Annotated in this window: 53 protein-coding genes; 30 read left to right on the plus strand and 23 right to left on the minus strand. The window is 67.3% G+C overall.

Annotated features, from left to right (window positions below):
* Positions 1-52 precede the first annotated feature (52 nt).
* The gene (locus KK141_RS19115; protein WP_214572699.1) at positions 53-1,255 is read right to left on the minus strand and encodes an MFS transporter; all 1,203 of its coding nucleotides are present in this window, start codon (positions 1,253-1,255) and stop codon (positions 53-55) included.
* A gap of 106 nt (positions 1,256-1,361) precedes the next feature.
* Between KK141_RS19115 and KK141_RS19120 the strand changes: the two genes are divergently transcribed.
* The 9 genes from KK141_RS19120 to KK141_RS19160 all read left to right on the plus strand — a co-directional run bounded on the left by KK141_RS19120 (position 1,362) and on the right by KK141_RS19160 (position 8,079).
* Positions 1,362-2,354, plus strand: coding sequence for an AraC family transcriptional regulator (locus KK141_RS19120; protein ID WP_214572700.1), 993 nt, complete (start codon positions 1,362-1,364; stop codon positions 2,352-2,354).
* On the plus strand, positions 2,351-3,046 hold the full coding sequence (locus tag KK141_RS19125) for a glutamine amidotransferase (protein ID WP_214572701.1): 696 nt from the start codon (positions 2,351-2,353) through the stop codon (positions 3,044-3,046). Before KK141_RS19120 ends, KK141_RS19125 begins: the two co-directional genes overlap by 4 nt.
* Positions 3,047-3,177: 131 nt before the next feature.
* Entirely contained in the window at positions 3,178-5,388 is a 2,211-nt protein-coding gene (locus KK141_RS19130) for a glycoside hydrolase family 3 C-terminal domain-containing protein (RefSeq protein WP_214572702.1), read from the plus strand.
* A gap of 33 nt (positions 5,389-5,421) precedes the next feature.
* Positions 5,422-5,883, plus strand: coding sequence for a hypothetical protein (locus KK141_RS19135; RefSeq protein WP_214572703.1), 462 nt, complete (start codon positions 5,422-5,424; stop codon positions 5,881-5,883).
* 101 nt (positions 5,884-5,984) lie between these two features.
* Positions 5,985-6,512: a hypothetical protein gene (locus KK141_RS19140; RefSeq protein WP_214572704.1), complete on the plus strand. Its 528-nt coding sequence runs from the start codon at positions 5,985-5,987 to the stop codon at positions 6,510-6,512.
* A 9-nt stretch (positions 6,513-6,521) separates the two neighbouring features.
* Positions 6,522-6,821: a hypothetical protein gene (locus tag KK141_RS19145; RefSeq protein ID WP_214572705.1), complete on the plus strand. Its 300-nt coding sequence runs from the start codon at positions 6,522-6,524 to the stop codon at positions 6,819-6,821.
* Positions 6,822-6,829: 8 nt separating this feature from the next.
* Positions 6,830-7,246, plus strand: coding sequence for a hypothetical protein (locus KK141_RS19150; protein WP_214572706.1), 417 nt, complete (start codon positions 6,830-6,832; stop codon positions 7,244-7,246).
* A 12-nt stretch (positions 7,247-7,258) separates the two neighbouring features.
* Positions 7,259-7,693, plus strand: a complete 435-nt coding sequence (locus KK141_RS19155; RefSeq protein ID WP_214572707.1) for a hypothetical protein — start codon at positions 7,259-7,261, stop codon at positions 7,691-7,693.
* 101 nt (positions 7,694-7,794) lie between these two features.
* The gene (locus KK141_RS19160; protein WP_214572708.1) at positions 7,795-8,079 is read left to right on the plus strand and encodes a hypothetical protein; all 285 of its coding nucleotides are present in this window, start codon (positions 7,795-7,797) and stop codon (positions 8,077-8,079) included.
* 120 nt (positions 8,080-8,199) lie between these two features.
* Here KK141_RS19160 and KK141_RS19165 read toward each other — a convergent pair whose 3' ends face one another.
* From KK141_RS19165 to KK141_RS19190, 6 genes are all read right to left on the minus strand, one after another.
* Positions 8,200-8,514: a hypothetical protein gene (locus tag KK141_RS19165; RefSeq protein WP_214572709.1), complete on the minus strand. Its 315-nt coding sequence runs from the start codon at positions 8,512-8,514 to the stop codon at positions 8,200-8,202.
* Positions 8,515-9,039: 525 nt separating this feature from the next.
* Positions 9,040-11,814 (minus strand): TonB-dependent receptor, encoded by a 2,775-nt coding sequence (locus KK141_RS19170; RefSeq protein ID WP_214572710.1) that lies wholly within the window; start codon positions 11,812-11,814, stop codon positions 9,040-9,042.
* 235 nt (positions 11,815-12,049) lie between these two features.
* Positions 12,050-13,864, minus strand: coding sequence for a GGDEF domain-containing protein (locus tag KK141_RS19175; RefSeq protein ID WP_250901880.1), 1,815 nt, complete (start codon positions 13,862-13,864; stop codon positions 12,050-12,052).
* Positions 13,865-13,895: 31 nt separating this feature from the next.
* The gene (locus tag KK141_RS19180; RefSeq protein WP_214572711.1) at positions 13,896-14,156 is read right to left on the minus strand and encodes a hypothetical protein; all 261 of its coding nucleotides are present in this window, start codon (positions 14,154-14,156) and stop codon (positions 13,896-13,898) included.
* Between the two features lie 178 nt (positions 14,157-14,334).
* Complete coding sequence (locus KK141_RS19185) at positions 14,335-15,168, minus strand: SAM-dependent methyltransferase (RefSeq protein ID WP_214572748.1); 834 nt, start codon at positions 15,166-15,168, stop codon at positions 14,335-14,337.
* 155 nt (positions 15,169-15,323) lie between these two features.
* Positions 15,324-16,244: an AraC family transcriptional regulator gene (locus tag KK141_RS19190; protein ID WP_214572712.1), complete on the minus strand. Its 921-nt coding sequence runs from the start codon at positions 16,242-16,244 to the stop codon at positions 15,324-15,326.
* 103 nt (positions 16,245-16,347) lie between these two features.
* On the opposite strand from KK141_RS19190, the gene KK141_RS19195 reads away from it, so the two are divergent.
* From KK141_RS19195 to KK141_RS19220, 6 genes are all read left to right on the plus strand, one after another.
* Positions 16,348-17,376: an aldehyde reductase gene (locus tag KK141_RS19195; RefSeq protein WP_214572713.1), complete on the plus strand. Its 1,029-nt coding sequence runs from the start codon at positions 16,348-16,350 to the stop codon at positions 17,374-17,376.
* A gap of 88 nt (positions 17,377-17,464) precedes the next feature.
* The gene (locus KK141_RS19200; RefSeq protein WP_214572714.1) at positions 17,465-17,848 is read left to right on the plus strand and encodes a type II toxin-antitoxin system RelE/ParE family toxin; all 384 of its coding nucleotides are present in this window, start codon (positions 17,465-17,467) and stop codon (positions 17,846-17,848) included.
* A 62-nt stretch (positions 17,849-17,910) separates the two neighbouring features.
* On the plus strand, positions 17,911-18,252 hold the full coding sequence (locus KK141_RS19205; protein WP_214572715.1) for a transcriptional regulator: 342 nt from the start codon (positions 17,911-17,913) through the stop codon (positions 18,250-18,252).
* Between the two features lie 50 nt (positions 18,253-18,302).
* Positions 18,303-19,310, plus strand: coding sequence for an ATP-binding protein (locus KK141_RS19210; RefSeq protein ID WP_214572716.1), 1,008 nt, complete (start codon positions 18,303-18,305; stop codon positions 19,308-19,310).
* On the plus strand, positions 19,303-20,691 hold the full coding sequence (gene ntrC / locus KK141_RS19215; RefSeq protein ID WP_214572717.1) for a nitrogen regulation protein NR(I): 1,389 nt from the start codon (positions 19,303-19,305) through the stop codon (positions 20,689-20,691). Before KK141_RS19210 ends, ntrC begins: the two co-directional genes overlap by 8 nt.
* 29 nt (positions 20,692-20,720) lie before the next feature.
* Positions 20,721-21,170, plus strand: coding sequence for a GNAT family N-acetyltransferase (locus KK141_RS19220; RefSeq protein WP_214572718.1), 450 nt, complete (start codon positions 20,721-20,723; stop codon positions 21,168-21,170).
* Between the two features lie 155 nt (positions 21,171-21,325).
* On the opposite strand, the gene KK141_RS19225 is transcribed toward KK141_RS19220, so the two are convergent.
* Together KK141_RS19225 and KK141_RS19230 are read right to left on the minus strand one after the other, a co-directional pair.
* Positions 21,326-23,797, minus strand: a complete 2,472-nt coding sequence (locus tag KK141_RS19225; protein WP_214572719.1) for a GGDEF and EAL domain-containing protein — start codon at positions 23,795-23,797, stop codon at positions 21,326-21,328.
* Between the two features lie 148 nt (positions 23,798-23,945).
* The gene (locus KK141_RS19230; RefSeq protein WP_214572720.1) at positions 23,946-25,088 is read right to left on the minus strand and encodes a hypothetical protein; all 1,143 of its coding nucleotides are present in this window, start codon (positions 25,086-25,088) and stop codon (positions 23,946-23,948) included.
* A gap of 384 nt (positions 25,089-25,472) precedes the next feature.
* Between KK141_RS19230 and KK141_RS19235 the strand changes: the two genes are divergently transcribed.
* Together KK141_RS19235 and KK141_RS19240 are read left to right on the plus strand one after the other, a co-directional pair.
* Positions 25,473-26,756: an acetyl-CoA C-acetyltransferase gene (locus KK141_RS19235; RefSeq protein ID WP_214572721.1), complete on the plus strand. Its 1,284-nt coding sequence runs from the start codon at positions 25,473-25,475 to the stop codon at positions 26,754-26,756.
* Between the two features lie 9 nt (positions 26,757-26,765).
* Entirely contained in the window at positions 26,766-27,290 is a 525-nt protein-coding gene (locus KK141_RS19240; protein ID WP_214572722.1) for an energy transducer TonB, read from the plus strand.
* On the opposite strand, the gene KK141_RS19245 is transcribed toward KK141_RS19240, so the two are convergent.
* The 5 genes from KK141_RS19245 to KK141_RS19265 all read right to left on the minus strand — a co-directional run bounded on the left by KK141_RS19245 (position 27,291) and on the right by KK141_RS19265 (position 32,159).
* A complete protein-coding gene (locus KK141_RS19245; protein WP_214572723.1) occupies positions 27,291-29,195 on the minus strand; it encodes a phospholipase D family protein in 1,905 nt (634 codons plus the stop codon).
* A gap of 77 nt (positions 29,196-29,272) precedes the next feature.
* The gene (locus KK141_RS19250) at positions 29,273-29,887 is read right to left on the minus strand and encodes a YceI family protein (RefSeq protein ID WP_214572724.1); all 615 of its coding nucleotides are present in this window, start codon (positions 29,885-29,887) and stop codon (positions 29,273-29,275) included.
* Positions 29,884-30,372 carry a histidine phosphatase family protein gene (locus KK141_RS19255; protein ID WP_167252787.1) on the minus strand — a complete coding sequence of 163 codons (489 nt, stop codon included), beginning with the start codon at positions 30,370-30,372 and terminating at the stop codon, positions 29,884-29,886. The genes KK141_RS19250 and KK141_RS19255 overlap by 4 nt, the downstream gene beginning before the upstream one ends.
* Positions 30,373-30,396: 24 nt before the next feature.
* Positions 30,397-31,032 carry a ParA family protein gene (locus KK141_RS19260; protein ID WP_214572725.1) on the minus strand — a complete coding sequence of 212 codons (636 nt, stop codon included), beginning with the start codon at positions 31,030-31,032 and terminating at the stop codon, positions 30,397-30,399.
* Positions 31,033-31,112: 80 nt separating this feature from the next.
* Complete coding sequence (locus KK141_RS19265; RefSeq protein ID WP_214572726.1) at positions 31,113-32,159, minus strand: hypothetical protein; 1,047 nt, start codon at positions 32,157-32,159, stop codon at positions 31,113-31,115.
* Positions 32,160-32,343: 184 nt separating this feature from the next.
* Between KK141_RS19265 and KK141_RS19270 the strand changes: the two genes are divergently transcribed.
* Positions 32,344-32,541 (plus strand): antitermination protein NusB, encoded by a 198-nt coding sequence (locus tag KK141_RS19270; protein ID WP_167252784.1) that lies wholly within the window; start codon positions 32,344-32,346, stop codon positions 32,539-32,541.
* Between the two features lie 62 nt (positions 32,542-32,603).
* Here the strand turns inward: KK141_RS19270 and speE are convergent, their stop codons facing one another.
* Complete coding sequence (gene speE / locus KK141_RS19275) at positions 32,604-33,455, minus strand: polyamine aminopropyltransferase (protein ID WP_214572727.1); 852 nt, start codon at positions 33,453-33,455, stop codon at positions 32,604-32,606.
* Between the two features lie 282 nt (positions 33,456-33,737).
* Between speE and speA the strand changes: the two genes are divergently transcribed.
* The 5 genes from speA (at position 33,738) to KK141_RS19300 (ending at position 39,531) form a co-directional block, all read left to right on the plus strand.
* Entirely contained in the window at positions 33,738-35,627 is a 1,890-nt protein-coding gene (gene speA / locus KK141_RS19280) for a biosynthetic arginine decarboxylase (protein WP_214572728.1), read from the plus strand.
* A 153-nt stretch (positions 35,628-35,780) separates the two neighbouring features.
* The gene (locus KK141_RS19285; RefSeq protein ID WP_167252781.1) at positions 35,781-36,569 is read left to right on the plus strand and encodes a 3-hydroxybutyrate dehydrogenase; all 789 of its coding nucleotides are present in this window, start codon (positions 35,781-35,783) and stop codon (positions 36,567-36,569) included.
* 118 nt (positions 36,570-36,687) lie between these two features.
* A complete protein-coding gene (locus KK141_RS19290) occupies positions 36,688-37,431 on the plus strand; it encodes an acetoacetate decarboxylase (RefSeq protein WP_214572729.1) in 744 nt (247 codons plus the stop codon).
* A 4-nt stretch (positions 37,432-37,435) separates the two neighbouring features.
* Positions 37,436-38,614, plus strand: a complete 1,179-nt coding sequence (locus tag KK141_RS19295) for a patatin-like phospholipase family protein (protein WP_214572730.1) — start codon at positions 37,436-37,438, stop codon at positions 38,612-38,614.
* A 56-nt stretch (positions 38,615-38,670) separates the two neighbouring features.
* The gene (locus KK141_RS19300; RefSeq protein WP_214572731.1) at positions 38,671-39,531 is read left to right on the plus strand and encodes an NAD(P)-dependent oxidoreductase; all 861 of its coding nucleotides are present in this window, start codon (positions 38,671-38,673) and stop codon (positions 39,529-39,531) included.
* A gap of 72 nt (positions 39,532-39,603) precedes the next feature.
* On the opposite strand, the gene KK141_RS19305 is transcribed toward KK141_RS19300, so the two are convergent.
* The 3 genes from KK141_RS19305 to radC all read right to left on the minus strand — a co-directional run bounded on the left by KK141_RS19305 (position 39,604) and on the right by radC (position 43,206).
* Positions 39,604-40,344, minus strand: a complete 741-nt coding sequence (locus KK141_RS19305; protein ID WP_214572732.1) for an SPOR domain-containing protein — start codon at positions 40,342-40,344, stop codon at positions 39,604-39,606.
* A complete protein-coding gene (gene argS, locus KK141_RS19310) occupies positions 40,345-42,036 on the minus strand; it encodes an arginine--tRNA ligase (protein WP_214572733.1) in 1,692 nt (563 codons plus the stop codon).
* 498 nt (positions 42,037-42,534) lie between these two features.
* Positions 42,535-43,206 carry a DNA repair protein RadC gene (gene radC, locus KK141_RS19315; protein WP_214572734.1) on the minus strand — a complete coding sequence of 224 codons (672 nt, stop codon included), beginning with the start codon at positions 43,204-43,206 and terminating at the stop codon, positions 42,535-42,537.
* Between the two features lie 96 nt (positions 43,207-43,302).
* On the opposite strand from radC, the gene coaBC reads away from it, so the two are divergent.
* Genes coaBC through KK141_RS19330 form a run of 3 tightly spaced genes read left to right on the plus strand, consistent with a single transcriptional unit; the run spans position 43,303 to position 47,346 of the window.
* Positions 43,303-44,508, plus strand: coding sequence for a bifunctional phosphopantothenoylcysteine decarboxylase/phosphopantothenate--cysteine ligase CoaBC (coaBC, locus tag KK141_RS19320; protein ID WP_214572735.1), 1,206 nt, complete (start codon positions 43,303-43,305; stop codon positions 44,506-44,508).
* A gap of 14 nt (positions 44,509-44,522) precedes the next feature.
* Positions 44,523-44,978 (plus strand): dUTP diphosphatase, encoded by a 456-nt coding sequence (gene dut, locus KK141_RS19325; RefSeq protein WP_214572749.1) that lies wholly within the window; start codon positions 44,523-44,525, stop codon positions 44,976-44,978.
* A 31-nt stretch (positions 44,979-45,009) separates the two neighbouring features.
* Complete coding sequence (locus KK141_RS19330) at positions 45,010-47,346, plus strand: phosphomannomutase/phosphoglucomutase (protein WP_214572736.1); 2,337 nt, start codon at positions 45,010-45,012, stop codon at positions 47,344-47,346.
* 69 nt (positions 47,347-47,415) lie between these two features.
* Here the strand turns inward: KK141_RS19330 and KK141_RS19335 are convergent, their stop codons facing one another.
* The 3 genes from KK141_RS19335 to KK141_RS19345 all read right to left on the minus strand — a co-directional run bounded on the left by KK141_RS19335 (position 47,416) and on the right by KK141_RS19345 (position 49,316).
* A complete protein-coding gene (locus tag KK141_RS19335; protein WP_214572737.1) occupies positions 47,416-48,051 on the minus strand; it encodes a DUF4124 domain-containing protein in 636 nt (211 codons plus the stop codon).
* Between the two features lie 93 nt (positions 48,052-48,144).
* On the minus strand, positions 48,145-48,792 hold the full coding sequence (gene pyrE / locus KK141_RS19340) for an orotate phosphoribosyltransferase (RefSeq protein WP_167252771.1): 648 nt from the start codon (positions 48,790-48,792) through the stop codon (positions 48,145-48,147).
* Positions 48,793-48,821: 29 nt separating this feature from the next.
* Positions 48,822-49,316: a GNAT family N-acetyltransferase gene (locus tag KK141_RS19345; RefSeq protein WP_214572738.1), complete on the minus strand. Its 495-nt coding sequence runs from the start codon at positions 49,314-49,316 to the stop codon at positions 48,822-48,824.
* Between the two features lie 35 nt (positions 49,317-49,351).
* Between KK141_RS19345 and KK141_RS19350 the strand changes: the two genes are divergently transcribed.
* The 3 genes from KK141_RS19350 to KK141_RS19360 all read left to right on the plus strand — a co-directional run bounded on the left by KK141_RS19350 (position 49,352) and on the right by KK141_RS19360 (position 51,893).
* On the plus strand, positions 49,352-50,122 hold the full coding sequence (locus tag KK141_RS19350) for an exodeoxyribonuclease III (protein WP_214572739.1): 771 nt from the start codon (positions 49,352-49,354) through the stop codon (positions 50,120-50,122).
* A 79-nt stretch (positions 50,123-50,201) separates the two neighbouring features.
* Complete coding sequence (locus KK141_RS19355) at positions 50,202-51,428, plus strand: MFS transporter (protein ID WP_214572750.1); 1,227 nt, start codon at positions 50,202-50,204, stop codon at positions 51,426-51,428.
* A 153-nt stretch (positions 51,429-51,581) separates the two neighbouring features.
* Positions 51,582-51,893, plus strand: coding sequence for a hypothetical protein (locus KK141_RS19360; RefSeq protein ID WP_167252768.1), 312 nt, complete (start codon positions 51,582-51,584; stop codon positions 51,891-51,893).
* A 5-nt stretch (positions 51,894-51,898) separates the two neighbouring features.
* On the opposite strand, the gene KK141_RS19365 is transcribed toward KK141_RS19360, so the two are convergent.
* The gene (locus KK141_RS19365) at positions 51,899-53,056 is read right to left on the minus strand and encodes an anhydro-N-acetylmuramic acid kinase (protein WP_214572740.1); all 1,158 of its coding nucleotides are present in this window, start codon (positions 53,054-53,056) and stop codon (positions 51,899-51,901) included.
* Entirely contained in the window at positions 53,031-54,473 is a 1,443-nt protein-coding gene (locus tag KK141_RS19370; RefSeq protein WP_214572741.1) for a peptidoglycan DD-metalloendopeptidase family protein, read from the minus strand. The genes KK141_RS19365 and KK141_RS19370 overlap by 26 nt, the downstream gene beginning before the upstream one ends.
* Positions 54,474-54,655: 182 nt before the next feature.
* On the opposite strand from KK141_RS19370, the gene tyrS reads away from it, so the two are divergent.
* Entirely contained in the window at positions 54,656-55,867 is a 1,212-nt protein-coding gene (gene tyrS, locus KK141_RS19375; protein ID WP_214572742.1) for a tyrosine--tRNA ligase, read from the plus strand.
* Positions 55,868-56,215 lie beyond the last annotated feature (348 nt).

Genomic DNA, 56,215 nt, shown 5'->3' on the forward strand with positions numbered 1-56,215 from the left:
CACGCCAGATCCAGACATCGACACCCTGCTGGAGGAACGCAAGCGAGGTAGCTCAGGTCGCCGCGGCAGCGGTCCTCGCGCGAAAGCCGAGGACCACCATCGCCACCGCGCCGAACAGCACCACCGCACTGCCCGCGAACACGCCGCGCGCACCGCCCGCATCGAAGATCACGCCGCCGATCGCCGCGCCCAGGCTGATCGCCAGCTGCACCGCCGCCACGATCAGGCCGCCGCCGCTTTCGGCCTGGTCCGGTACCGTGCGCGTGATCCAGGTGGACCACGCCACCGGCACGCCGCCGAAGGCCATGCCCCACAGCGCGATCAGCGCGGCATGCGCCGCCGGCACGTGGCCCAGCGTGACCAGGCCGATGGCGATCAGGCCCATCAGCAGCGGCATGCCCAGCAGCATCGCGCGCAGGTTGCGCTCCAGCACCAGGCCGGCCAGCGAAGTGCCGACGAAGTTGGCGATGCCGAAGCCGAGCAGGATCGCGGACAAGCCGCCGACGCTGACGCCGGTGACGGTTTCCAGGAACGGCCGCAGATAGGTGAAGAACGCGAAGTGGCCGGTGAACACCAGGGTGCAGGCGAGCATGCCGCGGCTCATGCCGGGGCGCTGCAGTACTTCGACCAGGGTGCGCAGCCGCGTGGAACCGGTGGGCGCCATCCGCGGCAGCGTCACCAGCTGCCACACCAGGGCGAGCAAGCCCAGCAGCACGGCCAGCAGGAACACGTTGCGCCAGCCGATCAGCGCGCCGAAATAACTGCCCATCGGCGCCGCCGCGATGGTGGCCAGCGACACGCCGCTGAACATCAGCGACAGCGCACGCGGCACCAGGTGCTCGGGCACCAGGCGCATGGCGGTGGCCGCCGACATGGTCCAGAAGCCGCCGATGGCGATGCCCAGCAGTACGCGGCCGACCAGCACCGCGGCGAGGTTGGGCGCGTAGGCCACCAGCAGGTTGGAAACGATCAGCAGCACCGAGAACGACACCAGCACCCAGCGCCGGTCGATGTTCCGCGTGGCGGCCGAGATCAGCAGGCTGGTGATCATCGCCACCACCGCGGTGGCGGTCACCGCCTGGCCGGCGACGCCTTCGGTAATGCCCAGGCTCGCTGCCATCGGCGTCAGCAGACTGGCCGGCAGGAATTCCGCCGTGACCAGGCCGAACACGCCCAGGGTGAGCGAGAACACCGCGCCCCAGACGGGCTGTTCGCGCGCCTCGCCGCGGGTGGTCAACTGCAAGCCTCCGTCCATCGTGCGTTCCGTTCTTATAGGTGTGAGGGAGGCGCAGCGTAGGAAAGTGTGGCCGGACGGTCTATGATGATGAATCTTCGAATCTTGATCGATCGTCCTGATCGCCATGGATATCCAGCCTTCCGCCACCCCGCACGACCTAGCCAGCGAGCTGCTGCTCGGCATGCGCCTGGTTGGCGTGCAGTACCGCCGTATCGAGGTGTCGCCGCCGTTCGGGCTGGCCTTCGGCGAGGAGCCGGGGCGGGCGCAGTTCCATTTCGTGGCGCGCGGGCCGGTGTTCCTGCGCAGCCCCGGCGGCGTCATCCATCGCCTGGATACCAGCGCCGCGGTGCTGCTGCCGCGCGGCGGCGCGCACCATCTGCTGTCGAGCGCGCAGCCGGAACAGCCGTGCAGGGACATCGCCACGCTCAGCGCCACCGAGCTGTGCCCGACCGTGCGCGGCTGCGCCGACATCGGCGTGTGCCACGGCGAGCGCACCCTGGTCTTCAGCGGCTGCATGGAATTCGATCTCGGCGGCATGCAATCGCTGGTGGCCGCGATGCCCGAGGTGATGCTGGTCGGCACCTTGCTGGACAGCAACCCGGAACTGCGCGCGATGCTCGATGCGATGGAGCGCGAATCGCTGGCGCCGCGCGCCGGTTCGGCCGGCATCCTGGCGCGGCTGGCCGACGTGGTGTCGGCCTTTATCGTGCGCGGCTGGGTGGAATGCGGCTGCGGCGACGCCAGCGGCTGGGTGGAAGCGCTGCGCGATCCGCGCCTGGGCAAGGTGCTGGTGGCGCTGCACCGCGACCCGGGCCGCCACTGGACGGTGGCGGAACTGGCCGCGCAGATGGACAGCTCGCGCTCGGTGTTCGCCGAACGCTTTCTCGCCGTCACCGGCATGACGCCGCTGCGCTATCTCACCGAACTGCGCATGCGCCTTGCCGCGCAGTGGCTGTCGCGCGACCGCGAGCCGATCGAGAGCGTGGCCTACAAGCTGGGCTATGGTTCGCTGGCCGCCTTCAGCCGCGCCTTCAAGCGCGTGGTGGGCCGTCCGCCCGGTGCGCTGCGCGCGCACGCGCCGGAGGAATCCAGGAACGCCAAGGAGTCGACCGCATGACACGCACCGCCATCGCGATACGCCACGTGGCTTTCGAGGATCTTGGCCTGCTGGCGCCGATGCTGGCGGAGCGTGGCTATGCCGTGCGTTATCTGGAGGCGGGTGTCGATGCGATCGACGCTGGTGTGCTCGATGCGGCCGATCTGGTGGTCGTGCTGGGCGGGCCGATCGGCGTGTACGAAGTCGACCGTTATCCCTTTCTTGCCAGCGAACGCGCGGCAATCGCCGCACATTTGGCGGCACGTAAGCCGACGCTTGGCATCTGTCTCGGTGCGCAGCTGATCGCGCAGGCGCTGGGTGCGGAGGTGGCATCCACCGGAAAGGTGGAGATCGGTTTCGGCGCACTCACCTTGACCGACGAAGGCCGCGCTTCCGTGCTCAAGGAGATCGGCACGGTGCCCGTGCTGCATTGGCACGGCGATCAGTTCGCGATTCCCGCCGGCGCGCAGCGTCTGGCGCAGACGCCGGGTTTTCCGAACCAGGCCTTCGCCATCGACCGGCACGTACTCGGCCTGCAGTTCCATCTGGAAGTGGAAACCACGCAGCTGGAGCGCTGGCTGATCGGGCATGCGCATGAGCTGGCTGCGCATCGGATCGATCCGAATTCGCTGCGCCGCGATGCCGCTGCGCACGGCAGTGCACTCACCCATGCAGCACGCGGCATCTTCGCCGCCTGGCTCGACGGCCTGTGATGATTTCCGCCAACGCCTTGATGATTTTCCCCAGGGCGGCGGCAACCTCGACGGACAACTGAGCGCCCGGCGTGCATACTCCGGCTCCTCGGCCATCGCACCGCGGCGATGCCATTGCGGAGGACTGAAGGATGAAACGCAAAGCCGGCAATGCACTGCGCTGCGCCATCGTGTTGGGACTGGCCGGCTGGATGGGCCTCGCCATGGCGCAACAGGCGCCGGCCGCGCATCCGTGGAGCGACGCGAAACTTTCGCCGGATCAGCGCGCCGACCTGCTGCTGAAGCAGCTCACGCAGGACGACAAGTTCCACCTTATCCGCAGCTATTTCGCCGGCCCGCGCAAGCCGGAAGACAAGCCGGTACCGCCGGGTTATATCGGTTCCGCTGGCTATATTCCGGCCATCGAACGCTTAGGCATTCCCGCCATCCAGGAAAGCGATGCGGGCCTGGGCGTAGCCAGCTCCGACCGCATGCGACCCGGCGATTACGCCACGCCGCTGCCGGCTGGCCCCGTGACCGCCGCCACCTGGGATCCGAAAGTGGCCTTCCGCGGCGGCGCCATGATCGGCGGCGAAGCGCACGCCAAGGGCTTCAACGTGCTGCTCGCCGGCGGCACCAACCTGATGCGCGAGCCGCGCAACGGCCGCAATTTCGAATATGCCGGCGAAGACCCGCTGCTGGCCGGCACCATCGTCGGCGAAGCGATCCGCGGCATCGAAAGCCAGCACGTGGTGTCCACCATCAAGCACTTCGCCTTGAACGACCAGGAAACCGCGCGCACCACGGTCGACGTGCGCATCGGCGAGCAGGCCATGCGCGAATCCGACCTGCTGGCTTTCGAGCTGGCGATCGAGCGCGGCAAGCCCGGTTCGGTGATGTGCTCGTACAACAAGCTCAATGGCGACTGGGCCTGCGAGAACGACTATCTGCTCAACCAGGTGCTGAAGCGCGACTGGAAGTATCCCGGCTTCGTGATGTCCGACTGGGGTGGCGTGCATAGCGCGGCGAAGGCGGTGAATGCGGGGCTGGATCAGGAATCGGCCGCCGAGATCTTCGACAAGCAGATCTACTTCGACGCACCGCTGCGCGAGGCGCTGGCGAAGGGCGAGGTAAAGCAATCGCGCATCGACGATATGACGCGGCGCATCCTGCGCAGCTTCTTCGCGGCGGGTATGTTCGAGCATCCGGCGAAGAAGGCGCCGATCGACGAGAAGGCCAACCTTGCCGTGGCGCGCGAGACGCTGGAGGCAGGCGCGGTGCTGCTGCGCAATGAGAACGGCTTGTTGCCGCTCGATGCGGCCAAGCTGGAATCGGTGGCGGTGATCGGCGCGCATGCCGACAAGGGCGTGCTGGCCGGCGGCGGTTCGTCGCTGGTGACGGCGAAGGGTGGCAATGCAGTGCCGGGTTTGAAGCCGGCCGACTGGCCCGGTCCCATTTTGTATCACCCATATGCGCCGCTGAAGGCGCTGCAGTCGATGGCGCCGAAGGCAAAGGTGCAGTTTGCCGGTGGTGAGGATGTTGCGGCCGCTGCAGCGTTGGCGGCGAAGTCGCAGGTTGCGGTGGTGTTCGTGGAGAAGTGGGCCGGCGAAGATTTCGACGCACGCGATCTGTCGCTGCCCGATGGCCAGGACGCCCTGGTCGCCGCGGTTGCCAAAGCCAACCCGCGCACCATCGTGGTGCTGGAGAACGGCAGCCCTGTCGCGATGCCGTGGTTGGAACAGGCCGGTGCGGTGCTGGAGGTGTGGTATCCCGGCGGCGATGCGGGCAACGGCATCGCCAATATCCTCTCCGGCAAGGTCAATCCCTCCGGCCGCCTGCCGCTGAGCTGGCCACGCGATGTATCGCAGCTGCCGCGTCCGGAGCTCCCGGGTGCGGGTGGCGGTACGCCGCCGGAGAGCGTGGATTACGCGATCGAAGGTGCGAACGTCGGTTACCGCTGGTATCAGTCGAAGAACATCCAGCCGTTGTTCCCGTTCGGCTATGGGCTGTCGTACACCACGTTCGAGCATGGTGGGCTCAAGGTGGATGCGAAGGATGGCAAGGTCACTGCCACGGTGACGGTACGCAACAGCGGCAAGCGTGCGGGTGCCGACGTTGCACAGGTTTACGTGCAGGTACCGGGAGCGAAGGTGCGGCGGCTTGCCGGGTTTGCCAAGGTGTTTCTGAAGCCGGGGGAGCAGCGGGTGTTGAGTATTCCGTTGGAGCGGAAGCTGTTGGCGGACTTCGATACGGTGAAGCATGGGTGGGTGGTGCGTGGGGGGGAGTATGTTGTGAGTGAGGGGCGGTCGTCGGTGGAGCTTGGCAAATCGGTGACTGTGCAGCTTTCTGGCGATTCGCTCTAGACGTCAAGGTTGCTGACAAGGCATGGGGGGCTGATGCTGGTTATGGAATTTGAGTATCCGCGCGATTGCGATCTGCTCTGGATCGCATCGGATGCCAAAGGTCACCTCGGTGCCTTCCTCACTGCTGGCCAGGGGCCTGTTCCTAAGCACGGTGTACTCAGGCCGGAAGACGTTTGGAAAGTGGAAGAGGAGATCAGCCATCTTCCTCGGCTTGGCGGGCACCGGCTTCTGACTTCTGTACCAAGGCCCGATGATTTGATCGTGTTGGCCGAACAAGGTTTTTTTGTGTACGACTGGCGGGATGCGCATCGGAGTGGTGCGGATGCTTCACATTGCTATGAGCTCATATCGATACCTGACAAGCCGCTGCTGATAAGCGATTTGGATGCACGGATCAGGGGTCTGGCGACGTCGCTCGAAGGCGCCGATTTCGGGAGCGATGCGGCTGTCGATGTGTGCACCATGGTCGAGTGCTGCACGCTCGGGAGTGGGTAACGGTGAGATAGGCGTCTACAATCCAGGCCATACCCATCACACAGCAAAATCAGAGTGAGTTTCGCGCTGATCTCGACCTTGACTGGTAGATGGCGGTTCGGATGAAAAGCAATGATCTTGACGCGCTGCGCCGTCGCAGATCCGAAGCGGCTGCGGAGAGGCAAAAGCTCGAACTGCGTGCGGCGCATGGCGAGCGGTTGGTCAACGCCCTACAGATGGTCAGCAAGGGTGTGAAGCTGGAAGACTTCAGTGCTGAGAAGGGCTTGGTTCCGTTTGCCATCACTTGGCCGGAGCGCCTGGAAGACGCCGGCGGTCTGGTTGCGGCGTACGTAAGCAGGGGTCGCGCTTTCTCGATTGCGAAATGCCTGACGTCCAAGGTCCATACAAAGTCAGGACTGATCGGGATTTATGGAAACGCCTATCTTGGATACTGTTCTGCCGAGAAAGTGAGCATTGAGGGGATGCTTGTGGCTTCGGAGAAGATCGACGATGCCATTGTCTTCTATCCAGACCCAGGCGATGGGGCAGTGGTCTTCGATTGCTATTCAAGCAATCCCGGCAAGGCGTATAGCGTTCTTGTTCAAGGTACGAGCCTGATCGAAACCCTGCGGAATTGCTTCCAGAGTTAGGCGATAGAGATGAACCTTCAAAGCAAGTTGCGGCTGAGCATCACGAGTGCGCTATGGGGAGCGGTTTTTTCAACTCTCCGGGCTGTGGTTTGCTTTATCCATGCGGAGGATTCGATCTTGATCGTCTTCTACGTGGATGGGGCCATCAGCGAGGACGATGAGGAGTCTCTCGACGTGGCGGTGACGGAAGTGTTGGCGGATTTCACCTCCGACGTGGATACCTCCCATGAAATCCGCAGGGTCGATTACCCGTCGCGCATGGATTTTGACGACGGCGTGCTTGTTTATCTGAGAAAAGAGGCGGCTTAGCCCATCGCATGAGCGAGAGGTTCCTTTTGAGCGTGTCCCTGCGTGTGCACCATCCTTCCATCAGTGCGGAACAGGTCGTCGATATCTTTGGCTGGACTCCAAGGATCGCTCAGACCGTGCATGAGCAACGCAGAACCCGGTCGGGAAAAGAATTGCCTGGCCGATATGGCGAGACTTTTGTGCTCTTTCCGCTGGATGCCGAAGATCATGAATTTCCGGAAGATTTCCTTTCGGCTTATCTGGCAGAACCCGAATCACCGGGTGTGCGTGCTATCAGGCGCGCAGTCGATGCGGGATGCAGGGTGACATTCGTCTTTGGCATCTTCTGCCCGCAGAGCAGTGGGTTCGATCTGGATCGAAGGTTGATTGAGGCGGTCCATCTCACGGGGGTTTCGCTTTCGTTCTTTCTGTACGGTTCTGCGTAGGTCCGACACACCATGAACTACTACGAACAAGAAATCATCAACGCCCTGGCGGCCGGCAAAGGCAACGTCGTTTGCGCCGAAGGTGGTGCGGATGAGGTGTTCGCGCGGGTCATGGAGCGGTATCCGGTGCATGGATCCAAGATCGCTTGGTCGTGTGTGGAGGGTTCTGTCGAAGAGCAGGAATGGAATCTTGATCTTCACTCACAGAGTTTTGAGCGGTTCTTTCGCGACGCGGTTTCAAAATTCGGTCTGAGTGGCGAGTTGGTTTATGTGGGGGACGGTCTGACGGACTTCGCCTTGAGCGGGTCGATCGAGGCGTTTGAAGGGCTGCTTGGTGTTATCTTCGAGGTGCCGCATCACCATTACTTTCTTGGTCACGATCTCGATTGGTGCATGTGCCTTTCAATGGAGGGCGGTATGAGTTTCGGATTCTCGCCGATCCCTTAGCGCACTGATGATGACCTTCCTTCTAAGGGTATGCTCGCAGCGACATCAGGGATCGCCTGATCGGCCGCTTGCTTTCCTGATCAATGGATCCGCGAGGTAACATGTCTTTCAAAGACATCATCTTCGTCATGGCGATTTATACGCTGGCGCAGTACGCGTTCTCACGATTTGTCGCCTATAGGCTAAGCAAGTACGACAAGAATTACTTCAAGGGCCTGGACTTCTCATGGGGAAGTATGCGGGTGTCGTTTGGCATCACCAGGATGATTTTTGATGCAGAGCTTCCGCCTGAAAATTACTCGGTGGAGATGAAGCGTCTGATTCTGGCGGCAAGGACTGTTTATGCCGCAACGATTCCATTGCTTGTCGTATTGCTGATCTTCTAGGGCATATGCGGGTGCTGTGGTTTGCGTGTGGCGACCCTCCACTCACGGCTCCGGCCGGCCCCTCACCCCGGCCCTCTCCCCGGAGGGGAGAGGGGGTTGAGAGGGTGTCGCTGGATTGTTCTAGGAAGCGTCGCTCTCGGCGTCGATCGTCGAATGCTCTTCGCCGCGTACCTGCAACCACTGCATCCGCAAATGTGCCTGCGTCGCGCAGCGGGTTCCCATTTCGATGAACGTCGCGATGCTTTCCAACATGGTCGGCAAACGCTGCGCATTAACACTGCCACGCTCATCGACGAGTTCCGCCAACAGCCGGATCGCGTTGTGTGCGTAATGCAGCCACTCAGTCGCATCGTTCAACAACGCATCCGGCGCCGCCTCCGGATCCGAAAAATATTCCACGTGGCGTGTGAGCCACGCTTCGCCAAAGATATCCATAAGCAACTCCTTGCCATGCGCCGCCCTTGTCCCGAGAACGGCACGCCGCCGGACAGCACGGCGTGCCGCGACCATACGGACTCGAGGTTTACCGACCACCTGGGACACAGGCGCCGGGCGGCTTGATTGAGGAAGTGGATGGCGGCTTCAGTCGCTTTCGCCGTTGCACGAAGCAACGCGCCGGGTTTCACGGCTAGGAATCATTACCTGCGAAAACTCTTAGACCGCGGCTCTTCAACCGTGTCCGCGAAGATGGCGGACAGCCCGATTAGTCGGCGGATGTGTCGCCCGGGGGATCGGTGAGCGTACGAGTGACGTATGATCTGGCACAGCCATGATCAACTCCTGCTTAGTTGGTGATGGTCAGCGGGTCAGGGGTGTTAGCGCACCCTTGGCCCGCGCTCTCACGACATTGCTGCCATGGTTGCCCGCGCCGCGCATCGAAACTACAGCGCGGGCAACGAGAATCACGCTAGCAGAGCAACCCAAGGTTGTCTGTAGGGCGATTCTTAATTACGCGAAGTATCAGAACGAATACTTCGCCGTCAGCAGAGTAGTCATCCCCGAATCCACCACGTCGGAAATCGCCAGGCTGTTGCGACCGACATGCGACCAGTACGTGTAGTTCTTGGTGAGGTTCGAAATCGACAGATCCACCTGGAAGCCATGCGCAAACGCGTAGCCCGCATGCAGGTCGACGCGCGCCACCGGGCGGATCCACAGATTGTCCCAAGGCTGGTTCTGGCCGAAGTAATCGTAGGTCGACACGTACGAGCCGGCGTAGTGATAGCTCAGATTCACCGAGAAGCCATTCTTCTCGTAGAACAGTTCCGCATTCGCCATCAGCTCCGGCGCGTTCTGGATGCGCTGATGGTGGAAACCATCCAGGCCCAGATCCACCGACGTCCACTGCCGTGTGGCATTGAAGCCCACGCCGAAACCATCGAACGGCGCCGGCATGTCCTGGAACTTCTGCCGCAGCGCCGTTTCCACGCCATACACCTTGCCGTCGCCGCCGTTCTGCGGCCGCACGTACTGGATCGAGCCGGCATCGGTGGTGCCCGCATTCACCGGATTGCTGCCCGATTCGTAGATGTAGTTGGACAGGCTCTTGTAGAACAGCGCAGCCATCGCATGGCCACCGTGCTGGTTGCCCCATTCGCCGGAGAGGTCGAAGTTCAGCGACTTGATCGGCTTGAGGTTCGGATTGCCCTCGGTAATCGTGGTCAGGCCATCGGCCGACACGCTTACCTGCGAGCCGCCGCCGAGCTGCACGAAGGCGGGGCGCGTATAGCTGGTCCAGATCGAGCCGCGGTACACCGCGTTGTCACCGTCGCGGTAGTTGACGAACAGGCTCGGCAGCGGCTCGTCGTAGTGGGTGAAGTTGCGTGCGAAGTGGCCGGTCAGCTCCGCGCCGGTGTTATCGTGCGGCGTGGTCCAGAAGGTGTTGCGGATGTCGGTGTGCTCGAAGCGCAGGCCGGGGATCACTTCCAGGTCGCCCCACTTGAAGTTGGCCATGGCGTAGGCGGCGCTCACCGTTTCGCGCGCGCGCTGGGTGTTGCAGTTCCAGTTGTTGACGTAGAGGCTGCCGCAGGTGTCCAGGTCGGCGTCGGAGACGCGCGAGGCGATCAGGCGCTTGAGCGCGGCCTGGTCGATGGTCGGTACCGCGTAGTCGTACACACCGGGGAACACCGACGAATAGCCGCCGTCGATCAGGCCGAGTGAGCCGAAGCTGCGACCGTCGGTGTACTTGGCGGTGGTCCAGTCGCGGTTGGTGAACTCGCGGTGGGCGTCGCTGTACTTCACGCCGAACTGCAGGCTGCGCAGCGCGCCGTCTTCGAAGTCGTAGCGCGCGTCGAACTTCGCGCCGCCCTTCTCCTGGCCGCTGAAGGACTTGGTCAACTGGCCCGAGCGGCGCGCATACATGGTGGCCACGTTGTTGAGCTGCGCATTCATGGCCGGCGTCAGCATGGGGTAGGGCAGGTGGTCGGCGCCGTAGCTCATCACCGTGCTCGCGCCATAGGGGAAGTTGGCGGAGCTGTACTGGTCGTTGCGCGCGGAGATCTCGACGTGATCCGGGCGGTCGTTGTCGCCGAAGCTGTAGAACAGGCTGGGCGACAGCGTCCAGCCGCCGAGGGTCTTGTCGCCGCCGACCTGGAAAGTGGCCAGATCCGCCTTCTCCGGGTTGGTCTCGTACCAGAAGCGGGTGGCGATGCGGCCGATCACCGGCTGATACAAGCCGGTATTGCCGATCGGCGCATAGCTGACATTGGCGGGGATGATCTGCAGATACGTGGTGTTCTGCTCGGTCTGCGCATAGCCGTAGGTGGCGCGGGCGTAGGCGGTGAGTGTGTCGTCCACCTTCCAGTCCAGCGACACGTTGCCGCCGTAGCGCTTGGTATGGCCGGACGACGTGCCGATATTCATGCCGGTGCTGAGCAGGTTGCGCACGGGGTCGAAGCCCGGCGCGTTGTCGCCCTTGGCGGTGGTGCGCGCGAACTCCCAGGAGCCGTCGTTCAAGGCGGACGAAGCGGCGGCGGCTTCGCTGTTCACGTAGTTGCGCTTGTCGTAGTAGGCGCTGGCGTAGATGCCGAACTGCTGCTCTTGCCCGAACTTGCTCTGGAACTCGCCGGCCAGGCCGCCGCCCAGGCCGTTGTCGCCGTAGTCGCGGGCGCGGCTTTCCATGCGGCCGCTGGCGGTGACGCTGCCGCTGGTCGGCGCGCTGAAGTCGAACGCGGTGGGCGTGCGGAAATCGATGGTACCGCCGATCGCGTCGCCGTCCATGTCGGCGGTGGAGGTCTTGTTCAACACGATGGTCTGCAGGCCCGAGGGCGGCAGCAGGCTGAGCTGCACGCCGCGGCTGTACGCCATGCCCTGTGCCACGTTCACGCCGTTGATCAGGTTGACGTTGTATTCGGCATTGAGGCCGCGCACCGAAGTGAACATGCCTTCGCCGCGCGAGGCGCCGTCGATGCCGCCGAAGTACGACTGCCCGGTGTTGAACACGTTGACGCCCGGCAGCAGGCCCAGCGCCTCGGCCACGTTGTGCACGGCGGTGTACTTCAGGTCGTCGGCCGACAGCACGTTGACCGTGTTCACCGCATCCATCTGCAGCTGGCTGGCGTCGTAGCGGTTGGCGGCCACGGTGATCTTGCCCAGCGTGGTGGCGGCGGCGGGAGCGGCGGTGCTGTCCTGCGGGGCGGCGGGTGCGTCGCCGGCATAAGCGGCGGCGGAAAGGCTCGCAGCGGCGATGGCCGCCGCGATCGCGCGCGCCAGCAGGTGGTGGTGGGTCGAACGCATGCAGTGCAACTCCGGAGTGGGGATGACGCCCGGCCGTGGGGAGCGGCCGAAGGGAAGCCGGCGAAGCTAGAGAGCACGCGTGAAAATTACGTGGCGCGTCGATGAAAAACCCACACGAAGCTGACGCGTCCAGACGTCTAAATGAAATATGTGCCGACACCGCCATGCGTCATACGCACGACATATAGGCCAGCAAAAATGCCCTGGAAAGATCGATCTAAATGCGCTTCGGTGGTCAGGCGACCTTGGCGCCCGGCGCGGCGTCGCCGTCGGCCACGACGCGATTGCGTCCACCGCGCTTGGCGCGGTACAGCGCCGCATCCGCATCGCGGCACAGCGGCTGCATCGCATAGCCGGAGGTGGTGGTCACCGCCATGCCGATGCTGGCGGACAGCGCGACCACCTGGTCGCCGGCGCCCGCGGGCGTGGTCTCGATCGTGCGGCGCACGCGCTCGGCCAGCATCAGGCCGTGCTCGCGGTCGCAATCCAGCAGCAGGATGCCGAACTCCTCGCCGCCGAGGCGGCCGAACAGATCGGACGAGCGCAGCAGCGGCCGGCACAGCGACACCACGTGCTTGAGCATGTCGTCGCCCACGGCATGCCCGTGCGTGTCGTTGATCTGCTTGAAGTGATCCAGGTCGATGAACATCAGGCAGGCCTTGCCGTGCTTCCTGTCCAGCAGATGCAAGGCGCGATCGGCGTCGGCGATAAAGGTCTGGTGGTTGAGGATGCCGGTCAGGCCATCTACGCACGAGAGCTTCTTGAAGCGCAGCTGCGAGCGCTTGATGCGGAACAGCCAGAACACGATCGACACCAGCAGGAGAAGCAGCATGGCGATGTACAGGCGGCTGGTCTCCACCGCCTTGGTGTTCAGGGCCTGCTGCAGGCGCAGGATGCTGTTCTGCTTGGCCAGCGACTCGGTTTCCAGCCGCTGCACGTGCAGATGCTGCTGGGCCATCTCGTAGGCCAGCGTGCGTGCGCTGACATCGTTGAGATAGCCCTTGTCCTGCGCCGAATACTGTTCGTGGTAAGCCAGCGCGGCGGCGGCGTGGCCCTGGCGCTTCTCCACTTCGTACAGCACCTGGTAGGCCACCATCAGCCATTCGCTGATCTCGCCCGGGTGCGCCATGGCGATGGCGGCGAGGCCGGCTTTGCGCGCCTCGCCGTCGTTGCCCAGCATGGCCTGCGCCTGCGCGCGCTCGGCCTGCGCGGAGAGCATGTGCGGATAGAAGCGATTGAGTTCGATGGTGGGCGCGACATGGTCGAGCAGGGCCATCGCCTTGGCCGGCTGCTTCTCGTCGATAAACAGGCTGCCCAGCACCAGGCGGATGCTGTTGGTGGCCACCGGCTGCTGCGCAGCGGCGCAGGCGTCGATGCCGGCCTGAACTTCGGGGCTGGCCGAATGCAGGCGCTTGCCGTTGTACAGCGCGGCCACCAGCAGGTTGAGCGGCAGGCAGCGGTTCTCGCCGGGCGGGATGGCCTCGTCCATCATCCGCGCGTACTTGATCGCCAGGTCGGTCTGGCCGGCCAGGTCGAGCATCTGCGAGAGATTCATCAGCACCAGGAACCGCGTCATCGGGTCCTTGATGGCCGGCAGCTCGGAAGCCAGCCGGTTGGCCAGGGTGAAGGCCTCTTCGTAGCGCTGGTTCCAGCCCAGGTTCATCAGCAGCAGCGAGGAAGCGCGCAGGCGGATGGCGTCGTCGCTGGCGTGCTCGATGATGTCGCGCAGTTCCTGTTCCGACTTGGCGTAGTTGCCCTGGAACATCACTTCCCACGCATCGAGATAGCGCAGGCGCCAGGCGTCGCGCGGCGTCAGCGGCGGGGTCTCGCGGTGCAGGCGCGCGAGCATCTGCACGAAGCGGGGATGATCCTTGCGCTGCAGGCTCTCGGCCTGGTCGAGGAAGGCCGTGGCGTCGCCGATGGTGGACGCTTCGGCCGGCTCGATGGTGTTGGTGCCGGGCGTTTCGGCATGGCCGGGCTGCACAAGCACGCCCAAGGCCAGGACCGCGAGCGCGGTCCAGGTCTTCAAGCGGTCTGGCAGCCGGGCCATGGCGGCGCCGTATCCGACGCGGGCGCCGTGCTTACTCTTCTTCGGGCGCCAGCGGCGGCATGTCCTCGGGCGATTCTTCTTCTTCGTGGCCCGGCGCCTGGGTGACCTGCGGCGGCTCGGACTTCTGCGCGCCCAGTTCCACCACCAGCGGTGCGCTGTCGCCGCTGAGCGCGGCCGACTTCAGCGCCTCGGAAGCTTCGGCTTCGAGCTTCCTGGCCAGTTCGTCGCCCGGCATATAGCGCAGCGAAGCATCGCTGCCGATGGCTTCGAGCAAATCGATGGTATCCATCATGGCTTTCCCCTTATCCCCTGTTTACGTTCGTTATGGTGCAGCCGCTTGGTCTTGCACGCCGGCGGGATGGATGCGCCGGTCGTTTGCCGGGCTGTCCGCCACGCCTTGGGGCGCAGCGTACCGCCAGGTCACGCGGGGTGCTGTGCCCCCGAAAGCATAAGCGCGCGCCGTGTCCGCTTCATGCCAGCGCGCTTTCCCTGTCCAGGGCTTCCAGCCGTTCCTGCATGGCCACGTTTCGCTGCAAGGTCTGTGCCGGCGGCAGCACCACGGTCTCTTCCGAGGTCACCGTCACATGGGGCAGCTCGGCCAGGGTCACGCGGCGGATGCGCGGCTGTTCGATCGGCAGCGTGGCGCCGCGGTAGATGATCACTTCGTGATCGAGCGGGTAGTCGCGATGGAGCAGTTCCACCAGCAGCTCGCGGTATTTCGGGCCGGTGGTGAAGCGGCCGAGCGAGCGGTCGCCGACCAGGCCCACCTGCCACAGCACCAGATAACCGGCGTTGTCGATGCGGCGCTCGTAGAACAGCAGCTGGCTCGCTTCGAAATGCTGGCAACCGTAGCGGCCGGGGTCGATCCCTAAGTCCGCGTAGAGGCAATCCTCCGCGGAGATGCCCGGCTCCATATGCGCCTGGAAGCCTTCCGCGCGCGCCGTTTCGATCACCTTGTGCGGCGACCACGCGAAGATGCCCGGATGCCCGTAGAACACGCCGCATACCCGCTTGCCGGCGCGCACCTCGGTCATCATCACCTCGACCCATTCGCGATAGGTCTTCATGCGCGACTTGCCTTCGCGGTAGTACGGCTGAAGGCTGCGCACGTCCGAGTGCATGCGCTGCAGCCACAGCTCCACCACGCCGTCGGAAAGCCCGGCGAACACCACGTCGGCCTGCTGGATATGGCTGCGCGCGAGCGGGGTGAGATGCGACCCGAGGGTCATCCCCAGACCGACGCAGGCTAGGCTGCCGCGGCGCGGTTCGGGTTCGTTGGCGAGTGGTGAAGGCGAGGTCGGCATCGCGTGATAGTAGGGCAGTTTTGTGAGCGGACGCACATCTTCATTTGTGAAGGGCGGGGTGTGGCTGTCGGTACGCTGTCGCTCGTTGGCACAGGGGATGCCGGTCAGCGCTGTCATTTATGACGGCGCGGGCACGGCGGCGCTGCCATGCCGGCTCAGCCTGCGTTTCGCGCTGCATTGCGGTAAGTCTTGGGCGATTGCCCGGTCACGCGTTTGAAGGCGTTGCTGAAAGCGCTTTCGGAGGCATAGCCCAGTGCCTGGGCGATGCCCGACACCGGCGTGCTGTGCTCGCGCAGGCTGCGTTCGGCCAGGCGCATGCGCCACTCGGCGAGATAGGCCAGCGGGGTGATGCCCGCCACCGTCCTGAAATGCAGCGCGAAGGTGGTGCGCGACATGGCGCAGGCCGCGGCCAGCTCGTCCAGATGCCAGTCGCGGGCCGGTTCGCCATGCATCAGGCGCACGGCCGGGGCGATGCGCGGATCGCCCAGCGCGCGCAGCCAGCCTGCCGGCATGGGGCGCGACGTCTTCAGATGCGCCCGCAAGATCTGGATGAAGAGCAACTGCGCCAGATGCTTCGACACCAGCTGCGTGCCCGGCTGGTCGAGCGCGCGTTCTTCCATCAGCTGATCGAGCAGCCAGCGGAAGTTGCTGGCATGCGGCGACGACGCCGGCACGTGGATCCACGGCGGCAGCACGTCCGCCAGCAGCTTGCCGCTGGCCGGATCGAGCAGCACGTGGCCGCCGATATGCGCGAAGTCGCGGCCGTCGCCCAGCTGCGCGGTGCCTTTCACGCCGGCAAACGCGGCCATCGCATCCACGGGTTCCACGCCCGGTTCGCTGGCCAGCACGAAGGAACGTGGCGCGGCCATCAACCCGACGTCGCCTGTGTCGAAGCGCAGCGGCTCCGGCTCGCCGTCGATCAGCACCCAGCAATGGCCGCGCACCACGGCGAAGAACTTGATCTTCTCCGGCGCCGGAAAGCGGATGGCCCAGGCGCCGCCCGCGGTGAAGCCACCGGTCACCAGCGATTCGGCGCTGGTGAACTTGAGGATCTCGGAGAAGGGGTCGGTGCTCATGTCCGTACTGTCGCGACAGAAACTCGCACTTTCAAGCATTCAAAGTGCGGCGGGGCGCGCCTAGGCTTATCCGCTTTGGCAAAGCCATCCCCCAGGATTCGAGATGAACAACGAAACGGTATTGGTCACCGGCGGCACCGGCTTCATCGCCCAGCACTGCATGCTCGCCCTGTTGCGCCAGGGCTACCGGGTGCGCACCACGGTGCGCTCGCTGGCGCGCGAAGTGGAAGTGCGGGAGCACCTCAAGGTGGGCGGCGTGGAGCCCGGCGAGCGCCTGTCGTTCGTGCGCGCCGACCTGGTCAGCGATGAAGGCTGGGCCGAGGCCATGGCCGGCTGCAGCTATGTGTTGCACGGCGCATCGCCGACGCCCTCGGGCGAACAGGCCAACGAAGACGACTGGGTGAGGCCCGCCGTCGACGGCAATCTGCGCGTGCTGCGCGCCGCAAGGGACGCCGGCGTGAAGCGCGTGGTGCTGACCTCGGCCTTCGGCGCGATCTGCGCCGGGCACAAAGCCATGAAGCGGCCGTTCGACGAATCGGACTGGAGCGATCTGTCGGGCGAGGTGTGGCTGTATCAGAAGTCGAAGACACTCTCCGAGCGCGCAGCCTGGGACTTCATCGCCAAGGAAGGGCGCGGGCTGGAATTGTCCGCGGTGAATCCGGTGGCCGTGCTCGGCCCGGTGCTCGGCGCCGATTACTCGCACTCGATCCGCCTGATCAAGAACCTGCTCGCCGGCCAGTTCGCCACCGCGAAGATCAACTGCGGCTTCGTCGACGCCCGCGACGTCGCCGACCTGCACCTGCTCGCCATGACCCACCCCGCCGCCAAGGGCGAGCGTTTCCTCGCCACGGGCGGCGAGAGCATGTGGATGGTCGACGTGGCCAAGGTGCTGCGCCGCCGCCTGGGGGCCGCCGCCGGCAAGGTCTCCACGCGGGTGCTGCCGAACTGGGTGGTCCGCCTGGGTGCGCTGCGCGACCCGGTCATGCGCGGCATCGTCCCGCTGCTGGGCGTGACCATGAACTCCACCAGCGAGAAAGCCATCCGCCTGCTCAAGTGGGCGCCGCGCAGCCAGGAGGAGGCGATTGTGGCGACGGCGGAGAGCCTGGTGCAGTTGGGGTTGGTGGGACAGTAAAAGCCCTCCGCACCCCGAAAGTGGATCGATCGCGCCTCGATTGATGGTAACCCATTCGTTACCATGTTGGCATACAATGAGGTGCCTCATGGCGACGGTCAGGGACTACATCGACCAGAGCGGTCACAACCATTACCGGACATTTTTCAATGCCCTCAGCGCTGTTGCCGCCGCGAAAGTGGCGGCCATCAGCGCCCGCCTGGCCACTGGCAATACGTCAGGTCTCAAGAGCCTGGGTGCTGGCTTGGCCGAATGGCGTCTCGATTGGGGGCCGGGCCTACGCATCTATGTGCATCAGGACGGTGACGAATTGATTCTCTTGCTTGGTGGCAGCGACAAAGGCGACCAGCAGCAAGCCATTACCCAGGCCCGCAGACTGGTAGCCGAATACAAGATGCTCAAGAAAAACGCCGGCAGCAAAGCGCCGGTTGCAGCCAAAGCGAGGAAAGGGGACGCAACCAGGAGGAAGTGAATGATCGAGCCACCTCACGATGAACCACCCACCAGGATCCACAGCCAGCGAGGCGTAATGCCATGGCACTGACAGTCGACTACCGCGAGACCATCGCGAACCGCATTCAAAACGACCCGGCCTTTGCGCGCGCACTGCTGGACGAAGCCACCTCCATGCTGCTCAACGGCGAGACGGAAGCGGCGCGCCTTCTGATGCGCGACCTGACGCACGGCCTGATGGGCTTCGAGGGCCTTTCCAAAGCCACCGGCACACCATCCAAGAGCCTGCATCGCATGCTTTCCAAAGCCGGCAACCCCGGCATGGATGCGTTGGGCGCCATCTTTCGCCAGCTCACCCGCGCGGTGCTCGATGCCCCGGCAGCAGTTGCACACGTGCTGCCCGCCGAGGCCCTCCCGGCCTAAGCGCATCGCTGCCATTTGCACCAGACCAAAGCATTGTCCATGATGGTGCAATGGACACGGCATCCTGGCGGGCCTGGGCGGAACCGATGTCGACCGGGCTGGCCCTGGTCGACGCGGGGCTGCGGGTGCTGTGGATCAATCCCGCGCTGGCGGAGTGGCTGGATACCGGGCCGCGCAGCGCGGCCGGGCAGCCGCTGGGCTTGCTGCTGCATGAGCCGGACTGGTTCGCGCAGGCCGAGCGCGCTCTGAGCGAACAACGCGCCGTGCAACTGCGCGGCGTGGCGCTGCGCACGGCGCGCGGGCGCGAATGGCCGGCGGATGTGGCGCTGCAGCCGATCGATGGCGGGCTGCTGCTCGAAGTGCATGTGCTGGCGCCGGCCGCACCGGCGGCCTCGCCGCTGTCGGCGACGCTGCGCGGCTTTGCGCACGAAGTGAAGAACCCGCTCGCCGGTCTGCGCGGCGCGGCGCAGCTGCTGCAGCGGCGGGTGGCGGATGAAGATCTCAAGGCGCTGGCGGGTTTGGTGATCGCCGAGGCCGACCGTCTCGCCTCGCTGGCCAACCGCCTGTTGCATCACGACGGCGCGCCGCGGCTGGGCCCGGTGAATATCCACGAGCAGCTCGAGTGGCTGACCGACCTGCTGCAGGCCGAACCCGAGCCGCCGCAGCTGCGCCACGACTACGATCCCAGCCTGCCCGACGTCAAAGGCGACACCGAACGCCTGCAGCAGGTGCTGCTGAATCTGGCGCGCAATGCGGTGGAAGCCGGCGCACGCACGCTCACCTTGCGCACGCGCGTCGAGCACGGCTTGCGCGTCGGCGAGCGCATGCTGCGCACCGCGCTGCGCGTGGACGTGGCCGACGACGGCCCGGGCGTGCCCGCCGCGCTGCGCGACACCTTGTTCGAACCGCTGGTCTCCGGGCGCGCCGACGGCAGCGGCCTGGGCTTGGCCCTGGCGCGCGAGATCGCGCGCGAGCACGGCGGCGAGCTGCGCTACGCCAGCCGGCCGGGCGAGACGGTGTTTTCGCTGTACCTGCCGCTGGAGCGCACGCATGAGTGAAGAGATCTGGATCGCCGACGACGACCGCGGCGTGCGCTTCGTACTGGCCGAGGCACTGCGCGATGCGGGCCTGGCGGTGCGCGAGTTCGGCGACGCCGAATCGGTGCGCGACGCCTTGCGCGATGCGCGGCCGGCCTTGCTGGTCACCGACGTGCGCATGCCGGGCGAGGACGGGCTGGCGCTGATCAACGACCTGAAGGCGCGCGGCATCGGGCCGGTGATCGTGATGAGCGCCTTTACCGACGTGGCGACGACGGCGGCTGCCTATCGTGCGGGTGCCGCCGACTACCTGGCCAAGCCGTTCGATCTCGACCAGGCCGTGGCCGCGGTGCAGCGCGCGCTTGCCGATGTACCGGTCAGTGCCGCGCCGCTTCCGGCGCCGATCGTCCCCGCCCACGCACTGCTCGGCGAAAGCCCGGCGATGCGCGAAGTGTTCCGCCTGATCGGCCGTGTCGCGGCCAGCGAACTGAATGTGCTGATCACCGGCGAGACCGGCACCGGCAAGGAACTGGTGGCGCGCGCGCTGCACGAGGAAAGCGCGCGGCGCGAGCGGCCTTTCCTCGCACTCAACACGGCGGCGATTCCCAGCGAGCTGCTGGAAAGCGAACTGTTCGGCCACGAAGCCGGCGCGTTCACCGGCGCCACGCGCCGCTACGCGGGCCGTTTCGAACAGGCCGAAGGCGGCACGCTGTTCCTGGACGAGATCGGCGACATGCCGCTGGCGCTGCAGACGCGCCTGCTGCGCGTGCTGGCCGGTGGCGAGTTCTATCGGGTGGGTGGGCGCGAACTGATCCGCGGCAATGTGCGCATCGTGGCGGCCACGCATCAGGATCTGGATGCGCGCGTTGCGGCTGGTCTGTTCCGCGCGGACCTCAAGCATCGTCTGGATGTGGTGCGTATCGAACTGCCGCCGCTGCGCCAGCGCCGCGCGGATATTCCGCTGCTGGCGCAGCACTTCCTCGCTGCGGCGGCGCGCGAACTGAAGCTGCCGCCGAAGCGTTTTTCCAAGGCCGCGTTGAAAGCGGTGGCGCAGCGTGATTTCCCAGGCAACGTGCGCGAGCTGGAAAACCTGTGCCGCCGCCTGGCGGTGATCGCGCCCGGCGCGGAAATCCTGCCGGCCGACCTGGGCGGCGCGCCCGCCGTGCCCGCATTGGGCGACTGGACCGATGCGCTGCGCGAATGGGCCGCGCAGGCGCTGGCCGATGGCGAGAGCGACATCCACGCGCGCGCCCGCGATGCGATGGATCACACCTTGATGCAGGCCGCGCTGGCCGTGCATGGCGGGCATCGCCAGAACGCGGCGGCCGCACTCGGTGTCGGCCGCAATACCTTGACGCGCAAGCTCGGCGCCTCGCGCACGCGGCGGCCGTCGCGGCCTTGAGCATTCACGATCACAGCGGAGTTCCAGCCATGTCGCTCACCGTCCGGGCCGCCCAGCGCGGCGATATCCACCACATCGCCAGCTGGAACCAGGCGATGGCCTGGGAGACCGAAAGCAAGCGGCTGGATCCCGAGGTATTGGCGCGCGGCGTGGCGGCGGTGTTCGATGAACCGCGGCGCGGCTTCTACCTGGTGGCCGAGCGCGACGGCGAGCCGGTGGGTTGCCTGCTGGTCACCTATGAATGGAGCGACTGGCGCTGCGGGGATTTCTTCTGGATCCAGAGCGTGTACGTGACCGCATCCGCGCGGCGAGGTGGCGTGTTCCGTGCGATGTACGAAGCGGTGGTGGAACGTGCGCGCGAGGCTCGCGCGGTCGGTGTGCGGCTCTATGTGGAGACCGAGAACGAGCGCGCGCAGCGGACGTATGCGGGGCTGGGGATGGAGCGCTGCCATTACTTCATGTACGAGGCGGGCTTCTGAAAGCTCGTCATTCCGGCCTACGCCGGAATGACGAGCTAATGCAGCGGCGTAGGTTGGGGTGAGCCGCAGGCGAACCCCAACATAGCTAGGCCGAAGCACATCGCATCGTTGGGGTTCGCCTAGGGCTCACCCCAACCTACACCGGTCTTCGGGTTTCAGGCCGGCACCAGCAACCGCTCGAACTCCACCGCCGGCATCGGCGCGCCATACAGGAAACCCTGCAGCAACCGGCAGCCGGCTTGGCGCAGATAGTCCGCCTGTTCCGGCGTTTCCACGCCTTCGGCCACCACGCTCATCTCCAGGCTTTGCGCCATGGTGATGATGGCGTCGGCGATCGCCGCGCTGTCGGTATCCGTCGCCACGTCGCGCACAAAGGCGCGCGGAATCTTCAGCACGTCGATGGGAAAGTGCTTGAGGTAGGACAGGCTGCTGTAGCCCGTGCCGAAATCGTCCAGCGCCAGGCTCACGCCCAGCTCCTTCAGCTGCTGCATCAGCGCGCGGCTGTGGTCGCCGCCGGACATCACCATGCGCTCGGTCAGTTCCAGCTCGATCATGCCGGGCGGCAGGCCGCTCTCGCGCAGGATCTCGCGCAGCACGTCGTGGAAGCCAGGTTGCAGGAACTGCGGCGGCGCCACGTTCACCGCGATTGACACGCTGCGGCCGGAACGGTGCCAGGCGGCGGCCTGCTGGCAGGCCTGCTGCAGCGCCCAGCGGCCGAGCGGGCCGATCAGGCCGCTTTCCTCGGCCACCGGCACGAACTGGTCGGGGCGGTAGACGTCGCGGCCATCCACCTGCCAGCGCAGCAGCGCCTCGGCGCCGACCACCACGCCGGTCAGCGCGTCCACCTTCGGCTGGTAGTGCAGTTGCAGGTCGCCGCGGCGCATGGCGGTGCGCAGGTCGCGCTCGATGCGCATCTGCGCGGCCGGACGCTCGGTCATCGCCGCGGTGAACAGCCGGTAGCTGTTGCGGCCCTGCATCTTGGCTTCGTACATGGCGGTGTCGGCGTGGCGGATCAGCGCCTCGGCGTCGTCCGCATCGTCCGGATACAGGCTGATGCCGGCGCTGAAGCCCAGCGCCAGCTCGGCCAGTTCGTGCGGCGGATGCTCGTGCCAGCGGCGCATCAGCAGCTCGCAGGTCTTGGCCGCGTCGTTGGCGCTGTCCACGTGCGGCAGCACCACCATGAACTCGTCGCCGGCGGTGCGGCTGACGATATGGTCGCCGCCGAGCAGGCCGCGCAAGTGCGCGGCGAACAGGCGCAGCAGCTGGTCGCCGGTCTGGTGGCCGAGCGAATCGTTGATGTGCTTGAAGTGATCCAGGTTGATGAAGATCAGCGCCGCGCGCCCGCGGCGCCGCCGCGCCGCGGCGATCACCTGGGCCAGGCGCGCCTGCAGCAGGTGCCGGTTCGGCAGGCCGGTCAGCGTGTCGTGCTGCGCCATGTGCGCCATCTTCAGCACCAGCGCGCGGGTGGCGCTGACATCGTGGAACACCAGCACGCCGCCGATCACGTTGCCGGCGTGGTCGTGGATGGAGGCGGCCGAATCCTCGATCGGCGTGCGGAAGCCGTTGCGGTGCACCAGCATGGCGTTGCCGCGCAGTTCGACGATGGTGTCGCGGCCGATCGCCTCGCGCAGCGGGTTGCGCAGCAGCTCGCCGCTGTCGCCGTCGAGCAGGCGGAACACGTCTTCGATCGCGCGGCCCAGCGCTTCGGCATGGCTCCAGCCGGTCATCGCCTCGGCGATGGGGTTGAGCGAGGTGACGCGCAGCTGCAGGTCGGTGGTGATCACCGCGTCGCCGATCGAGCGCAGGGTGACCTCGGCCAGCTCGCGTTCGCGGAACAGCGCTTCCTCGTAGGCCTTGCGCTGGCTGATGTCCTGGATCTGCGCCACCGCGTGGAACGGCGTGCCGTCCGGCGCGCGCACCAGCGACACGGTCAGCAGCACGTGCACCACGTGGCCGTCGCGGTGGAAGTAGCGCTTCTCCAGCTGATAGGAATCGCGCTTGCCTTCCATCAGCTCGGTGGCCAGCTGGAAGCTCTTGGCCACGTCGTCCGGGTGGGTGATGTCGCGGATATTGAGCTGCAGCAGTTCCGGCTCGCGGTAGCCCAGCATCTGGCACAACGCGGCGTTGACGCGCAGCAGGCGGCCGTCCGGCGCGACCAGGCCCATGCCGATGGCGGCGTGCTGGAACGCGCCGAAGAAGCGCTGCTCGCTCTCGCGCAGGCGGGTTTCCAGTGCGTGGCGTTCGGTGATGTCGATCAGCACGATGAAGATGCCGCAGACGCCGCCGTCGGCGTCGTAGTCCGGCTGGAAGCTGCCGTGCACATAGCAGCGCGACTGGCCGGCGAACATCTCGCCTTCGTAGACGGAAGGGTGGCCGCGCAGGGCTTCTTCCAGGCAGGGGCCGGCGCGCTGCAGGCTGGCTTCGTCCAGCACTTCGGCCACGTGGCGGCCTTGCAGTTGCGTGGGATCCACGCCCAGCCAGGACTGGTGCGCGGCGTTGGCGAAGCGGATGCGCAGCTCGCGATCGATGTAGGCGATCAGCGCCGGTGCGCCGTGCACGACACGAGCGGCCCAATCGGGCTCGGACGACGCCGGCCCGGTCGGTCGATCGGGTTCGATCCGCTGCATGCCCATACCGCCCGTCCATCCACCCCTGTAGGACGCTAGAGATCGCATGATGCGCCAAGTCGTGGCGGGTGGGCAGTAGGTGAAGGGCGCCGCGAGGTGAAGGAAATGTCTACGGCGCCGTGCTTTCTGAAGCCGGCCTTGCGGCGGCTCAGTGCAGCGGTTCGACCGGTGCGCTCAGGCGGCCGGACTCATCCAGCACGATGCGCCCCAAGGCATGCAGCTCCGCGGCGATGCCGCTGCGCTCGGCCAGCGCGGCGACCAGCGGACCCAGCGCGCGCGGCTGCAGCGGATAGCCATTGGCCAGCACGCGTGCGCGGCCGTTCTCGCCGCGCTGGGCCAAAGTCACCGCGATCACGCCCAGGCCGGGCGCCTCGTGCGCATGCAGGCGCGTCTCGCCGTAGGCCGGGTCTAGCGTGCCGAAGACTTCCAGCAGATAACCGGGCTCGGCCGCGGTGGCGGTGGTTTCGATCGATTCGAGAGCTTGCGGAATGCGATGGGCATCGAGCAAGGCCGCGTACTGGCGCAGCTCGAACACGATGCCGGCCAGCTCATGTGCACGCTGTGCCGGCTCGATCGCCTGCGCCGCGGCCCAGTCGGCCGGCGACTGGATCCACACCTTGCCCTCGCCATAGCGCAGCGCCAGGCCGCGGGCGGTGAGCGTGGTTTCCTCGCGGTAGGGTGTGAGCAGCGCGCATTCCAGCAGCGACCACAGCGCGGCGAGGTTGACGTGCTCGTACTGCACGCAGGTCATGGCCAGCAGGTCGTTGCGGCTCAGATAGCGCGCATGTTCCAGGCGCACGCCCAGCGTGCGCATCAGCCAGTCCGAGCTGCGCGCGCCGGCTTCGCCGCGGCCGACCAGCTCCACTTCCAGGCGCTCGGCCAGTTCCTCGGCCAGCGCCTCGGGGGCAAGCAGGCTCAGCGGCAGCAGGCGCAGGGGGCCGTCGGCGTAGATGCGTTCCGGTTCCAGCGGCTGGGCCGGCATGTGGCCGTCGTGGGTGCCGAAGGCGACCACGTTGTCCAGGTGGCCGCGCGGCACGCGGCGGGCCAGCTCGTCCAGCGTGGCCCAGACGGGAAAGCCGGGGCGCAGCAGTTCCACCGCGTCGAACAGCGCGCCGGCCACGGCCAGGCGGCACTGCTCCACCTGCGGCACCAGCGCGTGCAGGTCGGCGGCGGCCAGGGCGGCCAGTTCGGCGGCTTCGTCGCGGCTCAGCGTGAGGCGGTCCGGCGTTTCGCCGGGCGACAGCTCCAGCGCGAGCACGATGGGCAGGGCGACCAGCGACGAAGCTTCCACGTGGGCGAATCCGAACGGCAAAGAACCGAGAGTCTAGGGCCTGTTCACCCTATTTGCGTAGCCCGCGTGGCATGTCTGTGGCCCCCTGGCGGCAGTGCGTGGCGAAGCGCCTGGCTGGCCGCCAGGTCGAGCCGCGCACTGCCGCCAGGGGGCCACAGACATGCCACCCTTCGGGCCGGGTCTGTTTGCCCGCCATCCTGCGTCATCGCTCGGTCGTGTACGGACGTACACTCCCTCACTCTTCCTTGTCTGGCGAGCAAACAGATCCCGGCGCGGGCCACGCAAATAGGGTGAACAGGCCCTGCATCCGCTTAACACGGGCTTTCGCGCGCTGGCGGGGCGCGCTAGCCTTGAACGCTCGGCCCGGCAGGAACCTTCTAGGACATGGACAACACCTCCAAGCGCGTCGGTGTGATCGGCGGCATCCGCATTCCCTTCTGCCGCAACAACACCGCGTATGCCGACGTCGGCAATTTCGGCATGTCGGTCAAGGTGCTCGGCGCCCTGGTCGAACGCTTCCGCCTGCATGGCGAGGAGCTGGGCGAAGTGGCGATGGGCGCGGTGATCAAGCATTCCTCGGAATGGAACCTCGCGCGCGAGGCCGTGCTGTCCTCGGGCCTGGCGCCGACCACCCCCGGCATCACCACGGCGCGCGCCTGCGGCACCTCGCTGGACAACGCCATCATCATCGCCAACAAGATCGCCACGGGGCAGATCGAGGCCGGCATCGCCGGCGGCTCGGACACCACCAGCGACGTGCCGATCGTGCTGGGCGAGCGCTTCCGCAAGCGCCTGCTGGCGATCAACCGCGCCAAGGGCTGGCAGGACAAGATGGCCGCCTTCACCCGCGGCTTCTCGCTGAAGGAACTGAAGCCCTCCTTCCCCGGCGTGGCCGAGCCGCGCACCGGCATGTCGATGGGCGACCACTGCGAGCGCATGGCCAAGGAATGGCATATCGGCCGCGAGCCCCAGGACCGCCTGGCGCTGGAAAGCCACCAGAAGCTCGCGGCCGCCTACGAGGCCGGGTTCTTCGACGACCTGGTGGTGCCGTTCCGCGGCCTGAAGCGCGACGGCTTTCTGCGTCCGGACTCCACCATGGAGAAGCTCGGCACGCTCAAGCCCGCGTTCGACAAGATCTCCGGCCACGGCACGCTCACCGCCGGCAATTCCACCGGCCTTTCCGACGGCGCCGCCGCGGTGCTGCTGGGCAACGACGAGTGGGCGGCCAAGCGCGGCCTGAAGGTGCAGGCGTATTTCCTCGACGCGGAAGTGGCCGCAGTGGATTTCGTGCACGGCGAGGGCCTGCTGATGGCGCCCACCGTGGCGGTGCCGCGCATGCTGGCGCGCCATGGCCTGACCCTGCAGGACTTCGACTTCTACGAGATCCACGAGGCTTTCGCCGCCCAGGTGCTGTGCACGCTGCGCGCGTGGGAGAGCGAAACCTATTGCCGCAACCGCCTCGGGCTGGATAAGCCGCTGGGCAGCATCGACCCGGCCAAGCTCAACGTGCACGGCTCCAGCCTCGCCGTGGGCCACCCGTTCGCCGCCACCGGCGCGCGCATCATCGCCACCCTGGCCAAGCTGCTGGAAGAGAAGGGTTCGGGCCGCGGCCTGATCTCGATCTGCACCGCCGGCGGCATGGGCGTCACCGCCATCCTCGAGCGCTGAGGCACCGCCATGTTCCGCCTGCGCACCACCACCGCCCTCAGCCTGCTCGCGCTGGCCGTGGGCGTGGCCGGTACCGCATGGCTGAGCGAACAGACCGCGGGCTGGAAGGGACCGGAGCGGGTCGCCGCCCGGCGCGCCGTCGCACCGGCCGTGCCGGCGCACCCACGCCTGGCTGCCGTGCCGCGGCGCCCTGCGCATGCCGTGCATCTGCCGCCGGTGGATGCCGAGCAGGCCATCGCCGCACCGGCGGCCGTGGACGCGCCGACGCTGACCCCCATCGAGATGCCGCAGGCCCCCAGCTCGATGTTCAGCCGCCGCGTCGCGCGCGCCGGTCTGGTGGTGCTGCATCTCTCGGTCGACGGCCAGGGCCATGTCACGCACGCCGCGGTGGACCAGTCCAGCGGCGATCCGGCCCTGGACCAGGAAGCCGTGCAGACCGTGCAGGGCTGGCGCTTCGCCGTGCCGGCCGACCACCCCGAAGGCCTCAGCGGCAACCTGCCGATGCGCTTCGCCGCGGACGACCGCCAGGCCTGATCAAAGAATCCCGTTGGCGCCGGCGCCGAACGCCGTCAGCAGGCGCGTGTAGATCAGCTTGGGCGGGCTGGCCACTTCCGGGAAATCGCCCACCGCCTCGTAGCAGCTGAAGAAGTTCGGGTCGCTGGGCCGCATCGGCGTGCAGCCCTGCTTGAGCTGATAGCTGGTGGCGTAGCGGTACGGCCAGAAATCGAACAGCGGCAGGGCGGCGGAGATGTCGCCGATGGCGGCGCTCAGGTCCGACAGCAGCGGAATGGAACGCTGGCGCGGCGCGATCACCCAGGCGTTCTCCGGTTCGGTCTCGCGCATGATCGCCGTGCGCAGCTGCTGCGCGAACGCAGCGTCGTACACGATCACGCCGGCCTCGGTGTTGTAGTGGTCCGAGCGCGGGTCGAAGTTGTGCGAGCCGACCATGGCGAAGCGGTCGTCCACCACGATGGACTTGGCATGCAGGCCGAAGCGTCGGCCCGGGCTGACCAGCGGCGCCGGCCGGTTGCGCTTGCCGCCGCGGCCGAGCAGGGTGCGCGATTCGACGCCTACGTAGCGGCGCTTGCTGGCGGGCTTGCCGCCGGTGGGTTTGGCATCGCTGGCGTCGTCGTCGTCGGGGCCGTCGTCCGAGCTGGCCCAGGCGTTGTCCTGGGCGGGGCCGAGCGCGCGCGGCTTCAGCTCGTAGATCTCGAAGCCGTATTCCTTGAGGTAGCGCTTGCGGTGCTTGTACGACATCGCATACACGGCGAACGCGTCGGTGGAGGCCAGCGAATTGGTGGAGACCACGATGCGCGGCGGCTCATCCTGCTTCTGCAGCCGGTCGAAGATTTTCCGCGCGCGTTTGCTCATCACCAGGTAGGGCGTCTGCAGCACCACTTCCTCTTTGGCCGAGCCGACCATGCGCATCACGTTGGCGGTGAATTCGCGCGCGGCGCGTTCGCGCGGCTTGTCGGTCTTGGCCGGCAGGTCGCTGAAGAATTCCACCGGTGCGGTGGTGCGCAGGGTGGGCGCCACCAGGTATTGGTCCAGCCAGTCCGGGTCGTCGGCTTCTTCCTGCACGCGCGCCACGCGCTGCGGGTGCAGGTACACCGGCTCGCGCCAGGGCGAGGGCGTGCCGTCGATCAGAAGATAATAGATGTCGCGCAGATGGGTCAGCGGCACCGAGCGCTTGTGCGCCCAGAAACGCTCGAAGGTCTCGCCCATCGCCTGCGCAGCGGGGCCGCCGACCATCACGTCGCGGTCGACGTAGTCGAAGTCGTTGTCCCAGTCGAAATAGCGGTCCTGGTAATTGCGCCCGCCGGTGATGCCGATGCTGTTGTCCACCAGCAGGATCTTGTTGTGCATGCGCTGGTTGAACTTGTAGAAGCAGCACACGATGCCGGCGGCGAACTCCAGCGGCGAGGTTTCCGACTTGTGGAAGGTCGGGTTGTACAGCCGGATCTGCAGGTTCTCGTGCGCCCGCGCCAGGCGGGTCAGCCACACGCTGTCGTTGAAGGAGAACAGCTGATCGGCCAGCACGCGCACCTTCACGCCGCGGCGCGCGGCGCGCACCAGTTCGTCCAGGATCAGCTGGCCGGCGTCGTCCTGGTCCCAGATGTAGATCTGGATGTCGATCGAATGCTTCGCCGCGCGGATCAGATTGATGCGCGCCACCATCGCCGGCTCGCTGTCGTTGAGCAGGGTGACCACGTGCACCGGCGCCTGCGCGGTGGAGGCGGCGATCGCGGCGCTGGCCGCATCGAGCAGGGGCGAGGCTTCGGCGCAGGCGGTGTCGGGGGTGTCGCAGTCGATCCGGTGGTCGGTCTGCGCGGCCACGATGGCGTCGGCACGGCGGATCTTCGCCGCCGACAGGCTGCATCCCGGCAGCAGGGTCGAGGCGAGCAGCAGGAGGAGAACGCACGTCCAGCGCGGTGACATCCGGCGATGATAAATAACCCCGGGCCATTTCGTCGCCGGTCCGGCGGCCGGCGCGCGGGCGCCGGGCCAGCGCGCGTTCATGACCCGCTGCTGGCGGGCGCGCGGTCGATGGCGATGACCAGCCCGAGGCGGACCTGGTCGGATAACGCGGTGCGATGCCCGGTCATGCCGAACTCGCTGCGCTGGATGTCGCCGCGCGCTTCGATGCGGCAGTCGCTGGGGTTGGTGAGGATGGACTCGTTCAAGGGGCAGGGCGAGGGCAGCAGTTCGAAGCGTGCCGGCCGCGATATGCCGCGCAAGGTGAGCGTGCCGAACAGCTCGCCGCCGTGTTCCAGCGAGGCCACCGGCACCGGCTCGGAGACGAAGTGGATGGTCGGGTAGTGCTCGGCGTCGAAGAATTCCGGCGCCATCACCCAGCGGCGGAAGCGCTCGGACGACATGCGGATGCTGTCCACCGCGATATGCGCGTCGACCACGGCCACGTCGCGCCGCGCGCTCAGGGTCACGTCGCCGTCGATGCGCTCGAAGCTGCCGGTGACCTGGGTGAGCCACAGCAGGCGCACGCCGAATTCGGCGTGCGAACGGGCCGGGTCGATGCGGTAGTCGGCGGCGTGGAGCGAGGCGGCCGCGAAAGCGAGAACGAGGCAGGCGGCGGCGCGCTGGCCAGGCCAGCGGCGGCGCGGGCGGCTCACGGCGACCAGAAGGCTTCCAGGCGGGCGTGGCCCGGTTCGAAGCCCTCGTCCGAATGGAACACCGCGATGCCGGCCGGCGGCATGCCGCGGTATTCGTCCGAACGTCCCTCGGCCAGCAGCGCGACGAGGCGCTCGATGCCGGGGTTGTGGCCGACCAGCAGCACCGAATCGGCGTCGCTGTGGTCGTCCAGCAGGGCCAGCAGCTCGCCCTGGGTAGCCTCGTAGATGTCTTCGCACAGCTCCGGCTCCGGCGCGCCGTTCACTTCGGCCAGCGCCAGCGTGGCGGTGGCGCGGGTGCGCTCGGAGGGCGAGCAGAGCACGCGGCTGGGGCGCTGCTGGCCATGCCGCTTCAGCCATTGCTCGAGCCAGCGGCCCGCCGCGCGGGCCTCCTGCTCGCCACGTCCGCTCAGGCGGCGGCCGAGGTCGTCGCCCCCGGGCTGCGAGGGCTGGGCTTCGGCGTGGCGCAACAGGATGAGTTCTCGCATGGACGGCTCCGGACGGACGGTGAATTAATGCTGGCGCTTGATCCAGCGCAGGAGTTGTTTCCAGTCTTCCTGGTGGTTGCGCACCTGCTCGGAGGCATAGTCGAAGATGCCTTTGCCGAGCGCGGTGAGCAGCACGTAAGCCTGGCTGTCGCGCAGCTCGGCCACCACCGGGAACGGCGCGTCGGCGGCGAGCCGTTCCATCGCGTCCTGGCTGGCGTGGGTCCACGGCTTCAGGCGGTTGCCGACCAGGCCCACCGGCAGCTTGCCGCGCTTGATGCGCGGGATCTCCCGGAGATGGGCGAGGAAATCCATGGTGGCGTCCAGGTCGAAGCTGGACGGCAGCACCGGCACCAGCAGCACGCTGGCCTGTTCCAGGTAGGGTTCCAGCTCGCGTTCGTGCGAGCCGGCGGGTGTGTCGATCAGGGTGCGCTGGGTGTCTTCGGGCAGCTTTTCCAGCGCCTTGCGGCTGCCTTCCACGGCGAGCACGCCGGGAACGTTCTGTTCGGCGCGCCGCGCCGCCCAGCGGAAACTGGAACCTTGCCGGTCGACGTCCACGATGGCCGTGTGCTTGCCGTCCTGCGCCCAGTGCGAAGCCAGCTGGGTAACCAGCGTGCTCTTGCCGCAACCGCCCTTGCTGCTTGCTACCAGCACCGTCAGCATGCGCCGCCCCTTCGTTTCGAGGTGGGCCAAGGGTACACGGGAAGAGGGAACCGGCAACAGCGCGCCGCGTGCGCCAGTGCTCAGCCTTTCGCCTGCGCCTGCTCGGCGCCGGCCGGCTTCTGGGTGTCCCAGTCGGCTGGCGCATCCATCGGGATCTTGTAGTCGCGCAGCGCCGCCAGCACCAGGCTCATCTCGGTGCCGCCGTTGCGCGCCAGTGCCAGCAGGTGCTGGGCCAGGGCCAGGTCGCCCTGCGCACGGGCCGAGAGCTGGGCGAAGTTCTGCACCTGCCAGACCAGGTTGCGGCGGGCATGCTTGGCGTCTTCCTGCTGCGAGGGATCGGCGGCCAGCACCTCGCGCAGATGCAGGCCCAGCGAGCGGGCCAGCGGGCTGGAGCCCCATTCGAGCAGGCGGCCGAGCTTGAGGCAGTCCTCTTTCAGCGCGGCATCGTCGCCGGCGTTCTCGCACAGCCGCGAGGTGGCCTGCAGGCCCGGCTGCGGCTGAGTGGCGGCCATGCCGAACACCAGCGTCAGCTGCACGCCGGCGGCGCCGGTGGGCGAGGACGGATCGATGGTCGCGGCCGGCGGCGGCAAGGTGCTGACGTTGGCGGCCAGGGCCTTGAGGCTGGTGCCGGTGTAGTCGTCGTAGAGCTTGGCGGCGGCGGCCTTGGCCAGGTCTTCGCGCGCGGCCTGGTCCTTGCCGTCGTGGTGGTCCTGGCCGAGCTTGAGCAGCCACACGGCGGCGTTGTCCGGCGCCTGCTGGGTCAGCGCTGCCAGTGCGTCGGCGTTGGGGCAGGCGTCGGCCTTGGCGTCGCAGTCGCTCAGGCGCAGCCAGGTCACGGCGGGAATGGTGTCCTCGGCCTTGGCGGCGCGCTCGATCAGCGTGTGGAAGTCGTTGTACTTCGGCTGGCTGGGCAGCGGGCGGGCGAGCAGGGCGGCGCCGAGCAGGGGCATGGCGTCCGCGCGCGGCGCCAGCACGCTGACCAGGTCGCGCTGGAAGGCCAGCAGCGCGTCGTTGCGCGCATCGCCGGCCTTGGCGGGTGCCGGCTTGGTAGATGCCTGCTTGGCGGCGACCGGGGCGATCGACAGGACACCGGCCAGGCCCAAAGCGAGATAGCGCCATCCGCGCATGCTGTTCTCCATCCGCAAAACGAAGCGGCCAGCATACTTATTCAGCATTAAGCCTGCCTGATCCTGCGAACGCGCGCGGCCGCCGCGCGCGGCCACGCTTGTTAGCATGGCCACTTCACCGATTCGGGCGCGGCTGCGCCACCACTGCTTCGGGCGCGCTGGTGCGCCGGGCACAGGAGAGACGATGGATCAGATAGCGATCATGGCCGACGGGCGAGCCCCCTGGTTCGTGGGCTGGGGCACCCTGGCGTTGATCAATGCGGGCCTGGCCCAGGGCAAGAATCGCAGCGGCCTGGTGTGGTTCCTGGTGTCGCTGCTGCTGGGGCCGATCGCGACCCTGGTGCTGGTGCTGCTGCCGAAGGTGCGTTCGACGCTGTTCTGAGCGTCCCCCGGAAACGCAAAACCCGCCCCGCGTGGTCGCGAGGCGGGCTGCAGGCAGCGGGCTTATTCGCCCAGCGCTTCCTTCATGAACTCCGGCATCGCCAGCGCGCCCTTGTGGATCTCGGCGTTGTAGTAGCGAGTGGGGAAGTTCTTGCTCAGCGCGCCGCGCTCGCGGAAGCCGGCCAGGTCGCCGCCCTTGCGCACCATGGTGCAGCTCCACCAGCCGGTGGGGTAGCAGGGCTGCGGGAACGGCAGGGTCTTCACCGCGCTGAAGCCGGCGGTGCGCATGGCCGAGCGCATCGACTTGATCAGCTCGATATGCGCCAGCGGCGATTCGCTCTGCTGCACCAGGATGCCGCCGTGGCGCAGGGCCTTGTAGCAGCTGGCGTAGAAGGCGGCGTTGAACAGGCCTTCGGCGGGGCCGACCGGGTCGGTCGAGTCGACGATGATCAGGTCCAGCGATTCCGGCTCGGCCTCGGCCATGTACTTGATGCCGTCGATGAACAGCAGCTCGGCGCGCGGGTCGTGGTTGGCCTCGCACAGCTCCGGGAAGTACTGCTCGGCCAGGCGCGTGACGCGCTCGTCGATCTCCACCTGCACGGCCGATTCCACTTCTTCGTGCTTGAGCACTTCGCGCAGCGTGCCGCAGTCGCCGCCGCCGATGATCACCACGCGCTTGGCGCGCGCATGGGTGAACAGGGCCGGGTGGGTCATCATCTCGTGGTAGAGGAAGTTGTCGCGGCTGGTCAGCATCACGCAGCCGTCGATCACCATCAGGTTGCCCCAGTCGGTGGTCTGGTAGATCTCGATGGTCTGGAACGGGGTTTTCTCGGCATGAAGCAGCTTCTCCACGCGATAACCGATGGAGGAGCCGGAGGCCTGGTGGGCCTCGGTGAACCAGCTGGGCTGCGACATGGCGTGTGTTCCTGTTCCTGACGTCACGGGTGGGCAAAGAGGCGCAATTGTAGCCGTTCCGGGCCCCGGCGTACCGGGCGCGGATGCCGCATGGTCACATTCGACCATTACAATAGACGGCCGTCCCGCCTGCGACCGGTCGCAGCGGGACCGTAGAGTCCGATCCGGCCCCGCGGCGTGCGAGGCTTCCGGCCGGCCGGCTTCTTCCTCGTCAAGGCTCGCCGCTGCGACGACATGACCGACGGGCGCCCAGCGCCCGCTGACCTTTAGGAATACCTGTCCATGTCGAAGCACTGGAACGCCGATGCCGCCCGCCACACTTACGCCGTCCCGCACTGGGGCGACGGCTATGTGGATGTGGACGACCACGGCCATATCGTGATGCGCCCGCGCGGTGCCGGCGGCCCGGCCCTGTCGCTGCCGGCCATCGTCGACCGCGCCCGCGCCGAAGGCCTGCGCCTGCCGCTGCTGGTGCGCTTCCCCGACATCCTCGCCGACCGCCTGGCGCGCCTGCAGGGCGCCTTCGCCAAGGCCACCGCGGAGTGGAATTACGGCGGCGGCTACACCGCGGTGTATCCGATCAAGGTCAATCAGCAGCGCGGCGTGGCCGGCGAGCTGGTGGCCGCTGGCGAGCACGGCTTCGGCCTGGAAGCCGGTTCCAAGCCCGAACTGATGGCCGTGCTGGCGATGGCCCGGCCCGGCTCGATCGTGGTGTGCAACGGCTACAAGGACCGCGAATACGTGCGCCTGGCGCTGATCGGCCGCAAGCTCGGCCTGCGCGTGCACATCGTGATCGAGAAGCTCTCCGAGCTCGATCACGTCTTCGCCGAAGCCAAGGCCTTGAACGTGGAGCCGCTGCTGGGCGTGCGCGTGCGCCTGGCCTCGATCGGCGCCGGCAAGTGGCAGAACACCGGCGGCGACAAGGGCAAGTTCGGCCTGTCGCCGAACCAGGTATTGACCCTGGTGCGCCGCCTCGACGAGGCAGGCCTCAAGCACACCCTGAAGCTGCAGCATTTCCACATGGGCTCGCAGATTTCCAACGTGCGCGACATCGCCGCCGGCATGCGCGAGGCCACGCGCTACTACGTGGAGCTGATCCGCATGGGCGTGCCGCTGGAGATCGTCGACGTCGGCGGCGGCCTGGGCGTGGACTACGAAGGCTCGCGCTCGCGCAGCCACAACTCGATCAACTACTCGATCGAGCAATACGCCTCCACCATCGTGCAGTCGCTGGCCGAAGCCGTGGCCGAGGAAGGCCTGGCCGCGCCGCACATCGTCACCGAGGCCGGCCGCGCCATGACCGCGCACCACGCGGTGATGGTGGTCAACGTCACCGAAGTGGAAGAAGTGCCCGCCGGCAGCATCCCGCCGCCGCGCGAAGAGGAGCCGGCCGTGCTGCGCCGCCTGCGCGAGACCTACGAGGAACTGGACACGCGCCCCGCGCTGGAACTGTTCCACGAGGCCCAGCACCACCTCAACGAAGGCCAGACCCTGTACGCGCTAGGCCAGCTGGCGCTGGAAGACCGCGCGCAGCTGGACGAGATGTACTACGCCATCGCCAACGCGGTGCGCCTGCGCCTGCTGCCGGCCGAGCGCTCGCACCGCCAGGCCCTGGACGAGCTGGACGAGAAGCTGGTGGACAAGTACTTCGTCAACTTCTCGGTGTTCGAGTCGGTGCCGGATATCTGGGCGATCGAGCAGATCTTCCCGATCGCGCCGATCGCGCGCCTCGACGAAGCGCCGACCCGCCGCGGCGTGATCGTCGACCTCACCTGCGATTCGGACGGCCGCATCGACCACTACGTCGACGCCGAAGGCGTGGACGTGAGCCTGCCGCTGCACGCGCTGCGCGAGGACGAAAGCTATCGCCTCGGCATCTTCATGGTCGGCGCGTACCAGGAAACCCTGGGCGACATCCACAACCTGTTCGGCGACACCGACGCGGTGAACGTGCGGGTGGAAGGCGACTCGTATGTTTTTGCGCATCGCCGCCGCGGCGACACCACCGACCTGATGCTCGACTACGTCGGCTACGACCTGGAAGCCCTGCGCCGCAGCTACCGCGAACGCATCGCGGCCGCGGGTGTCGAAGGCGCGCAGGCGGAGCAGCTGTTTGTCACATTGAACGACGGTCTGACCGGCTATACCTATCTGTCGGAAGGCGCGCACTGAGAACCCGTCAATCCGGGCCTCGCCGCTTGATGGGCTGGCCCGGAATGACGCGGGGTTTTCTCCCGGTTGTCCATTCGTCGCATAGATGCGACATCCGAGCTGTGCCAGCCTTTGTGGTCTCCCGCATCCCCTAGCGAATTCGAAGGAGTGGTTATGGCAGCAAGTCTCGAAGGCAAGGTCGCTCTGATCACCGGTGCCGCCAGCGGCCTGGGCAAGGCCATCGCGGAGCTTTACGCGAAGAACGGCTGCGCCGTGGCGATCGCGGACATCAACCAGCAGGCTGCCGATGCGGCAGCGGCTGAAATCAATGCGGCCGGCGGCAAGGCGATCGGCATCGCCATGGACGTCACTGACGAAGCGGCGGTGAATGCCGGCACCGACAAGGCGGTCGCCGCCTTCGGCGCGCTGGATATCCTGATCTCCAACGCCGGCGTGCAGATCATCAACCCGATCGACCAGTTCGCCTTCGCCGACTGGAAGAAGATGCTGGCGATCCACCTGGACGGCGGCTTCCTCACCACCAAGGCGGCGCTCAAGCACATGTATCAAGGCGACCGCGGCGGCACCGTCATCTACATGGGTTCCGTGCACTCGCACGAAGCCTCGAAGCTGAAGTCCGCCTATGTCACCGCCAAGCACGGCCTGTTGGGCCTGGCCCGCACACTGGCGAAGGAAGGCGCGGCGCACAACGTGCGTTCGCACGTGATCTGCCCCGGCTTCGTGCGCACGCCGCTGGTGGAGAAGCAGATTCCCGAGCAAGCCAAGGAACTGGGCATCAGCGAAGCGGAAGTGATCAAGAACGTGATGCTGAAGGACACGGTGGACGGCACCTTCACCACCGTCGAGGACATCGCGCAGACCGCGCTGTTCCTCGCCGCGTTCCCGTCGGCCGCGCTGACCGGCCAGTCGGTCGTGGTCAGCCACGGCTGGTACATGCAGTAAGCGTCGCGCGCCTGCCCGGCGAGTGCCGGGCGGGCGCCGATTTTTTTGCGTGTTTCGATTGCATGCAGCGTGCGCCATTCCGGCGCGCGCCAGACGGGATTGCCAAGAGGATGGCTCGATGAAGATCGCCGACGTCAAGGCCAATGCGTTCGCCATGCCGCTGACCAGCCCCGCGTTTCCGCGCGGGCCCTATCGTTTCGTCAACCGCGAATTCCTGGTCATCACCTACCGCACCGACCTCGATGCGCTGCGCGCGGTGGTGCCGGAGCCGCTGGAGATCACCGAGCCGCTGGTGAAGTACGAATTCATCCGCATGCCCGATTCCACCGGCTTCGGCGACTACACCGAGTCGGGCCAGGTGATACCGGTGAGCTTCCGCGGCGTGCACGGCGGCTACGTGCATTCGATGTATTTGAACGACCATCCGCCGATCGCCGGCGGCCGCGAGCTGTGGGGCTTCCCCAAGAAGCTGGCCAGCCCGGTGCTGGAAACCGAGATCGACACCCTGGTCGGCACGCTCGACTACGGCAAGGTGCGCGTGGCCAAGGCCACCATGGGCTTCAAGCATGCCGAGGCCGATCGCGCCGCGGTGCTCGCTGCGCTGGCCGCGCCGAATTTCCTGCTCAAGATCATTCCGCACGTGGACGGCAGCCCGCGCATCTGCGAGCTGGTGCGCTACTTCACCACCAACGTCACGCTCAAGGGTGCCTGGACCGGCCCCGCCGCGCTGGAGCTGCATTCGCATGCGCTGGCGCCGGTGGCGGACTTGCCGGTGCTTAAGGTGGAATCGGCCCTGCATTTCATCACCGATCTCACCCTGGACCTGGGCGAAGTGGTGTACGACTACCTGACGGAGGCTTGAGTCCATGGGCAACGCGACGCAAGGCGACAGCAAGGAAGCGCTGGCGAAGATGGTGCGCGAGTCGTACTCCACCGTGGCCCTGGTGCTGCAGGGCGGCGGCGCGCTCGGCGCCTACCAGGCCGGCGTGTACCAGGCGCTGGCCGAGGCGGACCTGCGGCCGCGCTGGCTGGCCGGCATTTCGATCGGCGCCTTGAATGCCGCGATCATCGCCGGCAATCCGATCGGCCAGCGCGTGGAAAAGCTGCGCGAGTTCTGGGAAACCATCTGCAAGCCGCCGTATTTCCCGGCCACGCCCGCATTCGACAGCAGCGGCTGGCCGCTGGCGCTGCAGAACGGTTTCAGCAGCCTGGCCGCGTGGCGCGCGCTGATCGAAGGGCAGGCGGGTTTCTTCGTGCCCCGCATGCCGCCGCCGTTCCTGCCGTTCCACCGCGCCTCCGGTCCCGGTGACGTGAGCTGGTACGACACCGCGCCGCTGCGCAGCACGCTGGAGCGGCTGGTGGATTTCGACCGCGTCAACGACCCGCGTTCGATGCGCGTGTCGGTGGGCGCGGTGAACGTGCGCACCGGCAACTTCGCGTATTTCGACAACAGCCACGGCAAGCTGCGGGTGGAGCATTTCATGGCGTCCGGCGCGCTGCCGCCGGGCTTCCCCGCGGTGGAGATCGACGGCGAGTTCTACTGGGACGGCGGCATGGTGTCCAACACGCCGCTGTACAAGGTGCTGTCGGACCGGCCCTGCCACGATGCGCTGATCTTCCAGGTCGACCTGTGGCGCGCCACCGGCGAGCTGCCGCGCGATCTGTCCGGCGTGGCCGAGCGCTCCAAGGAAATCCAGTATTCCAGCCGCACCCGCCTGATCACCGAGTACATGCGGCTGAACCAGGAAAACCAGCGACTGCTGCATGACCTGATGGCCCTGGTGCCGGCGGACAAGCACGACGATCCGGCCTTCAAGCGCGCACAGGCGCAGTCTTCCGGCGCGCTGACCAACCTGATCCACCTGATCTACCGCGACAAGCCGTACGAAGGCCATTACAAGGACTACGAGTTCAGCCTGACCAGCATGCACTCGCACTGGGAGAGCGGCCTGGCCGACATGCGCCACACGCTGGCGCATCCGCAATGGCTGGAGCGGCCCACGGCGGAGAAGCCATTCGTCACGCACGACGTGCACCGCCGCTAACATAGGCCGCTCCGCCTTCCGGGGCGGCCGTGTTCCTCCTCTGCTGGAATTCCCCGATGAGCCTCAAGGCAGCTTTCGTCGGTCTCGGCGCCATGGGCGCGCCGATGGCCGGACATCTGAACTCCAAGGGCCTGCTGCACGCGGTAGCCAACCGCACCCAGGCCAAGGCCGATGCGCTGGCGCGCGAACTGGGCGTGACCGCCCCGCCGCTGGAAGAGCTGGCCGCGCAGTGCGATGTGATCGCCCTGTGCGTGACCGCCGACGCCGACGTGCTGGCCACCATCGACACCATGCTGCCGCACTTGAAGCGCGGCGCCATCGTGGTCGACCACTCCACCGTGGCGCCCGACACAGCCAAGCGCGCGGCCGCGCGCCTGGCGTCGGCGGGCGTGGATTTCCTCGACGCGCCGGTGTCCGGCGGCGTGGAAGGCGCGAAGAACGGCAAGCTGTCGGTGATGGTCGGCGGCGACGCCGCGGTGCTGGAACGCGCGCGCCCGGTGCTGGAAGCCTATGCGCTGCGCGTCACCCACCTGGGCGCCGTCGGCGCCGGCCAGGCCACCAAGGCGGTGAACCAGGTGCTGGTGGCCGGCATCGCGCAGGCAGTGTGCGAAGGCCTGGCCCTGGGCGAGGCGCTGGGACTGGAAGCGGAGCGCCTGCTGCCGACCCTGGGTGCGGGCGCGGCCGGCAGCTGGTTCCTGGAAAAGCGCGGCGCCACCATGCTGCGCGACGAGTTCAGCGTGGGCTTCAAGCTGGCCCTGCTGCACAAGGACTTGGGCATTGTGAACCGCATCGCCGAGAGCGCGGGCACGGAGCGCACCGTGATCGAGAAATCGCTGGCCGACTACGCCGAGCTGATGGCGCAGGGGTATGGCGACGACGATATCTCGGCGCTGATCCGGCTCAAGCGCAAGCGCTGAAGCCAGCAACTCGCCCAAAGAAAAAGCCGCGCATCCGCGCGGCTTTTTTTATCGCGAAGCCGTGATGACGGCTCAGCGGCCTTCTTTCAGCGCGATCGCATTGAAACCGGCCGAGGACAGGCGCTGCTTGGTCGATTCCAGCTCGGTAGCCGACTTGAACGGGCCAAGGCGCACGCGGTTGTAGGTCTGGCCGTTGACGTTGACCGAAGCCACGTTGGCGACGAAACCCTGCAGCGCCAGCTTTGCCTTCAGGCTTTCCGCATCGGAGGCGCTCGGAAACGCACCCACCTGCAGCAGATAGCCGCCACCGCCCGCGGCCGGCGGCGTGACCGCGGCCGCCGGCGCCGCGGTGACGTTCTCGGTGACCGCGGCCGGCGCATTCGCCGCGGCGGCGCGCTGCGCGGCGGCCTGCTGCTGAGCCTGCTGCGCCGCCTGGGCCTGGGCTTGCGCCTGCTGCGCGGCGGCCTGCTTCTGCTGCTCGGCGCGCGCCTGCGCGCTGATCTCGGCGTCGGGGATGCGCACTTCCTTCTCCGACAGCACCGAGTAGAAGTCGAACTGCGGCTTCTTCGGCGCGGCGGGCGTGGAGTCGGCGCTGGTCGGTTCCACCGCGCCGGCATCGCTGCCGTGCTGGGCGGTGGCCTGCGCGTTGGGCTGCGGCGCGTCGCCGGAGCGACCGCCCATGGGCAGCTTGCCGCGCATGGCGAACATCAGCAGCGCGCCGACCGCGATGCCGACGATGGCCCAGCCCCAGGCCGGAAACCCGCCGCTGTTGTTGCGCACGGCCTGACGGCCCTTGCCCTTGCGTGCTGCCATTTACATCTTCTCCGGGGCACTGAGTCCCAGCAAATCCAAACCGTTGCGGATGACCTGGCGTGCCGTGACCGCCAGGGTGATGCGCGCGTTGCGCAGCTCGGCGTCGTCCACGATCCACTTATGCTCGTGATAGTAACTGTGCAGGGCGCCGGCGAGGTCGCGCAGGTACTGCGCGATCAGGTGCGGTTCCAGATTGCCGGCCGCCGCTTCCACCACTTCCGGATAGCGCGACAGCTCCACGAACATGGCCTGCTCGTGCACCGTGTCCAGCCGCTCGAAATGCGCAACGCCCGCGGCGGTATCCAGTGCCGGCAGACCGCGCTCGGCCAGTTCTTCCAGCACGCGGCAGACGCGGGCATGGGCGTACTGGATGTAATAGACCGGGTTGTCGTTGCTCTGCGAGCGCGCCAGGTCGATGTCGAACACCAGCTGCGAGTCGGCCTTGCGCGAGATCAGGAAGAAGCGCGTGGCATCCTTGCCCACTTCGTCGATCAGGTCGCGCAGCGTGACGTAGCTGCCGGCGCGCTTGGAGATCTTCACCTCTTCGCCGCCGCGCATCACGGTCACCATCTGGTGCAGCACGTATTCCGGCCAGCCCTTGGGGATGCCGCAATCCAGCGCCTGCAGGCCGGCCTTCACGCGGGCCAGGCTGCCGTGGTGGTCCGAACCCAGCTCGGTGATGGCGCGCACGTAGCCGCGCTGCCACTTGCTGCGGTGGTAGGCCACGTCCGGCACGAAATAGGTGAACGTGCCGTCGGACTTGCGCATGACGCGGTCCTTGTCGTCGCCGAAGTCGGTCGAGCGCAGCCACAGCGCGCCGCCTTCCTCGTAGGTGTGGCCGTGGGCGACCAGCTCGCGCACGGTCTCCTCCACCTTGCCGCCGCTGTACAGCGAGGACTCCAGGAAATAGGTGTCGAAGCCGACACCGAACGCTTTCAGGTCCAGGTCCTGCTCGCGGCGCAGGCTGGCCACGGCGAACTGGCGGATGGCGTCGAGGTCGTCGGCATCCTTGGCGCCGGTGACGGTGTGGCCGTCGGCCAGCACGGATTCGCCGGCCATGTAGGCGCGGGCCACGTCGGCGATGTAGTCGCCGCGGTAGCCGTCTTCCGGCCAGCCGGCCTGGTCCGGCGCCAGGCCGCGTGCGCGGGCCTGCGTCGAGATGGCCAGGTTCTGGATCTGCACGCCGGCGTCGTTGTAGTAGAACTCGCGCCGCACCGCCCAGCCGTTGGCATCGAGCAGGCGGCTCAGGCAGTCGCCGATCGCCGCGGCGCGGCCGTGGCCCACGTGCAGCGGGCCGGTCGGGTTGGCCGAGACGAATTCCACGCCGGCGACCACGCCCTTGCCGCTGTCGTTGCGGCCGTAGGCGTCGCCCTCGCCCAGGATGCGGCGCAGCTCGGCGTGGTAGGCGCCGGGCGCCAGGAAGAAGTTGATGAAGCCAGGACCGGCGATCTCGATCTTCGCCACCTGCGCATTGGCGGGCAGGGCGGCCACCAGCTTCTCGGCCAGTTCGCGCGGCTTGGCGCGGGCCGGCTTGGCCAGCAGCATGGCCGCGTTGCTGGCGAAATCGCCGTGGTCGCGGCTGCGCGTGCGCTCGATCACGAAGTTCGGCACTTCGAGTTCGGCGGGCAGAGTGGAGTCGTTCTGCAGGGACCGGATGGCCTGCAGCAGCAAATCGCGCAGCGCTTGTTTCACGGGGCTGGGTCTGGCTTCGATGGAACCGGCAATCCTAGCAGAGCGGGGCGGCCCGCTCCGAGGCCTGGGCGGGGCGGCGGAAGGCGGCGCGCGGGCATGCTGCGGCGCGGCTGCGGGGGCTGTGGATAACTCTGTGGGGAAAGTAAGGGCTGTCGGGAGCGTCGCGGGTTTTTGCGCGGCGGAAACGTATATGTCACTTAAATTTCCACATGAGATCAGCAGCTTGCATCGACAATTTCACGAATGTCGACGGAATGACCGCTAAGCGGCCATCTGAGGCCGATGTGCATAAGTCGCGCCGGCCAGGTTTCCGGCCGAGCCCGCTGGCACGTCACGGTCCTGTCATGCCGCACCGCCACAATGCCGCCCGTACCCCAAGCACCCTCCCCGCTGACGGGTATGCGAGACGCCGTTACTCTCACCTCCCCAAAAACGGCCTGACGGCGCGGTCCCCACCGCGCCGTTATTCTTTCCGGGTCAAACGGCACCCACTCACGCTCAGAGCAGGCCCAGCGAGGCCATCGACACCGGCTCGGCGGCACCGATCACCATGTGGTCCAGCACTCGCACCTCGACCAGTTGCAGCGCCTCGCGCAGGCTGCGGGTGATGGCGCGGTCGGCCAGGCTGGGTTCGGCCACGCCCGACGGATGGTTGTGGGCGAAGATCACCGCGCTGGCGTTGTGCTTGAGGCAGGCGCGTACCACTTCGCGTGGATGCACGCTGGCGCCGTCGATGGTGCCGCGGAACAGCTCCTCGTAGGCCAGCACGCGGTGGCGGTTGTCCAGGTACAGGCAGGCGAACACTTCGTAGGGCAGGTGGCCCAGCTTGGCGCGCAGGAAGTCGCCGCTGTCGCGCGGACTGCGCAGCGCGGCGCCCGAGCGCAACTGCTCGTTCAAGGAGCGGCGCGCCAGTTCCAGTGCGGCGATCACCCGCGCACGCTTGGCCGGGCCGATGCCGGGCATGCGCGTGGTGCTGTAGGGGTCGGCCAGCAGCGCATGGATGCCGCCGGCTTCGGCCAGCAGCTCGCGGCCGAGGGTGAGCGCATCGGCGCCGGCCACGCCGCTGCCCAGCAGCACGGCGAGCAGCTCCGCATCCGACACCGCGGACGTGCCTTGCTGCAGCAGTTTTTCGCGGGGGCGTTCCCCGGCTGGCCAGTCTCGAATGCTCATTCGCTCACGATGCCGCAAGCGCGCCGGCGGCTGCAGCGGAAGACGCAGTCGATTCCGGTAAGCTTGGCGTCTGCCCGTTTGTCAGGCCTGTCCTACATGCAACTTGCCAACCGTCGCATCCTGCTCGGCGTGTCGGGCGGCATCGCCGCCTACAAAGCCTGCGAGCTGGTCCGCCGCCTGCGCGACCTGGGCGCCCAGGTGCGCGTGGTGATGACGGAAAGCGCCACCCATTTCGTCAGCGCCACCACCTTCCAGGCCCTCTCCGGCGAAGCGGTGCGGGTGAGCCTGTGGGACGAGCAGGCGGAGATGGCCATGGGCCATATCGAGCTGGCGCGCTGGGCCGAACGTATCCTCATTGCGCCCGCCAGCGCCGACCTGATCGCTCGCCTCGCGCACGGCATGGCCAACGACCTGCTCACCACGCTGTGCCTGGCCAGCGCCGCGCCGCTGTACGTGGCGCCGGCGATGAACCAGCAGATGTGGGCGCATCCGGCGGTGCAGGAAAACGTCGATACCCTGCGCCGCCGCGGCGTGCACCTGCTCGGCCCGGCCTCGGGCGACCAGGCCTGCGGCGATATCGGCTCCGGCCGCATGCTCGAACCGCTGGAACTGCGCGCGGCCCTGGTGGGCTCCTTCGGCGACGGCGCGCTGCGCGGCCTGAAGATGGTGGTGAGCGCGGGGCCGACCTACGAAGACATCGACCCGGTCCGTTTCATCGGCAACCGCAGCTCCGGCCGCATGGGCTTCGCCGTGGCCGGCGCCGCCGCGGATGCTGGCGCGCAGGTGACCCTGGTCGCCGGCCCCGTGCACCTGGCCACGCCGCATGGCGTGGCGCACCGCGTGGACGTGCGCAGCGCCGCCGAGATGCACGCGGCCGTGCTGGCCGCCACCGCCGGGGCGGACATCTACGTCGGCGCCGCTGCGGTGGGCGACTACCGCCCGGCCAGCGTGGCCGGACAGAAGATCAAGAAGCAGGACGGCGCCGGGCTGACCCTGGCGCTGGCCGAGAATCCCGACATCCTCGCCAGCCTGGCGGCGCAAACCGTGCACCCTTTCCTGGTCGGATTCGCCGCGGAAACGCATGATGTGGCGGATTACGCGCAGGACAAGCTCCGGCGCAAGGGATTGGACATGATCGCCGCAAACCTGGTGGGCAACGGCCTGGGCTTCGAGGCCGCCGACAACGCATTGAACGTGTACTGGCCCGGCGGCTCGCTGGAGCTGGCGCGCGCCGGCAAGGAACAACTCGCCCGCGAGCTGGTGGCGAGCATCGCGCAGCGTTACCGGGCGGTGCGCTCATGACGGTGCGGCCGGGCCTGGTCGACGTCGAACTGAAAATCCTCGATCCACGGCTGGGCGACAGCATCCCGCTGCCGCAGGCGGCGACCGTCGGCAGCGCGGGCATGGACCTGCGCGCCGCGATCGATGCGCCGCTCACCTTGGCCCCCGGCGAAAGCGCGCTGGTGCCCAGCGGCATGGCCATCCATATCGGCGATCCGCTCTGGTGCGCGCTGATCGTGCCGCGCTCGGGCCTGGGTCATAAACACGGGCTCGTCATGGGCAACCTGGTAGGCGTGATCGACGCGGACTACCAGGGCCCGCTGATGATTTCCTGCTGGAACCGCGGCACGCAGCCGTACACCATCGAAGTGGGCGACCGCATCGCCCAGCTGCTGCTGGTGCCGGTGGGGCAGGCCCGCTTGAACGTGGTGACGGAGTTCAAGCCTTCGCAGAGGGGCGAAGGCGGTTTCGGCTCCACCGGCGTCAACTAAGTACTCGAGAGCCTGCAGAGGGGACAGGACGATGGCGATGGACATCGCGATGGAATGGCGCGAGCGCGCGTCCGACTGGCGGCGGCTGTTGCCGCTGGCCGGCGGCACGCTGCTGGTCGTGAGCGGTTTGTTCTGCGCCTGGCAGACCTGGCTGATCGCCGACGAAGGCGCCGCGATTGAGCGCGTGCACCGCGCGCAGGACCAGGTGGCGCAGTCGCTGGCCGAAGAACTGACCCGCGAACGCCACACCCTGCAGCAGCAGCTTGACGCGCTCGACCCCGCCGCCACCCAGGCCGACCACGCTTACGCAGCCACCCTGCTGCGCGGCAAGCTGCCGCAAACCCAGGCGGTGGAGTTCTACAGCGGCAGCCTGGACGAAGTGCTGCACGCCAACTACCGCGACTTCGGCTACGCCAAGGCCGCGCAGCTGATGGCCGCGCAGACCGCCGATGGCGACACGCTGGCGCAGACCCTGCCCAAGGGCACCGGCGACCGCCGCCTGAGCTTCGTGCTGCCGATGGGCTCGCGCCAGCGGCCGGGCGCGTGGGTGCTGTTCGAGCTTCCGTTCGCTCCGCTGGAGGAACGTTTCAACGCCGTTCCGCCGGGAAGCGGCAGACTGGAACTTCGCCAGGGCGACGACCACGGCCGCGGCGACCTGCAGCTGCTCGCCCATGGCTCCGCCTCCGCGCAGAGCGAATCCACCGGCAAGCCGGTGGCGGGCAGCAACCTGAGCGTGGTCGCCGCCTTGCCAGCGGCTTACATCGTGCTGCCGAGGTCGTGGCCGCTGGCCGCCCTGCTGGCCTTGCTGGGACTGGGCGGCGGCATCTATCTGCTGTGGCTGCGCGGCCGCGTTCCCGGCCTCAGCCTTGGCAAGCACAAGACTTCATACGAGGAACCGATTTTGTCCGACCTGATCGACAACACGCCCGAGCCGGCCAAGCCGGAAGCCCGCCCCGCCAAGCCCGCCGCACCGGCGCCTGGTCCGGTCACGGTGGACCCGACGATCTTCCGCGCGTACGACGTGCGCGGCATCGTCGGCAAGTCGCTGACCGTCGATGTGGCGCGCCTGCTCGGCCAGTCCATCGGCACGGTGATGCGCGAGAAGGGCCTGCGCGAGATCGTGGTCGGCCGCGACGGCCGCCTGTCCGGTCCGGAGCTTACTGGCGCGCTGTCCGACGGCCTGCGCGAGGCCGGCATCGACGTGATCGACGTCGGCGCGGTGCCGACGCCGGTCGTCTACTACGCGGCCTACCGCTTCAACACCGGCAGCGGCGTGGCCGTCACCGGCAGCCACAATCCGCCGGACTACAACGGCTTCAAGATCGTGGTCGGCGGCGAGACCCTGTCCGAAGGCGCCATCCAGGACCTCTACCGCCGCATCGCCGCCAACGAGCTGGAGCGCGGCGGCAAGGGTTCGCTGCGCCATATCGACGTGGTGCCGGACTATGTCGAGCGCATCACCTCCGACGTGCAGGCCGGCCGCCGCATGAAGGTGGTGGTCGACTGCGGCAACGGCATCCCCGGCGCGGTGGCGCCGCAGGTGCTCGAAGGCATCGGCTGCGAAATCATCCCGCTGTATTGCGACGTGGACGGCACCTTCCCGAACCACCATCCGGATCCTTCCGACCCGCACAACCTGGAAGACCTGATCCTGGCGGTGAAGAGCACCGGCGCGGATCTCGGCGTGGCCTTCGACGGCGACGGCGACCGCCTGGGCGTGGTGACCAAGACGGGCGAGATCATCTTCCCCGACCGCACGCTCATGCTGTTCGCGCGTGACGTGCTGTCGCGCCAGCCGGGCGCCACGATCATCTACGACGTGAAGTGCACCGGGCATCTCAAGGGCCAGATCCTCGACGCCGGCGGCAGCCCGCTGATGTGGCGTACCGGCCACTCGCTGATCAAGAGCAAGATGCGCGAGACCGGCGCGGAACTGGCCGGCGAGATGAGCGGCCACTTCTTCTTCAAGGAGCGCTGGTACGGCTTCGACGACGGCATCTACGCCGGCGCCCGCCTGCTGGAGATCCTGGCCGGCGACCTGGAAGAGCGCACGCCGGAAGAGATCTTCGCCACCTGCCCCAAGGGCGTCTCCACGCCGGAGCTGAAGATCGAGATGCAGGAAGGCGAGCACTACAAGTTCATCGAGAAGTTCCGCCAGAGCGCCACCTTCGGCGATGCCGCGCTGACCACCATCGACGGCGTGCGCGCCGACTGGCCGGACGGCTGGGGCTTGGTGCGCCCGTCCAACACCACGCCGATCCTGGTGCTGCGCTTCGACGCGGACAACGACGCGGCGCTCAAGCGCATCCAGCAGGTGTTCCGCGAGCAGCTGCATGCGGTGGATCCGGCGCTGAAGCTGCCGTTCTGATCCGCGGGGCTTCGGTCCCAGGCATAAAAAAACGCCACGCATTGCGTGGCGTTTTTCTTTGGAGCCGGCTTACTTCTTGTTCTGCGCGGCTTTCAGATCGCGGTAGTGCTGCAGCTGGGTGGTCATCCGGGTGCTGGCCGCGTCGCGGGCGGCCTGCTGGCGGTCCAGCGCGGCGCGCTGGCCGGCCACCACGTTGCGCTGCTTGGCGATGCTGTCGTTGAGGAACTTCGGCACCGCCTGCTTGGCGCGCTCCATGTCGCCGGCGCGGGTGAGCAGGTCGGTCAGCGCTTTTTCCTGGCTGTGCAGGTTGATCTGGGTGGTGCGGATCTGCTGGTCGATATTGTCGATTTCCTGCTGCAGCGAGGCCTTGTAGTCGGCCTCGTTGGGGTAGGCGGCCAGCATCTGCGAGTCGTTGCGCGAGCGATCCTGCGCCGCGCGCTGCTGCGCGGCCTGTTCCTCGGCGGCCTTGCGGGCGGCCTCGCGCTCCTCGGGATTGAGCTGGCGCTCGACGTGGCGCATCACCAGGCCGCGGTCGTTGACCACGTCGTAGCCGTACTTGATGGCTTCGCTGGTGAGGCTGTCGCTGTAGTGCGGCAGGCCCTGGCCGTCGCGCCACTTGTAGCGCATGCCGTTGGTGTTTTCCGTCTGCGCATGGGCGCAGGCGACCGCGATGACGGCGGCTAGGATCAGACTGGTTCGACGCATGGAATTCCCCCTGTGAATTGGGAGTATAGCCTTCGCCCCTGCATGGTCCGGCTCAGGCATGTTTGCGGATGTGACGCCGTTCGCCCCGTGGCCTCAGGCCGCCACGCCATAGCGTTCCCGATACGCCATCAAGCGTTCGTATTCGTCCGCCAGCTCCGGCCGCTCGCCGGCGTAGGCCATCACGTCGCTGAGGCTGGTGATGGCGATGACCGGGATGCCGTAGTCGGCGGCTACCTCCTGCGCGGCGGACAGCGCACCGGTGCCGCGCTCCTGGCGGTCCAGCGCGATCAGCACGCCGGCTGGCGTGGCGCCCTGCGCGCGGATCAGCGCCAGCGATTCGCGCACGGCGGTGCCGGCGGTCATCACGTCGTCCACGATCAGCACGCGGCCCTGCAGCGGCGCGCCGACCAGCACGCCGCCTTCGCCATGGTCCTTGGCTTCCTTGCGGTTGTAGGCCCAGGGCAGGTCGCGCCCATGCTCGTCGGCCAGCGCGATGGCGGTGGCCGCGGCCAGCGGGATGCCCTTGTAGGCGGGGCCGAACAGCATGTCCACCGGCACGCCCGAGTTCACCAGCGCCGAGGCGTAGGCGCGGCCCAGGCGGGCCAGCGCGGCGCCGGAATCGATGCGGCCCATATTGAAGAAGTACGGGCTCTGGCGGCCGGATTTGAGCGTGAACTCGCCGAAGCGCAGCACGTCGCGCTGCAGGGTGAGTTCGATGAAGTCGCGCTGGTAGTCGTGCACGGCGGTTTCTCGTCGAAAGGAAAGCGGATTCAGGGCAGCTGGAGCCACATCAGATGCTGCGGCCCGGAACGCCCGCCATGGTACAGCTCACCGCTGTCCTCGAAGCCGGCGCGCCGGTACAGGGCCAGCGCGGGCAGGTTGCGGCAGTTGACGGTGAGCACCAGCAGGCGGGCATCGGGATGGCGCGTGGCCAGGTCGGCGACCAGCGCGGGCACGGCGGCGGCGCCGAAGCCGCGCCCTTGCCAGTCGGCGCCGATGAAGAACGAGCGCAGGCCCAGCGCGGGCACGGCGTAGTCGCGCTCGGCGATCGTGCTGGCGTGCTGTTCGATCCGGTAGAAGCCCACCGGCGTATCGCCGTGCAGGATCGCCATCGGCGTGCTGCCGTGGCATTGCTCCGCATCGGCCAGCGAGGCCTCGATCGGGCTGACGAAGGCGTACTGGTCGGGATGCACGCGCAGGGCCAGCACGGCGGGGCGGAACGCGGGCGCGACAGGCGCGACGCGGATGGCGGGCGATTCGGACATGGTTGCTATGATGGCGTATCCACCGAGGACCTCGCATGCGCATCGTCAGCCTGAACGCCAACGGCATCCGCTCCGCCGCCACCAAGGGCGTGTTCGACTGGTTGCGCAAGCAGAAGGCCGACGTGGTCTGCCTGCAGGAGACCAAGGCGCAGGAAGATCAGCTCAGCGACCCGATGTTCCGCCCCGACGGCCACCACTGCTTCTACCGCGACGCCAGCACCAAGAAGGGCTACAGCGGTGTGGCGATCTACGCCAAGCGCGAGCCGGACCAGGTGCTGACTTCGCTGGGCTGGGCGCCGTTCGACGACGAGGGGCGCTATATCGAGGCGCGCTTCGGCAACCTGAGCGTGGTGTCGCTGTACGTGCCTTCGGGTTCCTCCGGCGATGAGCGCCAGCAGTTCAAGTTCCAGGTCATGGAATGGATCACGCCGATCTTCCAGCAGTGGCTGGAAAGCGGCCGCGACTACGTCATCTGCGGCGACTGGAACATCGTGCACACCAAGGACGACATCAAGAACTGGAGCTCCAACCAGAAGAACTCCGGCTGCCTGCCCGAGGAGCGCGCCTGGCTGGACCTGCTGTTCAAGCAGCGCGGCTGGGTGGACAGCTTCCGCGCGATCAAGCCCGACGCGGTGGAATACACCTGGTGGTCCAACCGCGGCCGCGCGCGCGAGAACAACGTGGGGTGGCGCATCGACTACCAGGTGGTGACGCCGTCGCTGCACAAGCGCCTGAAGAGCTGCTCGGTCTATCGCGACGAGCGCTTCTCCGACCACGCGCCCTATACGGTCGACTATGCCGACTGAGCCGGCGGCGAAGCCCGGCGCGCAGTCACCCAGGCGTCCATCGGTATGGCAGGCGTTTTCCCAGCCGGCCGCCTGGACCATGTGCCTGCTTGGCTTTTCCTCCGGCCTGCCGTTCCTGCTGGTGGCCGGCACCCTGGCCTACTGGCTGAAGGAAAAGGGCGTCGAGCTGAAAGAAATCACCATGATCGCCAGCGCGGGCATGTTCTACGCGTTCAAGTTCGTGTGGGCGCCGCTGCTCGATCACTGGAAGCTGCCGCTGTTCCGCCGACTGGGCCAGCGCCGCGGCTGGCTGCTGTTCTCGCAGCTGGTGGTGGCCGGCGGCCTGCTGGCGATGGCTGCGCTGACGCCGGCCAATCTGGGGCCGTTTATCGCGGCGACCCTGGTGGTGGCGTTCTTCGGCGCCACCCAGGACATCGCGGTGGACGCCTACCGCATCGAGATCGCCTCGGTGGAGGCGCAGGGCGCGCTCGTGGCCACCTATGCGCTGGGTTATCGCATCGGCCTGCTGGCGGCGGGCGCGCTGGCGCTGATCCTGGCCGACCACGTGCCGTGGCCGTGGGTGTATGTGGCGATGGCGATCGGCATGAGCCTGCCCATCCTCACCACCTTGATGGCGCGCGAGCCGGAGGTGATCCGCCAGGCGCCGCGCAACTGGGGCGAGGCCATGCGCGAGGCGGTGGTGGATCCGTTCACCGATTTCTTCCGCCGCTACGGCTGGCTGCTGGCGGGCGTGACGCTGGCCTTCATCCTGCTGTTCAAGATCCCGGAGCAGGCCACCATCGGCGGCGTGATGAGCCCGTTCTACCGCGACATGGGCTTCAGCAAGACCGAGATCGGCACCATCACCAAGATCTACGGCATCTGGATCGGCATCCTCGGCGTGTTCATCGGCGGCGCCGCAGTGGCGCGCTGGGGCGCGTGGCGCACGCTGGGCGCCAGCATCGTGCTGTGCGGCGCCAGCAACCTGCTGTACCTGCTGGTGATCATGTATCCGGGCAACCTGCTGGTGCTGACCCTGGTGATCTCCGGCGAGAACCTGACGCTGGGCATCCTGGGGCCGCCGACCGTGGCCTTCCTGTCCTCGCTGGTCAATCGCCAGCACACCGCCACGCAGTACGCCCTGCTCAGTTCATTGGTGAACCTGCCGGGCAAGCTGCTGGGCTTCTTCGCCGGCGGCATCGCCACGGCTACCGGTTACGGCACCTACTTCGTGATCACCGTGATCGCGGTGCTGCCGGCCACCGCGCTGTTCCTGTATCTGTGGCCGCACTACCGCGCGGAAGAACGGGCCCGCGGCACGGGCTGATCGAGGTTCCGGGCCGCAACTGCGATGGCGTTCGCCGCACGAGTGCGAACCTAGCCACGGATTCCCCCGGATGGCCGACTTGCAAGCCGGCCGCCGCCTGTACACCATGATGACGGTCAGGGGGCCCATGCGTGGACAGACGGAGTAACGCCTGTGCCGGACATCGTGATTCGCCATATCGACAATCTCATGGCCGAGCGCATCAAGTCGCTGGCCAAGGACCGCCAGTGGTCGATCAATGACGTGGTGCTGCATGCACTGCGCCACGGATTGGGCATGGCGCCGAGCGGCAATGTGTTTGCCGAGACCATGCTCGACCCGGGCGAGCTGACCGTGCTCAGCGGCCAGTGGGATGCGCGCGAGAAAGCCGCCTTCCAGGAAGCCGTGCAGGCGCTGTCGATGGCGCAGCCCACACAGCTGTCGCCCTCGCAGCTCGCTTTGTCCGAAGAACCGCTGGGCGGCTAGGGCATTCAGAGCGGCGCGGGGTAGACCGCGCCGAGCACGCGCGGGCCGCGTGCGCCCGTGACCGCGGGCAGGTTGCCGGGCCGTCCGAGCAGGCGCTGCCGGGCCAGCCAGGCGAAGGCGGTCGCTTCCAGGTAATCCGGATCCACCCCTTCTTCCGCCGTGCTGCGCATCCGTGCCGGGTCGAGCAGGGCCGCCAGGCGCCGCATCAGCGCGCCGTTATGCACGCCGCCGCCGCAGGCCAATACCTCCGAGACATCCGGCGCGTGCCGCGCGATCGCCTCGGCCGCGCTGCGGGCGGACAGTTCCAGCAGGGTGGCCTGCACGTCGGCCGGCGGCAGTGCGGCGACGCGCGCATGCCGATCGAGCCAGGCGAGGTGGAAGTGTTCGCGGCCGGTGCTCTTGGGCGCGGGCAACGCGAAGTAGGGATCGGCCAGCAAGGCAGCCAGCAGCTGCGCATCGACGGTGCCGCTCAGCGCTAAAGCGCCGTCGCGGTCGTAGGCCGTGCCGCGGTGGCGCAGGCACCACGCATCCATCAAGCCGTTGGCCGGGCCGGTATCGAAGCCGAACACATGCCCATCCGCGCGCAGCACCGTGATGTTGGCGATGCCGCCGAGATTGAGCACCACGCGGGTGCGCCCCGCCGCGCCCAGCAGCATGGCGTGCACGGCCGGCAGCAGGGGCGCGCCCTGGCCGCCGGCGGCGACGTCGGCGCGGCGGAAATCGGCGACCACGTCGATGCCGCAGCGCTCGGCGATCACCGAAGGGTCACCCACCTGCAGGGTGAAAGGATATTCGCCCTGCGGCCGGTGGCGCAGCGTCTGTCCGTGCGAGCCCACCGCGCGCACCGTGGCGGCAGGCGTGCCGCTGTCGGCCAGCAGGCGCAGCGTGGCTTCGGCGAAGCAGGTGCCGATGGCGACGTCGAGGCGGCCGTAGGCGTCGAGGTCCAGCCGCGTTTCGTCCTGCGCCACCGCCAGGATGCGCGCGCGCAGTTCCGCCGGCCACGGATGGACCAGGGCGGCGACGAGTTCGGGGCGGTCCTGTTCGAAGCGGACCAGCGCGGCGTCGATGCCGTCCGCGCTGGTGCCGGAAATCAGGCCGATATAAAGCGAGGGAGCCTCAGCCACGTGCAGTCGCGGCTCAGTCGTCGTTGCGCTTGGCGCCATCCACGCGGGCCAGCTTGACGTTGGCGTCCAGCGCCTTCAGGCGGGCCAGCTGCGGCTGCACCACCGTCGACCTGAACTTGGCCAGCTGCACGGCCGGCAGCGGCTCGGGCTTGGGCAAGGTGACCTTCTGCGGGTCGCGCTGTACGTCGTTGACGCGGAATTCGTAGTGCAGGTGCGGGCCGGTGGCCAGGCCGGTCATGCCGACATAGCCGATCACCGAACCCTGGCTCACGCGCTGGCCCACGCGCTCGCTGGCGAACTTCGACATATGGCCGTAGGCGGTGCTGATCGAGCTGTTGTGCTGGATGATCACGAAGTTGCCGTAGCCGTTCATCCAGCCCTTGAACTTGATCACGCCGTCGCCCGCCGCATGGATCGGCGTGCCGGTGGGCGCGGCGTAGTCCACACCCTTATGCGCGCGCATCAGGCCCAGCACCGGGTGCATGCGCGCCGCGCTGAACTGCGAGGAGATGCGGGTGAAGTCGACCGGGATGCGCAGGAAGGATTTCTGGATCGGGCGGCCGTCCTCGCTGAACCAGCCGTAGGAGCCGTCGTCCTTCTTGAAGCGATACGCCGTGTAGCGCTCGCCCTGGTTGACGAATTCGGCGGCGACGATCTCGCCTTCGTGCAGGTAGGCGCCGTCGCGGTAGATGTCGTCGTAGATGACGGTGAAGGTGTCGCCTTCGCGCAGGTCCTGCACGAAGTCGATGTCGTATTTGAAGAGGTCGGCCAGCTTCAGCACCATCGCCGTGCTCATGCCGGCCTTGGCGCCGGCGGCGAACAGCGAGCTGTCGATGGCGCCGTGCACGACGTGCTCGCGGCGTTCCACTTCGCGCGCCTGCGCCATCATGCTCGGCTTGCTGCCGTCGAAACGGACGATGACGCGGCTGGCTTCGTCCTTGTCGAAGCGGATGCCGCGCAGGCCGCCGTCGCTGGACAGCAGGAAGTCGAATTCCTGGCCCGGGCGGATGTTGTGCAGCGCCTTGGCGGCGTCGCCGGCCTGGTCCATCACGTTCTGCAGGTCGGTGAGGCTCAGGCCCTGGCCCTGGAAGATGTCCGACAGCGTCTGGCCCGGCTGCACCTGCACGATGCGCCAGTCTTCCACCGTGGGCGTGCGCACCGTGGTCGGCAGCGCCTTGGGCAGGGCCAGCGGCATGAGAGCGTGCGCGGAAGAAACCGGATCGGGCCGCATCGCGCTGGCCCAGGCGGGAATGATGAAGCCGGAAAGCGCGGTGAGCAGCAGTGCGGTGCCGGCGAGCATCCAGCGTTCGCGATGCCAGCGGATCGGCTCGGCCTCGCTATGGTTGCTGAAGGACCAGTGCGAAAAGCGTTCGTAGAAGTGGGAGTGGCGTCGCTGCGCCTTACGGCGAATAGCCTGTTTGCGCGCCGTGCGCGCGATCTTGTTCGCCTCTCCCATGCCCCGTGTGCCCCGCGGTACAGATTTATGTAATGCCGCGTACCATAACGGCCCTGTGCAAAGTGCGTCAACGCCTTTCCCATCAAGGGTTTGCGTGAATTTTCTGATTAACGCACAATTAACCTCTCGACGTGATGGTCGTCGCTTCCCCAGACCATCAAACAACCGGAATTGAGGACTACATGAGCGAGCTTGAGCAGGCGCTGGCCACCATCGCGCGCGGCGCCGACGAAATCATCAAGCAGGAGGATCTGGTCGAGCGGCTGAAGACCGGGCGTCCGCTGCGCATCAAGGCGGGCTTCGACCCGACCGCGCCGGACCTGCACCTGGGCCACACCGTGCTGCTCAACAAGATGCGGCAGTTCCAGGACCTGGGCCACCAGGTGATTTTCCTGATCGGCGACTTCACCGGCATGATCGGCGACCCGACCGGCAAGAACGTCACGCGCAAGCCGCTCACCCGCGAGGACGTGCTGCGCAACGCCGAGACCTATGCCGAGCAGGTCTATAAGGTGCTGGACCGCGACAAGACCGAGCTGCGCTTCAATTCCGAGTGGTTTGGCAAGATGAGCGCGGCCGACATGATCCGCCTGGCCGCGCAGCACACCGTGGCGCGCATGCTGGAGCGCGACGACTTCGCCAAGCGCTACGCGGCGCAGCAGTCGATCGCCATCCACGAATTCCTCTATCCGCTGGTGCAGGGCTACGACTCGGTGGCGCTGCAATGCGATGTGGAGCTGGGCGGCACCGACCAGAAGTTCAATCTGTTGATGGGGCGTGCGCTGCAGGAGCATCACGGGCAGCCGCCGCAGATCGTGCTGACCATGCCGCTGCTGGAAGGCCTGGACGGCGTACAGAAGATGTCCAAGTCGCTGGGCAACTACATCGGTATCAATGAGCCGGCCATCGACATCGTCACCAAGACGCTGAAGATCGGCGACGAGCTGATGTGGCGCTGGTTCGAGCTGTTGAGCTTCGAGGTGTCGCTCGATGAGCTCGCTCATATGAAGAGCGAAGTGGCCAGCGGTGCGCTCAATCCGCGCGACGCCAAGCTGCGCCTGGCGCGCGAGCTGGCGGCGCGTTTCCACGGCGCGGCCGCGGCGGAGCAGGCGATTGCCGGCTGGCACGCGGTGGTGCGCGGGGAGGGCGATACCAGTCTGTTGCCGCTGACCGAGATCGCCGTGCCCGCGGAAGGCCTGCGCCTGCCGGCGCTGCTGACCGCGGCGGGGCTGACGCCCAGCAATGCGGAGGCGAACCGCAAGCTCAAGGAACGTGCGGTGCGCATCGACTCGGAAGTAGTGGAAGACGCGCAGCGCACGTTCGGCCCTGGCTTCGAAGGCGTGCTGCAGATCGGCAAGCGCAACTTCGCCCGCGTCGCCTTGAAGCTGGCTTGAGGCTCGCGCGGCGGCCGCAACGGCCGCCGCGCGGCTTTGCCGCGCATCGATCCGTGAAAGAACAAGCGCTTACGAGAAATTTGAAAAAAACTTCACGAAATGGCTTGCCAGGCCGGTAGCCCCTCCCTATTATTCGCCTCCCCGCCGCGACGGCTTCCCCGCAACGGCAACAACGGCAGCAAGAAAAACTTCGCTGCAGGTGTTGACGGACCGGAAAGACAATGTAGAATGGGCGGCTCACCCGGGACGAAACGTCTCGGGGCGATTCAGAAGAATGGATCGCAAGTGATTGATCTTTGACAGTGTGCGCAGGTGACTTGTGTGGGCGTCTTGCGTTGGAAGGATTCA

Source organism: Dyella sp. LX-66, from assembly GCF_018599165.1.
Classification (GTDB): domain Bacteria; phylum Pseudomonadota; class Gammaproteobacteria; order Xanthomonadales; family Rhodanobacteraceae; genus Dyella_D; species Dyella_D marensis.

Coding starts and splice junctions, on each gene's coding strand:
- KK141_RS19115 (WP_214572699.1), bottom strand. CDS start 1,255: ATGGACGGAGGCTTGCAGTTGACCACCCGCGGCGAGGCGCGCGAACAG.
- KK141_RS19120 (WP_214572700.1), top strand. CDS start 1,362: ATGGATATCCAGCCTTCCGCCACCCCGCACGACCTAGCCAGCGAGCTG.
- KK141_RS19125 (WP_214572701.1), top strand. CDS start 2,351: ATGACACGCACCGCCATCGCGATACGCCACGTGGCTTTCGAGGATCTT.
- KK141_RS19130 (WP_214572702.1), top strand. CDS start 3,178: ATGAAACGCAAAGCCGGCAATGCACTGCGCTGCGCCATCGTGTTGGGA.
- KK141_RS19135 (WP_214572703.1), top strand. CDS start 5,422: ATGCTGGTTATGGAATTTGAGTATCCGCGCGATTGCGATCTGCTCTGG.
- KK141_RS19140 (WP_214572704.1), top strand. CDS start 5,985: ATGAAAAGCAATGATCTTGACGCGCTGCGCCGTCGCAGATCCGAAGCG.
- KK141_RS19145 (WP_214572705.1), top strand. CDS start 6,522: ATGAACCTTCAAAGCAAGTTGCGGCTGAGCATCACGAGTGCGCTATGG.
- KK141_RS19150 (WP_214572706.1), top strand. CDS start 6,830: ATGAGCGAGAGGTTCCTTTTGAGCGTGTCCCTGCGTGTGCACCATCCT.
- KK141_RS19155 (WP_214572707.1), top strand. CDS start 7,259: ATGAACTACTACGAACAAGAAATCATCAACGCCCTGGCGGCCGGCAAA.
- KK141_RS19160 (WP_214572708.1), top strand. CDS start 7,795: ATGTCTTTCAAAGACATCATCTTCGTCATGGCGATTTATACGCTGGCG.
- KK141_RS19165 (WP_214572709.1), bottom strand. CDS start 8,514: ATGGATATCTTTGGCGAAGCGTGGCTCACACGCCACGTGGAATATTTT.
- KK141_RS19170 (WP_214572710.1), bottom strand. CDS start 11,814: ATGCGTTCGACCCACCACCACCTGCTGGCGCGCGCGATCGCGGCGGCC.
- KK141_RS19175 (WP_250901880.1), bottom strand. CDS start 13,864: ATGGCCCGGCTGCCAGACCGCTTGAAGACCTGGACCGCGCTCGCGGTC.
- KK141_RS19180 (WP_214572711.1), bottom strand. CDS start 14,156: ATGATGGATACCATCGATTTGCTCGAAGCCATCGGCAGCGATGCTTCG.
- KK141_RS19185 (WP_214572748.1), bottom strand. CDS start 15,168: ATGCCGACCTCGCCTTCACCACTCGCCAACGAACCCGAACCGCGCCGC.
- KK141_RS19190 (WP_214572712.1), bottom strand. CDS start 16,244: ATGAGCACCGACCCCTTCTCCGAGATCCTCAAGTTCACCAGCGCCGAA.
- KK141_RS19195 (WP_214572713.1), top strand. CDS start 16,348: ATGAACAACGAAACGGTATTGGTCACCGGCGGCACCGGCTTCATCGCC.
- KK141_RS19200 (WP_214572714.1), top strand. CDS start 17,465: ATGGCGACGGTCAGGGACTACATCGACCAGAGCGGTCACAACCATTAC.
- KK141_RS19205 (WP_214572715.1), top strand. CDS start 17,911: ATGGCACTGACAGTCGACTACCGCGAGACCATCGCGAACCGCATTCAA.
- KK141_RS19210 (WP_214572716.1), top strand. CDS start 18,303: ATGGACACGGCATCCTGGCGGGCCTGGGCGGAACCGATGTCGACCGGG.
- ntrC (WP_214572717.1), top strand. CDS start 19,303: ATGAGTGAAGAGATCTGGATCGCCGACGACGACCGCGGCGTGCGCTTC.
- KK141_RS19220 (WP_214572718.1), top strand. CDS start 20,721: ATGTCGCTCACCGTCCGGGCCGCCCAGCGCGGCGATATCCACCACATC.
- KK141_RS19225 (WP_214572719.1), bottom strand. CDS start 23,797: ATGCAGCGGATCGAACCCGATCGACCGACCGGGCCGGCGTCGTCCGAG.
- KK141_RS19235 (WP_214572721.1), top strand. CDS start 25,473: ATGGACAACACCTCCAAGCGCGTCGGTGTGATCGGCGGCATCCGCATT.
- KK141_RS19240 (WP_214572722.1), top strand. CDS start 26,766: ATGTTCCGCCTGCGCACCACCACCGCCCTCAGCCTGCTCGCGCTGGCC.
- KK141_RS19245 (WP_214572723.1), bottom strand. CDS start 29,195: ATGTCACCGCGCTGGACGTGCGTTCTCCTCCTGCTGCTCGCCTCGACC.
- KK141_RS19255 (WP_167252787.1), bottom strand. CDS start 30,372: ATGCGAGAACTCATCCTGTTGCGCCACGCCGAAGCCCAGCCCTCGCAG.
- KK141_RS19260 (WP_214572725.1), bottom strand. CDS start 31,032: ATGCTGACGGTGCTGGTAGCAAGCAGCAAGGGCGGTTGCGGCAAGAGC.
- KK141_RS19265 (WP_214572726.1), bottom strand. CDS start 32,159: ATGCGCGGATGGCGCTATCTCGCTTTGGGCCTGGCCGGTGTCCTGTCG.
- KK141_RS19270 (WP_167252784.1), top strand. CDS start 32,344: ATGGATCAGATAGCGATCATGGCCGACGGGCGAGCCCCCTGGTTCGTG.
- speE (WP_214572727.1), bottom strand. CDS start 33,455: ATGTCGCAGCCCAGCTGGTTCACCGAGGCCCACCAGGCCTCCGGCTCC.
- speA (WP_214572728.1), top strand. CDS start 33,738: ATGTCGAAGCACTGGAACGCCGATGCCGCCCGCCACACTTACGCCGTC.
- KK141_RS19285 (WP_167252781.1), top strand. CDS start 35,781: ATGGCAGCAAGTCTCGAAGGCAAGGTCGCTCTGATCACCGGTGCCGCC.
- KK141_RS19290 (WP_214572729.1), top strand. CDS start 36,688: ATGAAGATCGCCGACGTCAAGGCCAATGCGTTCGCCATGCCGCTGACC.
- KK141_RS19295 (WP_214572730.1), top strand. CDS start 37,436: ATGGGCAACGCGACGCAAGGCGACAGCAAGGAAGCGCTGGCGAAGATG.
- KK141_RS19300 (WP_214572731.1), top strand. CDS start 38,671: ATGAGCCTCAAGGCAGCTTTCGTCGGTCTCGGCGCCATGGGCGCGCCG.
- KK141_RS19305 (WP_214572732.1), bottom strand. CDS start 40,344: ATGGCAGCACGCAAGGGCAAGGGCCGTCAGGCCGTGCGCAACAACAGC.
- radC (WP_214572734.1), bottom strand. CDS start 43,206: ATGAGCATTCGAGACTGGCCAGCCGGGGAACGCCCCCGCGAAAAACTG.
- coaBC (WP_214572735.1), top strand. CDS start 43,303: ATGCAACTTGCCAACCGTCGCATCCTGCTCGGCGTGTCGGGCGGCATC.
- KK141_RS19330 (WP_214572736.1), top strand. CDS start 45,010: ATGGCGATGGACATCGCGATGGAATGGCGCGAGCGCGCGTCCGACTGG.
- KK141_RS19335 (WP_214572737.1), bottom strand. CDS start 48,051: ATGCGTCGAACCAGTCTGATCCTAGCCGCCGTCATCGCGGTCGCCTGC.
- KK141_RS19345 (WP_214572738.1), bottom strand. CDS start 49,316: ATGTCCGAATCGCCCGCCATCCGCGTCGCGCCTGTCGCGCCCGCGTTC.
- KK141_RS19350 (WP_214572739.1), top strand. CDS start 49,352: ATGCGCATCGTCAGCCTGAACGCCAACGGCATCCGCTCCGCCGCCACC.
- KK141_RS19355 (WP_214572750.1), top strand. CDS start 50,202: ATGTGCCTGCTTGGCTTTTCCTCCGGCCTGCCGTTCCTGCTGGTGGCC.
- KK141_RS19365 (WP_214572740.1), bottom strand. CDS start 53,056: ATGGCGCCAAGCGCAACGACGACTGAGCCGCGACTGCACGTGGCTGAG.
- KK141_RS19370 (WP_214572741.1), bottom strand. CDS start 54,473: ATGGGAGAGGCGAACAAGATCGCGCGCACGGCGCGCAAACAGGCTATT.
- tyrS (WP_214572742.1), top strand. CDS start 54,656: ATGAGCGAGCTTGAGCAGGCGCTGGCCACCATCGCGCGCGGCGCCGAC.